Source organism: Micromonospora chalcea, assembly GCF_002926165.1.
Taxonomy (GTDB): domain Bacteria; phylum Actinomycetota; class Actinomycetes; order Mycobacteriales; family Micromonosporaceae; genus Micromonospora; species Micromonospora chalcea.
In genome coordinates this window covers 54,440-110,829 of the sequence record NZ_MAGP01000067.1, presented here as the reverse complement: position 1 = coordinate 110,829, position 56,390 = coordinate 54,440, and the positions used below count along the sequence as shown (strand labels likewise).

Genomic DNA, 56,390 nt, shown 5'->3' with positions numbered 1-56,390 from the left:
AGCGCGGCCTGCAACGACTGCTTGTACGCGGTGCTGGTGTACGTGGCCCCGGAGACGGTGCTCAGGTTGGCGCTCTGCCGGGCCACCACCTCACCGGACGTGCCGCTGTAGCGGGCCTGCACGTCGTCGCTGCGCTGCCCGGACTGCCCGCCCAGCGGCAGTCCGATCGCCGTGGCGTCGACGACCCGGCTGCCGCTGAGCGTGATCCGCACCTGCAGTGAGCCGTACTCGTAGGTGACCGACGGCCCGGTCACCGTGCGGGTGGTGACCTTCGGCGCGCTGGTGGTGGTCCGCGGCGCGGCGGGTGCGGTGCTGGTTCGCGTGCCGCCCTGGCTGGCCGGGCTGCGGTCGGCGGACGCCTTCGGGGTGGGCTTCGCCGAGGCGCGCGACGACGGCGTGGCGCTGCCGGACGCGGCGGCGGTGGGCGACGGCGGCTCGGGCGCGGCCGAGCCGCCCGGGGCGACCGGAGCCAGCGGCAGCGGCGCGTCCGGCAGGGTCTGCCCACTGCCCGGCGCGCCCTTGAGTACCACGAGCGCGGTGGTGCCGGCGGCCAGTCCGGTGATCGCGAGGAGCGCGCGACGCATGGTGGTGCCTTTCCTACAGCTCGAACGCGGTCAGGTGGATCTGGCGGCGGGGCACGCCGGCCGCGCGCAGCGCGGCGACCGCCTCGTCGACCAGGCCGCCCGGGCCGCACAGGTAGACGTCGCGCCGGGTCAGGTCGGGCACCAGGCGGCGCAGCCCCTCCGGGTTCATCACCTGGCGGGGGCCGGGGTCGTCACGGCGGCCCACGACGTACCAGACGGAGGTCTGCCGGGCCTGCGCGAGCCAGTCCAGCTCCTGGTGCAGCAGCACGTCGGCCGGGGTGCTCGCGCGGTAGATCAGCGCCGCGCCGGGCGGCAGCTCCTCCAGCATGGCCCGCAGCGGGGCGATACCGCTGCCGCCGGCGATGAGCAGCGTCCGCTCCCGGGTGCGGTGCGCGGCCGTGAACGTGCCGGAGGGGCCCTGCGCCCAGACCCGGGTGCCCGGCGTCAGGTCGCGCAGCTCGGCGGTGTACCCGCCGACGACCTTCACCGTGATCCGCAGCCACCTGTCGTTGCCGGCGGCGGAGACGGAGAACGGGTGCGACTGCCACCAGCAGCCGGGGTTGAGGAACCGCCAGCGGAAGAACTGCCCGCCGAGCAGGTCGATCTGGTTGAGCCGCTGCCCGGTCAGGTAGACCGACACGGTGTCCTGGCTCTCCGCCACCACGTCGGCGACGCGCAGCCGGTGCCGCAGGTTGAACGCCAGCGGCGCGAGCACCCGGCCCCACACCAGCGCGGCCACCACCAGCACGTATCCGGCGATCCAGCCGGTACGCACCAGGCCCGGCTGGTGCAGCTGCGCGCCGTTGCTGAACTGGTGCGCGTAGCCGAGCAGCAGCGTGAGGTAGCTGGCCGCGTGCAGCAGGTGCCACAGCTCGTACGGCAGGCGGCTGCGCACCGCGCCGACCGCGGTGACCGCGACGGTGACCAGCACGCCGGCCGCGGCGAACGCGGTGATCATGTCCTCGTAGTCGGTCAGCAGCACGCCGACCTCGGCGAGCACCGAGTTGCGCTCCTGCCGGGAGTAGCCGACCACCAGCAGCGACATGTGCGTGAGCACCGCCACCAGCAGCGTCGCGCCGAGGTCCCGGTGCAGCCGGGAGATCCGCTCGCCGCCGAGCGCGCGTTCCAGCACGCCGAGCCGGCTCATCATCAGCACCTGGACCAGCAGCAGGTAGCCGGCGATCAGGCCGGTGATCCGGCCGCCCGCGGTGAGCAGGTCGGCGGTGTCGGTGAGCGACCCGGCCGGGGTGTCCAGCCACCACGGCACCACCGCGGCGACCAGCCCGAGCCAGAAGAGCGCGGCGAGCGCCCGCCGGGCGCCGGGTCCGCGGCGCGGACGAGCCGGGGGTACGGGAGCAGCCGGACGGCCGCCGTACGGGGCGGAGTGCCCGGTACGACGGCCGGCGGCGCGGGTTTCCTGGTACGTCACGCGTAGATCTTGACCGGGGTGAACTTCTGCCGGGGGAAGATTTTGTCCACCTCGGCGTTTGTCAGGCCGAAGCGGCCCTGCGCGACCGATCCGTAGACGTTGAACATGTTGTTGTACTCCGGCACGTCGCCGCTGTCCAACTTGTCCAGCCCGTTCCAGGTGCCGAGCAGCGAGCTGGCCAGCTTGCGGCCGGACAGCACGGTGACCACGCCGCCGTGGCCGTGGTCGGTGCCGCCGCCGTTCGAGGCGACCCGGCGGCCGAACTCGCTGGACACCATGATCGTCACGTCCGCCGCCTGGTCGCCCAGGTCGGTGAAGAACGCGGCCATCGCGGCGGCCAGCTCGTTGAGCCGCCGCCAGAGCTGGCCGCCCTCGCGGGTGCCCTGGTTCTCGTGGGTGTCGTAGCCGCCCATGCCGACGGTGGCCACCCGCACGTTCGCGCCGCCCTTGATGAGCTGGGCGAGCTGCTTGAACGAGTTGCCGACGCCCCGGTACTCGACGCCCTCGGCGGCGGCGTACGGCTTGGCAGCCAGCTTCTGGGCGGTGGCGAGCGCGCCCATGCCCTCGATGACCGCTTCCTCCACCGGGTGGTTGATGCCGGTGAACAGGCCGCGGATCGCCTTCTCGGTGGCCGCCCGGAACTTGTCGTCGCCGTTGAGCCGCAGGTCGCCGACGCTGTTGAGGGAGATCGCGCCGTTCACGCCGACGAGCGAGCGCGGCAGCGTGCTGCCGATGCCGACGCTGCGGAACGCGGTGCCCTTGCCGAGCGCGTCGACCAGGCTGTCCAGCCAGCCCCGGCCGCCGATCCGGCCGGGCAGGCCGCCCAGGTTGCAGGCGTCGGCGGCCTGGAAGTGGCTGCGGGACAGCCGCGGGTCGGACGCGGCCGGCACGAAGCCGAGCTGACCGGCCTTGAGCCACTTCTCCAGCGGCGCGAACGCGCTGGTCAGCTTGAAGCCGCGGGCCAGCGCCAGCGAGTCCTCGCCGAGCAGCAGGTCCGGGCGGGCCTTGGTGAGCACCGGGTCGCTCGCCGGGGCGACCAGGCTCAGCCCGTCCAGCCCGCCGTAGAGGAAGACGTGGATCAGCGTGCCGGTCTTGGTCGCGGCGAACGACGCCGACGTGGTGACGAACTGGGCCGTCGCCAGCGCGGTCGCGGTGGCCGCGGCGCCCGCGACGAAGGTACGGCGGGTGACGCCCCGGCCGTCCTGCTGCGCCTCCTCGATCTCCTCCAGCCGGCGGTACCGGTCGGCCTCGGCCGCGCTCTCGGCCGCGACGATGTCCGCCTCCGCGCGCAGCAGCGCCTCGGCCGGGTTGTCGGCCAGCCGCCGCAGGTCGGGGCATTCGGGGTGCAGGGGGTACGGGTTCACGGTCATCTCCATCGAATGCCTCACCGGAGGTGGTGCTGGGGGGACGCGAGGATCGTCCGCGCGACAGCGGCGATGGCCCCGTTGAAGGTGGCGTCGACCTTGGCGCTCTCGGCGACCCCGGCCACGGCGAGCACGAGCTTCTTCTCCTTGGCGCTGAGCTTCTGGTGCACCAGCCGCTGGGCCAGCGCGTCCACGTACGCCCCGGCGGTGGCCGGCGGCTTCGCCACCAGCTTCTCCGGCTTGGCGAAGGTGAACTGCTTGCGGTAGCCGGCGATCAGGTCGCCCGCCTCGTTCCAGCCGTCGATCATCGTGCCGGCCGAGGTCCAGGCCAGGTAGACGTCGGCGTAGCCGTCCGGGGTGGGCTTGCCCATCGGGTACTGGCCGAGTTCGCGCATCTTGTCCTGGATCTGCCGCAGGCCCTGCGCGAACGGGGTCCGCCGATTGTCGCCGGAGTAGCCGGGGGCCGCGTCCGGCGAGACGCCGAGCGCCCGGTACGTGGCGACCAGGTACTCCATCGGGCGGCGTACCTTCTGGCCGACCGCGGCCCAGAACTCCGAGGAGCTGAACAGCGTCGCCAGCACCGGGCGGATCTGCCCCTTGTTCGTGGTGTACGCCTTGGCGAGCCGGTCCACCACGGACTTCGGCGGGGTGTCGGAGACGAACCGGGTGGCGAGGTTCTGCGCCACGTACCGGGCGGTCGACGGGTGCGTCGCGATGTAACGGATGTACGAGTCGATGACCTTGTCGGCGGCCACCGGATCGTCGGAGTTGTTGGCGTGGCTGAACCCGAGGATCTTCACCTTGCCGAGGTAGTGCCGCTCGGCGAAGAACTTGTACTTGCCGTCGGCGACACCGCGTCCGGTCTGCAGCAGCGCGGCCTGGCGTACGTCCTTCTCGGTGTAGCCACCGTCGACGCCGACGGAGTACAGCTCCAGGTTCTCCCGGGCCAGGTTCTCGTTGACCGCGTCCTTGCGCGAGTCGACCTGGTTCAGGTAGAGCAGCAGCGCCGGGTGCTTGTTCGCGGCGACGAGCATCTCCGGGTAGCTGCCGAGCGCGTGCTTGCGGATGACGTCCCGGTCGAACGCGTTGCGGTAGTTCTCCCCGCCGTCGAAGTCGGCGGCGACGTGCAGGAAGTCGTTCCAGAAGTCGACCATCACCTCGAACAGCTGCCGGTCCGACCAGATCTGCCGGGCGATGGTGGCGTCCACCGTCTCCCGGGCCGGGTCGACGCCCTTCTCGTTGAGCTGCTCGCGCTGGTCGCGCAGCTGCGTCGGGCTGAGCTTGAGTGACTGCAGCTCGGCCAGCTTCAGCTCCGCCTTGGTCGGGGCGATCTTCTCCGGTTCGAGCTGCTGGCGCAGCCAGTCGTCGATGCCGAGCCGCTTGATGTCGGCGAGCATCTTCGGGGTCGCGCCGAACGTGGTGCGGGTGGCGAGGTGCCGGATCGGATCCTTGGCGAGCACCGTCTTCACGGTCACCTTGGTCGCCTCGGCGGCGGCGGCCGGGCTGCCGTAGAGCCGGCCGCCGGTGGGCGCGTTGCGCTTGAGCGCCTCGCCCGCCCGGGAGCCCATGTAGCTCTCGTTCTGCTCGGTGTAGGTCCGCACGGTGCTGGGCTGCTGGCCGCTCGGCCGCGCCGCGTTGCCGTCGGTGGTGACGGTGCCGGTGGCGTCACCGGCCGCTGCGTCACCGGTGAACAGTCCGCGTACCTGCGGAGACAGCGCGAAGGCGGCGCCACCGGCGACCACCGCGGCCCCACCGAGGGTGGCCAGCGCGCGGCGGCGACCCCGGTTCGGCGGCTCGTCGCCGTCGTCGTCCAGCGTGGGCAGTCCCGGGCCGGGCGGCGGGCCGTACCCGCCGGCGGGCTGGGCGTAGCCGCCCTGCTGGGGGAAGCCGCCCTGCGGCGGGTAGCCACCGGCGGCGGGGGCGAAGCCGTCCGGTCCGACCCACTGCGGGCCCGGCGCGGGGGCGGGGTGAGCGCCGGCGTACGGCGCGGCGTGCGGGTCGCGGTACCCGTCCGGATGGGGGTGCTGGTATCCGTCCCAGCCGCGGTCGTCCCGGGGTCGACGCGGTGGCACGTTCAGGTCGGCCATGTACCTATCCCGTTTTCTTCGAGTGCCGGCACGCCTGCCACCCGGGGGGTCGGGTGGCGCAGGGGCGGCGACGGTTGCCGGAGAAGTTGCCTACGGGAAAGTAGCCAGGCCGTCCCGGCCGCTCAAGGCACGCCGGATGCGCCCGCGAGCGCACTTAAGACGGTGCTCAGGCCCGCCGCGGAGGACCCGGCGGGGCGGCGAGTGCGCGGCGACGTCCGGAGCAGGGCCGATCCGGTCACGCACCGCCCGAACGCGAGGTTTCGCAGCCCGGCGACGCCGCCGGGGGCGTTCACCGCCTCACCGAAACTTAAGGTACGGATAAGCCTGCGCTGAGAACCTCGTTCCGCCTGTCCGGTCCGGCGAAACAGCAGCAGCGGCGGCGCGTGACCGCCCTCCGATCCGGGTATGCCGCCGAACCGCTGAAGCCGTGAGGGGAAGGCACCGCCATGCTCAGCCAAGAGGATCAGCGCAGGTTCGAACAGATCACCCGCCGTCTGCGGGAGAGCGACCCTCGGTTCTTCGCCCGGTTGGACAGCCGGATAAAGGGACGCCGGGGCCGGTACATGATGCTGCTGACGATCGTGCTGTGGGCCTCGCTACCGGCGATGACAGTACTGGTCGGACGGCTGGCCGGGGCGATCTGCGCGGTGGTGCTGGTCGCCAACGCCGCCGTGATGTGGCGTTTCCGCCGCCGATTGCTGTAGGCGTAAGGAAGGGCCCCTTCTTAACGCCTCCGGTAGAGGAAGGGCCCCTTCTTAACGCGCGCCTTCGGCGCGACCGAACTCCGTGGGCGACGCGCCCCCGGTGCTGCCGAACTCCCGGTACGCCCGGCGCAGCCGCTCGGCCAGCCCCGGCCCGCCGATCGCGGCACCGGGCGACCCGAGCTGGCGCAGCAGCAGCTCCGGGCCGGTGGCGAGCGTGGGCGGCCGGTCCGGCAGCGCCACCGGCGCCAGCCAGAACCGGTCCAGCTCCTCGTCCGGCTCGACCGCCGGCACCCCGGCCAGGGCCCGCGCCGCGCCGACGACCGGCACACCCGTCGTCGCCGCCGGGTCCGGCCCGGCGCCCGGGACCGATGCCGGGCCCGCGCCGAGCACACCGCCGTCCGCCACGGCGCCGCGCAGCGTACGCAGCCGGTCGAGCAGTTCGGCGCGGGACCGGCCACGCCAGTGCAGCAGGTGGAACGGGTCGGCGTCGAACGCCTCGGCGAGCAGGTAGAACGTGGCCGCCAGGTGTTTGCACGGCACCGCGAAGTCGGGGCAGCCGCAGCTCTGGTCCAGCTCGTCGATCTCGGCCGGGAACAGCGGCGCGCCCGCCTCGGCGAACAGCTCCTCCAACTCGGCCGGCAGGTCACCGGCGAGCAGCCGGGCGCTGAAGAACGCCTGCCCGGCCAGCTCCGACTCCAGCCGCCGCCACACCTTCTCCGGGTACGCGGCCAACCCGATCCGCACCGGGTAGGGGCGCGGCCGGGAGCCCTGCACCTCGGCGGTGACCTTGCCGGGCGACACGTCCAGCCGGAGCACCTGCCCCCGGCGCGCGTACGCCCGGCCGCGGGTGAGCCGGGAGCCGAGCGCGAACGACTCCAGCACCTCCACGAACCGCCGGGACCACCAGGACTGCCCGATCGCGCCTCTGGTGCTGCGCGCCCGCAGGCCACCCTCGACCCGCAGCGGCGGCCGGTAGTCGTCAAAGCGGGGGCTCACTCGACCACCGCCCCGGACTCCAACGTGAACAGGTCCCGCAGCGTGTCGGTGGACAGCTCGGTGATCCACTGCTCGCCGCTGCCCACCACGGACCGGGCCAGGCTGCGCTTGTCCGCGATCATCGCGGCCACCTTCTCCTCGACGGTGCCGGCGCAGACGAACTTGCGTACCTGCACGCGGCGGCGCTGTCCGATGCGGAACGCCCGGTCGGTGGCCTGGTCCTCGACGGCCGGGTTCCACCACCGGTCCACGTGCACCACGTGGTTGGCGGCGGTCAGCGTGAGACCGGTGCCGCCGGCCTTGAGCGACAGCACGAACAGCGGCGGCCCCTGCGGCGACTGGAAGCGGGTCACCATGGCGTCCCGGTCGGCCTTGCCGACGCCGCCGTCCCCCAGCAGCACCTCCCGGCCGGTACGCGCCGACAGGTGCCCGCGCAGCATGCCGCCGAACTCGGCGTACTGGGTGAACAGCAGCGCCTTCTCCTCCGCGGCGAGCACCTCGTCGACGATCTCGTCGAGGCGTTCCAGCTTGCCGGAGCGGCCGTCCAGCGCGGAGCCGTCGTGCAGCAGCTGGGCGGGGTGGTTGCAGACCTGCTTGAGCCGGGTCATGGTGGCCAGCACCAGCCCGCGCCGCTCGATGCCGTCGCTGGACTCGATCTTCGCCATCATGTCGTCCACCACGGCCTGGTAGAGCGCGGCCTGCTCGGCGGTGAGGTTGCAGACCACCTCCATCTCCAGCTTCTCCGGCAGGTCGGTGATGATCGTCGGGTCGGTCTTGAGGCGGCGCAGCACGAACGGGCCGGTGATCCGGCGCAGCCGCTCGGCGACCTCGGCGTCGCCGTGCCGCTCGATCGGTTCGGCGAAGCGCTTGCGGAACGTCGCGGCCGGGCCGAGCAGCCCCGGATTCGCGAACTGCATGATCGACCAGAGGTCGGCGAGCCGGTTCTCCACCGGCGTACCGGTGACCGCGACCCGGTGCCGCGCGGGCAGCGACCGGACCGCCTCGGCCTGCCGGGTGGCGGCGTTCTTGATCGCCTGCGCCTCGTCCACCACCACCCGGTGCCAGTCGACGCCGGCCAGCTCGAACGCGTCCCGGGCGGCCACCGAGTACGTGGTGAGCACCAGGTCCGCCTCGCCCACCGCGGTGGCGAAGCCCTCGCCCCGGGCGCGCTCGGCGCCGTGGTGCACGTGCACGCGCAGGCCGGGCGCGAACTTCGCCGCCTCCCGCTGCCAGTTGCCGACGAGCGACATCGGGCAGACCAGCAGCGTGGGCCCGGCCTCCGGCGGGTCACCGGCGAGCAGCGCGAGCAGTTGGACGGTCTTGCCCAACCCCATGTCGTCGGCGAGGATGCCGCCGAGCCCGAGCGACTGGAGGAACGCCAGCCAGGCCAGCCCGCGCCGCTGGTACGGCCGCAGCCTCCCGGTGAAACCCGGCGGCGGGTCGGCCGGGGTGAGCCGCCGTTCCGCCTCACCGGCGAGCAGCTCGCCGAGCGCGCCGTCGGCGACCACGTCCAGCACCGGCAGCTCACCGGCACTGTCGTCACCGGACAGTCCCATCCGCAGCAGGTCGGCCACCGTCAGCTCGCCGGAGGAGCGCAGCAGCTTCAGCCCGGCCTCCAGCCGCTGCGGGTCCAGCTCGACCCACCGGCCGCGCAGCCGGACCAGCGGCGACTTCAGGTCGGCCAGCGACGCCAGTTCCTCGGCGGTCAGCGGCTGGTCGCCGAGCGCCAGCTCCCAGCGGTAGTCGACGAGTGCGTCCAGCCCCAGCTTCCCGGCGCTGGTGGCCACCGCTCCCGGCGCGCTCCGGCTGCGCGCCCGCAGCCGCGCGCCGAGCCGCGACGAGGAACGCCGCCACCACGACGGCAGCAGCACCCCGAACCCGGCCGCGTGCAGCACCGGCGCGCCCTCACGCAGGAACCGGTGCGCGCCGTCGGCGTCCAGTTCCATGCCTTCCGGCGCGGCGGTACGCAACGCGGCGTCCACCTCGGGCCACAGCCGGCTGGCCCGGCCCAGCTCGGCCAGGAGCGTCTCCTGCGGCTCCACGCCCCGGGCGGTCAGCGCCGGCGCGGGCCGCTGCCAGATGTGCGCGGCGTCCACCACGAGCCCCGGCTCGTCGGCCGGGTGCAGGCCGAACTCGACCCGCCAGACGGCGTCCTCGACCAGCTCGGCGACCGGGTCGACGTCCGGCTCGACCAGGCGGAACGTGGCCCGTACCGCGCCGCCCGCGGCGTCGCGCTGCCAGGCGTCCAGTTCGTCGCGCAGCGTCGCCAGCGCGTCCGGCTCGGCGGGGAACGCCCGCTCCGGGCCGGTCAGCGCGGCCAGCCAGCGCGGCACCGCGCCGACCGGGCGCATTCCCCGGTGCAGCCGGGTGTCGGCCAGCGCCACCCGGGCGGCGGCGTCGACCAGCGCGTCCAGCGCCTCGGCGACCAGCTCACCGGCCCCGATGTCGCCGGATCGCCCGGCCCACGCGCCGCCCGCCGGTTCGCCCGCCCGGCTGCTGTCCCGGACGGACCCGCTCGGCGAGCGCCCGCCCGGCATGGGCTCGGCGGCGTCCGTCCGCACATGCGCCGACGCCGGGGCGGCGGCCCCGCCAGGGCCTTCGCCCGCACCGACCGACGCCGCTGCCGGGCCCCACGGCTCGGGCCGCCATTCCCGGGCGGCGCGGGCCGCCGGCGGCAACGCCGTCGCCAGGTCGCGCGCCCAGCCCGCGTCGGTGCCGGTGAGCAGCGGCCGCCAGAGCGCCCACCCGGTCGCCACGTCGTCCGCCCCGACGGCCCGCAACCGCCGCCCGGCCCTCGCGCCGGAGGCCGCCGGTGACCGCCGCGCTGAGGCACGCCGGCCGGTCGCGGCCGGCCCGCCGTCGGGTCCACCACCACCGGGGTACGCGTCGAGCGCGACCGGCAGCAGCCGGCCGCGTGCGACCAGGTCGGTGGCGAAGTCGGCCAGCTCGCACAGGTGACGCAGGCTCGCCCCGACCGGGCCCGGCGTCGGCGCGCGCAGCAGCTCGTACGCGGCGTCCGGGGCGTACCCCAGGGCCGGGACCCGCCATCCGGCGCGGGTGACCGGGCCGCGGACCGGTTCCCCGACGGTGGCCCGGATCAGTTCCGGCGAGTCCACCGGCGAGCCGGCGCGGGTCGGCAGGTCCAGCAGGACGGAGACCGGCTCGCCCGGCATGCCGTCGAGCGCGGCGGCGAGCGTGGCGTGGTCGGCGGCGAACGGGTGCGGGCGCTCGCGCGGGACGCGGCCGGGCCGGCGGGGCCCGCGCGCCGGGCGCGTGCTGTCCTCGGCCCACAGGGCGAGCCCGCTACCGGGCAGCCACAGCCCGTGGATGACCAGCACTGCTCCCCCTCGCCGACGCCGGGGCCGGAAGACGGCGCCCGGGGAGTCAGGATAGGCCGCCGGGCGTCGCTATCGTCGGCGCCATGGTCGACCTTCTCGTGCTCGGCGGGCTCGGTGTGGACGTCCGCGTCCAGGTGCCCGCGCTGCCGCCGCCCGTCGCCGACTCGCTGCTGGTGCCGCCGATCGACATGCGGATCGGCAACACCGGCGCCGGGGTGGCGCTGGCCGCGCACGCGCTCGGCCTGCGGGTGGCGCTCGTCGACGTGCTGGGCGCCGACCCGGCAGGTGACGTGGTGCGGGCGGCGCTGGCGCGTACCTCGGTGCGGTCCACGCTCGCGGACGCGCCGGCCGGCACCCGCCGCTCGGTGAACCTGGTCGACCCGGCCGGGCGGCGGATGTCGCTGCACGACCCGCGCCCGTGGTCGGGGCCGGCGCCGTTCGCCGACGCGGAGCTGGCCGCGCTCGTGGCCGAGGCGACCCACGTCCACCTGTCGATCATGGATTGGGCCCGGGACTCGCTGCCGGTGCTGCGCGCCGCCACGTCGGTCTCCACCGACCTGCACGACTGGGACGGCGAGAACGACTACCACCGTCCGTTCGCCCGGATCGCGGACCTGGTCTTCGTCAGCGACACCCGGCTCGGCGAGCGGGCCGCGAAGGAGGCGGCCGAGCTGGCGCCGCGCACGGTGCTGGTCACCGGCGGCGCGGCCGGCGCGACGCTGCACACCCCCGGCGCGCCGCCCGCACACGTGCCCGCCGCCACCCCGCCGGGGCCGGTGGTGGACACCAACGGCGCCGGGGACGCGTTCGCGGCCGGGGTGATCGCCGCCCGGCTGCGCGGCGCGGACGTGCTCGACGCGGCCCGGTACGCCGCCCGGGTGGCCGCCGCGGCCTGTACGCACGACGGGATGGAGTATCCGGACGGGCTGCTCCCCCGGGCCTGAGGCGTCAGATCGCGCCGGTCTCGCCGTCGGTCAGCTCGCGCAGGATGTCGGCGTGCCCGGCGTGCCGGGCGGTCTCCTCGATCAGGTGCACCAGCACCCAGCGCAGCGACACCTCGCCGAGTTGCGGGTGCGGCACCACGTGATCGAGGTCGAACCGCGCGGCGACCCGCCGGGATTCGTCGCAGGCCGCCTCGTACGCGGCGGCGAGCGTCTCGACCGTGTCGCCGGGGCGCAGCGCGAAGCTGGCGTCGGCGTCGGCCTGGGAGGTGAGGTAGACGTCGCCCGGCTCCGGGGCGAACAGGCGGCGGAACCAGTTCCCCTCGACCACCGTCAGGTGCTTGAGCAGCCCGGCCAGGGTGGTCAGCGAGGGCACCAGACGCCGGCTGGCGTCGGCGTCGGTCAGGCCGCGCACCTTGCGCAGCACGGTGCTCCGGTGGAAGTCGAGGAACGCGTCGAGGATCGCCCGTTCGCCGCCCGTACGGGCGAGGACCGGACCGAGAGTCGGATCGATCGTCGGGTGCGCCATCCCCGGGACCCTAGTACGCACGGTGCCCGGTTCGCTGCCCCGCGTGATCCCCTGCGCGGGCGGGCCGGCCGGGGCAGGATGGGCGCATGGCTTCCACGGTGCAGATCCCCCTGGTGGGCGGCGCGGCCGACGGCGAGACCGTCACCGTCGAGCTGGACAGCAACGGCCGTCCCCCGCTGACCCATCACCACCTCGGGTCCAACGGGCTCGCGGAGGCGCAGATCTACGAGCTGGAGTCGGACGCCCAGCCGGGCCGGGAGTGGGTCTACGCCTGGCGTGGCCCGGCGGTCTGACGACCCGGCTCACACCGCCGGGGTCAGTGACCGGGCCCGGATGCTGTCCAGCACGCTGCGGGTCACCTGCGAGGTGCCGCGCGCCTGCTCGCAGACCTCCGCCACCCGGCGCGCGGTCTCGTCGGCCCGGGCCGCCCGCTCGTCCCACAGCCGGTCCACCTCGGCCAGCAGCGGGCCCTCGACCTCCCGTTCCACGCCGCGCAGCGCCGGCACGCCGAGCCGCTGGGCCAGGTCGAAGACCTTTCCGGCGTACGGCAGCGGCAGGAACGGCGTGCCCATCATGGCCGCGAAGATCAGGAAGTGCAGGCGCATGCCGACCGCGAGGTCGAAGTGGCGCATCAACCCGAGGATCTGCGCCGGACGGTAGTCGCCGTGCAGGATCCGGCCCCGGTCGGCGGCGGTCATGTGCGACAGCACGCCGTGCGAGTGCCGGATGTCGTCGCGTTCCATCGGCACGAACAGCACGTGCGCGTCGATCCGGTGCACCAGGAAGTCACCGATCTGGGCGAGCAGGCGGTGGTAGCCGTCCACGTCGAGCCGTTCGGCCGCCCGGCCCGGCTCGCGCACGCTCAGCCCGACCAGCCGGGAGTTGGCCGGCACGCCCTCCTCACGCAGCCACTGCTCGGGGAACTCCTCCGGTTCCAGCAGGAACGCCGGGTCGGCGGTGACGGTGATGGGATTGATCAGACCGGCCTCCTCCAGCACCATCCGCGACTCCTGGTCCCGGACGGTCACCTCGACTGCCTGCGCCAGCGTCTCGCGCACCATGCCGCTGTCGAGCGTGTCGCTGAGCGGTCCGACACCCACCGCGTACGTGAGCAGCGGCAGCCCGCGTTCCTGGGCGACCCGGACCACCCGCAGGTAGCGCCGGGCCTCCTTGTCGTAGAGGATCCCGCCGCCGCCGAGGATGAGGAGGTCGAGCTGGTTGAGCACCGGGGACGAGTCGACGCGGCTGACGCCCTCCCACGGCACCGCCTCGACCTCGGGGTGGGCCAGCGCGGTGTGCGCGGGGTTGCGGGAGAACACGATGATCCGGGCGTTCGGCTCGTGTCGGCGCAGATCGTCCAGGAGACCCGTGAGGATCGCCTCGTCGCCGAGGTTGCGACCGCCGTAGGAGCCGAGCACGCCGATGGTCAGTCCGGTGCGTTCCCTCATCCGTTGCTCCTTCCCAGGGGTGTCCGCGCCAGCGTTCCCGCTGGCCGCCCCGGGTTAACGCACGGCGAGGAGACTCAACCGGTGGCGTCGCCGACCAGACGGGAGACGAGGTCGGAGACCACCTGATCGGTGTCGAACCCGGCGTCGATCGAGGTGGTGAGCAGGTCGAGCAGGAGCCCGTCGACGGCGTAGTGCAGCAGCGCCACCTCGTACGCCCCGCCCGGTAGTCCGGCGGCGAGGTGGTGGGCGACGTCGTCGGCGTACCCCCGGCGCAGCACGCCGCCGAGCGCGGACCGCAACTCGGGGCGGCGGGCGGCATCCAGCCGCAGTTCGAACAGCGCCCGGGTGAGGCCCGGCTCGCGGGTGGTGCGCGCGACGATGTCGCGCAGGTAGTCGGTCATCAGCGCGAGCGACGGCGCACGGCGGCCGAGGTCGGCCAGCACGGCCGGGTCGGGCTCGATCCGGTCGAAGATCCGTTCGGCCAGGCCGGCGAGCAGCGCCGCGCGGGACGGGAAGTAGTTCGAGGTGGTGCCGGTGGGCACGCCCGCCTCGGCGTCGACCGCCCGGTGGGTCAGCCCGCGCGCGCCGGCGTCGGCGAGCACCCGCAGACCGGCGTCGGCGAGCAGGGTACGGCGTTCCGGGTTCCTGGCCACGCGAACACAGTAGCAACAACCACGACAGGTGTTGTAGATTCGCCACTGAACCACGACAGCCGTCGTGGATCACCTCGGACATCGGAGCCGGTTTGCGCAAGCTCGTGTATTTCGTCGCCAGCACCCTCGACGGCTTCATCGCCGCGCCCGACGGGTCGTTCGACTTCCTCCCGCTGACGCCCGACCTGGCGCCCCACCTGGTGGCCGAGTGGCCCCAGACGCTGCCCACGTTCGCCCACGCCCAGCTCGGCATCGACTCCCCGCCCGCCGGCCGCTTCGACACCGTGCTGATGGGCCGGGCCAGCTACGAGCCCGGCCTGAAGATCGGCGTGACGAGCCCGTACGCCCACCTGGAGCAGTACGTGTTCAGCCGCTCCCTGCCCCCTGCCGACTACCCGGACGTGAACGTCGTCGCCGGTGACCCGGTGGCCTTCGTCCGTGAGCTGAAGACACAACCCGGGCGCGACATCTGGCTCTGCGGCGGCGGGCAGCTCGCCGGTCAGCTCCTCGACGAGATCGACGAGCTGGTGGTCAAGCTCAACCCGGTGGTCGTCGGCAGCGGCATCAAGCTCGTCGACAGCGGCTTCGATCCGCGCCGGCTCACGCTCACCTCGGCGCGCCCGTTCGACGCCGGCGTGGTCGTCCTGCACTACACGCGCAACGAGTAACCCGGTTGCCCCGGACGGCGGGCGGCACGCACCGTGGAACGGTGACGAAGACTCGGCTGCACTGGCACGAACTGCCCGGGCACGTACGCGACGGCGTCGAGGGCGTCCTCGGCGACCGGGTGGTGGCGGCGCACTCGCAGCCGGGCGGCTTCTCCCCCGGCACCGCCGACCGCGTCCGTACCGCAGGTGGTGGCCGGGCCTTCGTCAAGGCGGTCAGCCCGGCGCAGAACGACCGCAGTCCCCACCTGCACCGCGCCGAGGCCCGGATCGCCGCCGCCCTGCCCCCGGACGCGCCCGCGCCCCGGCTGCTCGGCAGCTACGACGACGGCCACTGGATCGCGCTCGTCTTCACCGACGTCGAGGGCCGGCACCCGGCCACGCCGTGGCGTACCGGTGAGCTGGCCGCCGTGCTGTCCACGCTGGAGGCGATGGCGGCGACGCTCACCCCGGCGCCCGCCGCCGCCGGAACCACCACCGCCGCCGAACACCTCGCGTACGACTTCGGCGGCTGGCGGCGCCTCGCCGCCGACCCGCCGGCCGACCTCGACCCGTGGGCCCGGTCCCACCTGCCCGAGCTGTGCGCCGCCGCCGACCGGGGCCTGGCCGCGCTCGCCGGCGACACGCTCTGCCACGGCGACGTCCGCGCCGACAACCTGCTGCTCGGCCCGGACAGATCGGTCACCGTGGTCGACTGGCCGTGGGCCTGTCGCGGGCCGGCCTGGCTGGACACCCTGTTCACCGTCGTCAACGTCCAGGTGTACGGCGGACACGACCCGGACGCGCTGCTCGCCGCCCGGGCACTGACCGCCGATGTGGACCCGGCCGACCTGACCGGCGTGCTTGCCGGCCTCACCGGCTTCTTCCTGGACGGCGCCCGCCAGCCACCCCCACCCGGCATCCCCACGGTCCGAGCGTTCCAGCGCCAACAGGGCGAGGCTCTCCTCCCTTGGCTGACCCACCGCCTGACCTCCTGACCGCCCCGCGCGGAGTGCCGCCGTCGATCTTGGAGTTGTGGCGCCTCACAAGGCTCACCAAAGCGACATCCCAGGCGCCACAACTCCAAGATCAGCGAAGCACCGAGGCGCGGGTGAGGGTGCCGAAGGGGTCGGCGAACAACGGGGTGAAGCCCCGTTCGGCGGCGCCGATCAAGGTGGCGTCGTAGCCGAGCGCGGACACCCGCAGGCGGGCCTTGTCGCGGGAGATGGGCAGCACGTTGGCGGCGATCCGGCTGCGGACGTGGTCGGCGCAGACCGGAAAGACCTCGCTGAGCGTGCCCCCGAAGATCACCACGCCGGGGTTGAACAGATTGATCACGTTCGCCACGCCGATGCCCAGCCAGTCACCGATGTGCCGCAGCGCGTCCCGGGCGGCCGGCTCGCCCCGCGACGCGGCGGCCACCACGGCCCGTACCGCCTCGCGGCCCTTCTCCCCCGCCGGGCGGCCGGCGGCGTCGAGCAGCGCCCGCTCACCGACCTCGGCCTCCAGGCACCCGCGCGAGCCGCAGCCGCAGGGCCTCCCCTGGTACGGGTTCACGAGCATGTGCCCGACCTCGGAGGCGTACCCGCCGTCGCCGTCGAGCAGCTCACCGCCGACGATGATCCCGCCGCCGACGCCCACGTCACCGTGCAGGTAGACGACGTTCTGCACGCCGACTCCGGCGCCCCGCTGGTGCTCGGCCAGCGCGCCCAGGTGCGCCTCGTTGCCGACCAGGACCGGCAGGCCCAGGTCGAGCCGCCGGGCCAGCTCGGCGCCGACCGCCTGGTCGACCCAGCCCATGTCCGGTCCGAAGCGGACCATGCCGTCGCCGGGCCGGATCATCCCGCAGTACGACGCGCCGACGCCCACGCACACCGATCCGGCCGGCGCGGCATGGTGCAGCGCCCGCCCGAAGTCGGCGAGCACCGAGACCACCGAGTCGAGGTCGGCCCCGGCCCGTGGCCGTTCCGCCTCCAGACGGGCCGACACCACGCCGCCGAGCCCGACGCGGGCGGCCACGAGCCGGTCCACGGCGATGTCGAAGGCGAGGACGTAGAAGGTGTCCGAGGCCGGGCGGACCACAAGCGAGGGTCGTCCCGCCCGTCCGCTGCCGCCGGCCGCCACCTCCCGGACCAGACCGGCCGACGCCAGTTCCGCGGTGAGCGCCATGACCGTGCTGCGGTTGACGCCCATCCACTCGGCCAGCTCGACGCGGGTGACCGGGCCGGTCAGGTGGACGCGCCGGAGCAGCGCGCCGAGGTTGGCTCTGCGGCCGTCCCCCTGCGCATGCCGGTCCGCGACCAGGCCCTTCCGCATCGACCACTCCGTCAGACGGCGACTGGCTTGTGACCCGAGAATAGTTGCCGCGCATCGACGGGTGCCAGCGCCCGCCGGTGGCCGCGTACCCGGCGAGCGCCGGTGAAGGAGCGGGTGCCTCCCCGGCCGGGGAGGCACCCGTGCGCCGCCGGGTTACTCCGCTTCGCGGACCGGGCTCTGCGGCACCACCATCACCGGCCGGTGGGCGCGGTGCAGGGTGGCCATGGCGACGCTGCCGAGCAGGATCTTGCGCATCGCCGTGCGTCCGCGCGAGCCGACCACCACCGCGCTCGCCTTGTGCTCGGTGGCGACTGCGGAGAGCGCCTCGGCCACCGCGCGTCCCGGGGCGCCGCGTCCGGCGCTGACCCGCACGACGGTGACCGATCCGCCGGCCGTCTCCGGGGTGGGCGTCTCCCCCTCGTCGCCGTCGACGGCGACCAGGACGACGTCCCGCTCGGGGAAGAGGCGCCGGGTGGCGTCGAGCGCCGCCTCGGCCCCGGTGGAGGCGTCCCAGCCGACCACCACCGGGCCGGCGGCGAGCGCGTCGTGCTCGTCGGTGAGCAGCGGGTGCGGCACCACCAGGACGGGCCGCGGGCTGTAGTGCACGGCCATGTCCGAGACGCTGCCGAGCACGGCCCGGGCGCCGCCCAGCCCGCGCGAGCCGAGCAGCAGCACGTCGGTCTGCTTCTCGTCGGCCAGCTCGGCGAGCCGGAGCCCCTCACCGCCGTAGCTGCGGCACACGAGCGGCTCGGCGTCCCAGCCGGCGGCGCGGGCCAGCATCACGCCGACGGAGGTGAGCCGGTCGGCTTCCCGGCCGCCCTCGCGCTCGATCGCCTCCACGAACGCGTTGATGTTGCGCTTGCCGGTCCAGAGCCGCTTGCGCAGTTCCTCGCTGGCGAACGGAGGCGTCCACAGATGCCCGATCCATGCGTGCGCGCCGGGGAACAGCAACGCGCCCGCCTCGATGGCGGCGCTCGCGGCCGGAGACCCGTCGTAACCCACCATCACTTGCCTGCCGTGCACGTCGCTCACCGCACCGAACCTCTCCTGCCGACGACATCTCACAAGATCGTATCCGCGGTCCGACCGGGTCCGCGCCGGATCATCCGCCACGAACCCATCGGTACGCTGGGCGGATGAGCACCCCGGACCTGTCGTACCTGCTCGACCACACCAGTCATGTGCTGCGCACCCGGGTGGCGGCGGCCCTGGCCGAGATCGGGCTGACCGCGCGGATGCACTGCGTGCTCGCGCACGCGCTGCCCGAGGAGCGTACGCAGATCCAGCTCGCCGAGATGGGCGACATGGACAAGACGACGATGGTGGTGACGGTGGACGCGCTGGAGCAGGCCGGGCTGGCGGTGCGGCGTCCGTCGCGTACCGACCGGCGGGCCCGGATCATCGCGGTCACCGAGGAGGGCGCCCGGGTGGCCGCGCGCAGCCAGGAGATCGTCGACCGGGTGCACGCCGAGGCGCTGGCGAGCCTGCCGGCGGACGAGCGGGCGGTCTTCCTGCGCGCGCTGGAACGCCTGGCCGCCGGCCATTTGGCCACGCCGGTGCAGAGCCCGAAGCCGGCCCGCCGAGCTCGCCAATAGTCCCTCAATAGATTGTCTGTAACGGAACTATCCGTTACGGTCTTTCCTGTCGCACCTCTCGACAGGAGGACTCCATGTCCGCTCCCCGCTCGCTGCGGCTCGCCCTCGGCGTGCTCGCCACCAGCGCCCTGATGACCATCCTCGACGGCAGCATCGTCACCGTGGCGATGCCGGCCATCCAGCGCGACCTGCGCTTCTCCCCGGCCGGCCTGAGCTGGGTGGTGAACGCGTACCTGATCGCGTTCGGCAGCCTGCTCCTGCTCGCCGGCCGCCTGGGCGACCTGGTCGGACGCCGGGCGATGTTCCTCGGCGGCACCGCGCTGTTCACCGCCGCCTCGGTGCTGGCCGGGGTGGCGGCGAACAGCGCCACGCTCGTCGCGGCCCGCTTCCTCCAGGGTGTCGGCAGCGCGGCGGCGGTCGCGGTGAGCCTCGGCATCCTGGTCACGCTCTTTCCCGACGCCGCCGAGCGGGGCCGGGCGATCGCCGTGTTCGCCTTCACCGGCGCGGCCGGGGCGGCCATCGGCCAGGTCGCCGGCGGCCTGCTCACCGACGCGCTGGGCTGGCACTGGATCTTCCTGATCAACCTGCCGATCGGCCTGGCCACGATCGCGATCGCGGTCCGTAAGGTGCCCGCCGACCGGGGCCTCGGCCTGGCCGCCGGGGCCGACGTGGCGGGCGCGCTGCTGGTCACCGCCGGACTGGTGCTCGGCATCTACACGGTGGTCACTATCGAGCGGTACGGGGCGACGTCGGCGCGTACGCTCGGCCTCGGCGCGCTCGCCGTCGCGCTGGTCGCCGGGTTCGTCGTCCGGCAGGCGACCGCACGCCGCCCGCTCATGCCGCTGCGGATCCTGCGCTCGCGCGGCGTGGCGGTGGCGAACGTGGTCCAGATCCTCACCGTGGCGTCGACGTTCGCGTTCCAGGTGCTCGTCACGCTCTACCTCCAGCAGGTGCTCGGCTACGACGCCACAGGCACCGGGCTGGCCCTGCTCCCGGCGGCAGTCGTCATCGGCGCGGTGTCGCTGGGCGTCTCCGCCCGGCTCAACGCCCGGTTCGGCGAGCGGGCGGTGCTGCTGGCCGGGCTCGTCCTGCTCGTCGCCATGTTCGTGCTGCTGGCCCGCGTACCGGTGGACGGCCGCTACCTGCCCGACGTGCTCCCGGTGATGCTGCTCGCCGGCGGGTTCGGGCTGGTGCTGCCGGCGCTGACCGCGCTCGGCATGTCCGCCGCCCGCCCCGACGACGCCGGTCTCGCCTCCGGGCTGTTCAACACCACCCAGCAGCTCGGCATGGCGTTCGGCGTAGCGGTGCTGTCCACGCTGGCCGCCGCCCGTACCGCGGACCGGGTCGCGCTCGGCGACGACCGGGCCGCCGCGCTGACCAGTGGGTTCCACCTGGCGTTCGCGATCGGCGCCGGGCTGCTCGTGGTCGCCGTCGGGCTCGCGTACGCGCTGCTGCGCCCGCGCACGACGGCGGGCGCGGACACCCCGGCGCTGGTGGGCTGAGTCAGCCCGGGGCGCGCGCCGGATGGGTGAGGAACGGCAGCACCGCCGCCGGCAGCGCGGGCGAGGTCAGCACGTCGTAGTGGGTCAGCCCGGGCAGCACCGCTAGCCGGGACGCGGGGCGGCCGGTTCCGTCGCCGCCCGCGTCCCGGTGGCCGCCGCCGAGCAGGCCGAAGAACTCCGCCGCGTGGCTCACCGGGATCTCGTCCGCGTCGGCGAAGACCAGCAGCACCGGCATCGGCAGCGCGGCCACCTCGGCGGACCAGTCGTAGTCCCGCCGCAGCAGCTCGCCGCCGCGGGCCCAGAGCGCCTGCCAGTCCTGCGGGCGGGGCGCCACCCGCGCGTACCGCTCGTGGAGCGGGGTGCCGCGCATCCGTTGCGCGACGCGCTCGTCGTGGGCGGACATCGCGGCGAGCGTCTCCGGGTACCAGCCGCGCCGCCGGAACGGCGTGGAGACCAGCACCAGGCGCCGGACCAGGTCGGGGTGCTGGATCGCGGTACGCAGGGCCACCCCGCCGCCGAGGGAGTAGCCGAGCACGTCGGCCCGGGGCAGGCCGAGGTGACGCAGCAGCCCGGCGACGTCGTCGGCCATCGACTCGTACCGCAGCGGCCGGTCCACGTCGGCGGTGCGGCCGTGGCCCTGCAGGTCGACGGCGATCAGCCGCCGGCGCGTGGCCAGCGCCGGGCGGACCGGCGCGAACGTCTCCGTCGAGCCGTACTCGCCGTGCAGCAGGACCAACGGCTTGCCGGCCCCGTGCTCCTCGTACCAGATCCGCAGTCCGCCGACCTCCGCATAGCTCACCCGCCGATCGTCGCGCCGCCGATGCCGCCGCGGGCGTGTTTGCCGTCGCCGCTCAGCTCGACGCGCGGGGGCGGGCCCGCAGGTGGGCGCGTTCGCCCTGGCTGCCGAAGAGGCTGAGGAACTCCACCCCCTCGCTGTCGGCACGCCCGAACCAGTGCGGTACGCGGGTGTCGAACTCGGCCGCCTCACCGGGGACCATCACCAGGTCGTGCTCGCCGAGCACGAGCCGCAGCCGCCCGTTGAGCACGTACACCCACTCGTACCCCTCGTGGGTCTTCGGCTCGGGCTCGGACCGGCCGCCGGCCGGGATGATCAGCTTGTACGCCTGGATGCCGCCGGCGCGGCGGGTGAGCGGCAGCATGGTCATCCCGAACGCGGCGACCGGCCGCAGGTGGACGCGCGGGTCGCCGGTGGGCGGGGCGCCGACCAGCTCGTCCAGCGTCACGCCGTGCGCGCGGGCGAGCGGGAGCAGCAGTTCGAGGGTGGGCTTGCGGCCGCCGGACTCCAGCCGGGACAGCGTGCTCACCGAGATGCCGGTGGCGGCGGAGAGATCGGTGAGCGTGGTCTCCCGCTCACGCCGCAGCGCGCGCAGCCGGGGACCGACCGCGTCGAGGGCCTGGTCGAGGTCGACATCCATGCCCCCAGTTTGCCACATCAGCAAGAGAGTTTGCGGTTCTGCGCTTCCCCGCCGCAGTCTGGTCGCGGAGGTGGTCACGATGACCGAGAACTACGAGGTACTGGTGATCGGCGGCGGCGCGGCCGGGCTGAGCGGCGCGCTGATGCTGGCCCGGGCACGCCGGTCGGTGCTCGTGGTGGACGGCGGCGAACCGCGCAACGCGCCCGCCGACGGCGTGCACGCGCTGCTGGGCCACGACGGCGTACCGCCGGCCGAACTGCTGGCGCGCGGCCGGGACGAGGTCCGCGGCTACGGCGGGCACCTGGCCGAGGGCCGGGTCGAGGCGGTACGCCGCGACGGCGACGGCTTCGAGGTGACGCTCGCCGACGGCCGGCGGGTACGCGCCGGTCATGTGCTGGTCGCCACCGGCCTGGTCGACGAGCTGCCCGAGGTGCCGGGCCTGCGCGAGCGCTGGGGCCGGGACCTGGTGCACTGCCCGTACTGCCACGGCTGGGAGGTGCGGGACCGGCCGATCGGGGTGATCGGCAGCGGCCCGATGTCGGTGCACCAGACGCTGCTGTTCCGGCAGTGGAGCGACGACGTGGTCTACCTGCGGCACACCGCGCCGCCGCCGGGCGACGAGCAGGCCGAGCAGCTCGCCGCCCGCGGCGTGCCGGTGGTCGAGGGCGAGGTCGCGGCCGTCGAGACGGCCGGGGACCGGGTGACCGGGGTACGCCTGCGCGACGGCCGCACCGTCGACCGGGAGGTGCTGACCGTCGCGCCCCGGATGGTCGCGCGCACCGGGTTCCTGGCCGGACTGGGCCTGCGCCCGCAACCGCACCCCAGCGGGATGGGCGAGTACCTGCCGGCCGACGAGTCGGGGCGTACCGAGGTGCCCGGGGTGTGGGTCGCGGGCAACGTGACCGACCTGTCGGCGCAGGTCGGGGCCGCTGCCGCGGCTGGTGCCCGGACCGCGGCGATGATCAACGCGGAACTGGTGAACGAGGAGACCCGCCGGGCGGTCGAGGCGCGGCGTGACGCGCGAGGGTGGGTGACCACGAATCCCCTCTAACCTGACAATTCTTCCCCTAGGTTGAGTCGGAGAGGGCAGTCGGAACCTGGGGGGCGACGTGAAGAGCTATCCGGCGATCGAGGATCACGGGCTCATCGGCGACCTCCAGACCGCAGCGCTGGTGACCTGTGACGGGACGATCGACTGGTTCTGCGCGCCGCGCTTCGACTCGCCCAGCGTCTTCTGCGCGTTGCTGGACAAGGACAAGGGCGGCTTCTTCCAGATCGCCCCGCACGACGTCCGGTACGTCACGAAGCAGCTCTACCTCCCCGGCACGCCAATCCTGATCACCCGGTTCATCAGCGCGGACGGCGTCGCCGAGGTGATGGACTTCATGCCGGTGACCGGCGAGCGGGTCACCGACTCGCACCGCATCGTGCGCATGGTCAACATGGTGCGCGGCAGCATGCGGTTCCGGGTGGAGTGCCGGCCGCGCTTCGACTTCGCCCGGGAGAGCCATGAGCTGGAGCGACACCGCAACGGCTACCTGTTCCGGAGCCGGTCGGCGACGCTCGCGTTCAACCCGATCGATCCGGTGCGGCAGCTCTGGGCCAAGACCGGCGAGATCCGCATGGAGGACGGCGACCTGATCGCCTACGGCACGTTGCAGGAGGGCGACACCGGCGGGGTGGTCCTGGAGACCGGCATCGACGAGCCCAGGATCATCCCGCCGGAAGAGGTCCAGGGCATGTTCGAGTGGACCCGGGACTACTGGCGGCGCTGGGTCGAGCGCTCCCGCTACACCGGGCGCTGGCGGGAGATGGTCGAGCGCTCGGCCATCACGCTCAAGCTCATGACGTACGCGCCGACCGGCGCGATGATCGCCGCGCCGACCGCCGCGCTGCCCGAGCTGGTCGGCGGCTCCCGCAACTGGGACTACCGCTACACCTGGGTACGCGACACCTCGTTCTCCGTGCACGCGCTGCTCGGCCTCGGGTTCACCGAGGAGGTCAGCCGGTACATGGACTGGCTGGACGAGCGCATCCGCGAGGCCGGCGACCACCAGGACCCACTGAAGATCATGTACCGGGTGGACGGGTCCTCGGACCTGCACGAGGAGGTGCTCGACCACCTGGAGGGCTACCGCGGCTCCCGTCCGGTGCGGATCGGCAACGGCGCCGCCGACCAGCTCCAGCTCGACATCCACGGCGAGGCGCTCTACGCCATGCACCTCGCCGACGAGCAGGGCATCCGGGTGTCGCACCAGGTGTGGAAGAGCACCGTGCGGCTGATCGACTGGCTCTGCCACAACTGGGACCAGCGCGACGCCGGCATCTGGGAGAGCCGCCACCACCCCCGCAACTACACGTTCGGCCGGGTGATGTCGTGGGTGGCGCTGGACCGCGCCATCCGGCTGGCCACCCGCACCGGCCGGCCCGGCGACATGCACTGCTGGACCGAACAACGCAACCGGATCTACAACCAGGTCATGGCCCGCGGTTTCCACCGGGAACGCGGCAGCTTCGTGCAGGCGTACGACGAGAACGTGCTCGACGCCGCCCTGCTCTACATGCCGGCGGTCGGCTTCGTCACGCCCACCGACCCGCTGTGGCTGTCCACCCTCGAGTCGATCGAGCGGGACCTGGTCTCGGACAGCCTGGTCCACCGGTACGACCCGGTCCACTCCCCCGACGGGCTCCCCGGTCACGAGGGCACGTTCAACATGTGCACGTTCTGGTACGTCGAGGCGCTGGCCCGCTCCGGCCGGCTGGACGACGCCCGGCTCACCCTGGAGAAGATGTTCACCTTCAGCAACCACCTCGGGCTCTACGCCGAGGAGATCGCCTCCACCGGTGAGCAGATCGGCAACTATCCGCAGGCGTTCAGCCACCTCGCCCTGATCAACTCGGCGCTGGCGGTGAACGACCTGCTCGACGCCGAGGCCTCCGCCCGCCTCCGCCGGTAACTCCGGTGATCTCCGGCCCGGAGCCGGGTACTGTTTACCGCATGAGGTTCTTCGCCGCTGTCATGAAGCCCTGGTCCCTCCGCTGACGGCGGCAGGGTGACCGGCTTCTTCTGACGTACCAGCTCTGCTCCGCCGTCCCGGCGTTCCCGCCGGGCGGTGTCCTCGCGCTGCCCGGCTCCACGACGAGCCGAAGAGCGGACTGTGCACAACCTCGACAACATTCCTTCCTTCCCATCCACCTCGGGCGGTTCGCTGCCCGCCGGGCACCGGGCGCACGTGCGGGCCGACGGCGTCCGCGTCGTACTCGGCGGCCGGGTCGTGCTGTCCGACGTCAGCGTGACCGTCTCCGCCGGTTCCCGCCTGGCGGTCGTCGGCGAGAACGGCCGCGGCAAGACCACGCTGCTGCACGTGCTGGCCGGCCTCATCGCTCCCGACCAGGGCGTGGTGGAACGGCTGGGCACGATCGGCGTCGCCCGGCAGAACCTGGAGTCGCGCCACGGCGAGACCGTGGGCACGCTCGTCCGGGAGGCGATCCGGGAGTCCGAACGCGCGCTGCGGGCGTTCGACGAGGCCGCGATCGCGCTCACCGAGGGCCGGGCGGGCGCGGACGACGCGTACGCCGCCGCCCTGGACGCGGCGACCCGGCTGGACGCCTGGGACGCGCAGCGGATCGTCGACGTGGCGCTGGCCGGCCTCGACGCCTGCCCGGACCGGGACCGGGAACTGGCCACGCTGTCCGTCGGCCAGCGCTACCGGGTCCGGCTGGCATGCCTGCTGGGAGCGCGGGTGGACCTGCTGATGCTGGACGAGCCGACCAACCACCTCGACGCGGACAGCCTGGCCTTCCTCACCGCCAGGCTACGCGACCACCCGGGCGGCGTCGTGCTGGTGACCCACGACCGCGCCCTGCTGCGGGACGTCGCCACGGAGTTCCTGGACCTCGACCCCAGCGCGGACGGGCGCCCGCGCCGCTACGCCGGGGACTACGCCGCCTGGCAGGACGGGCGCCGCCGCGACTTCGCGCACTGGGTACGCGACCACGAGGCGCAGCAGGCCGAGCACCAGCGGCTGGCCGACGGGGTACGGGAGGCGCGGGACCGCCTCAGCACCGGCTGGCGGCCGGAGAAGGGACACGGCAAGCACCAGCGCCAGTCCCGCGCGCCCGGACTGGTCCAGGCGCTGCGCCGCCGGCAGGAGGCGCTCGACGCGCACCGCGTCACCGTGCCGGAGCCACCGCAGCCGCTGCGCTGGCCACCGCTGGACACCCGTCCCGGACTGCCGACCCTGCGCTGCCACGACGTGACGGTGGCCGGGCGCCTGCGTACCCCGGTCACGCTCACGCTCGACGGCGGGGACCGCCTGCTGGTGACCGGACCCAACGGCGCGGGCAAGTCGACGCTGCTCTCCGCGCTGGCCGGTGACCTCACGCCGTCGACCGGGGAGGTCCGGCACCTGTCCGGCGCGCGCGTCGCGTACCTCGGTCAGGAGGTGCCCGACTGGCCACCGGCGCTGCTCGCCCACGACCTGTACGAGCAGCACGTGGGCCGGTTGCGCTCCGCCGGGCGCGTCGGCTCCGGCACGGCCCTGCCGCTGAGCGCGACGAACCTGCTCGACGCCGAGGCCCGGCGTACCCCCGTCGGCCGGATGTCGCACGGACAGCAACGGCGGCTGAACCTGGCGCTGCGCCTGGCCGAACGTCCCGACCTGCTGATCCTCGACGAACCCACCAACCACCTGTCGGCGCCGCTGGTCGACGACCTCACCGCCGCCCTGCTGACGACGAGGGCCGCGGTGGTCGTCGCCACCCACGACCGGCAGATGCTCCACGACCTGGCGGCGTGGCCCACGCTGTCGCTCACCGCCCCGGCGGCGCCAGGCCGTTCTGTCACGGAGGGTGATGCCCGGCCGGAAGACTGAGTGCTTCGAGCGATATGACTGAGAGGTATATTTATGCCTCTCAGTCATATCAACTTCTCGTCACCTATACCCCGGGCTGGGCGCGCTGGCTACCGTGGATGTCCGGGGCAGTCGGCGAAGGAGCGGCGGGATGTCTGTCGACGGAGCGGGCGCCGGCCCCGTCAGCCGCCCCTCGCGCTACGAGGAGGTCGTCCTCGGCCTGCTACGGGGCGAGGGGGCGACCGTGCTGACAGCCGGTCTCTGGCTGCTCGTCACGTCCCTGTTCACCGCGCTGTTCCTGACCTTCGCCGGGTGGCAGGTGTGGGAGAACCGCATGCTGGAGACCAGGGGCCGGATCGGCGACGCCCAGGTGGTGCGCGCCAACTACGAAGGGCGCGGCAAGTCCCTGAACGTCGTCTACCTGTCGGGGCCGGTGGGCACGACGGCGATCCTGGAGAACCCGGTGCACCGGCCGGCCGCGGGCGACGTGATAGCGGTCCGGTACGACCCCCGGCACCCCACCCACCTGCGGGAAGCGGACGCGCCGATCTGGCGGTGGCCGGACTTCCTGGTGACCGTGCCGCCCGCGGTGGCGGGCTGCCTCGTCGTACCGGCCGAGTGGATGCGGTTCCGGCGGCGGCTGCGGGAGCGACGACTCTGAGCAGTCACCGCCCCTGCGGACCCGCCTCCCGGGTCCACCCGACGAAGCGGCGGTGCAGCGCGCCGGCAGGCGCCCAGGGCATGTCCTCGGAGGCTTGCACGAGGTAGGCGCCGAGATACAGAGCCAGTGACACCGGCGCGCCGGCGTACTCCGCCCGCAGCTCACGCCTGCGAGTGCGCGCACCCTCCAGGAACCGCGCGGTGATCGCCCGCGCCTGCCGACTCGTCGCCCATTCCGCCTGCCAGCACGGGTACGGCGTGAGCCGTGCCCACCACGCCCGGCACCCGGCACACATGCCGTCGAGTCCCCGCACGTGTACCGCGAGGATCATCTCCTCCGGCCCGGCGATCACTTGTCGCTCGCCTGTGGCCAGTGACCACGATTGATCGGAAGCCGATGCCGCGAATGACAGGGCAGGTCGGCTCCGCACCGGCAGACCCGTCTCCACCGCCGCCAGCACCACACCGGCCGATGCCGCCGGGCGAACGTCAACGCGGCGGCGGACAGGTAAGCGTCGTACGAGACGCGGCGCTCCCGCGAGGCGTCGCCGTCCGGGGACCGTTGCCCGCCTCGCGCCTGGTCCAGCAAACGACGTCTGGCGATCTCCTGCTCCATCGCCTGGATGCGCTCGCCGAAGCCGGACACCGTCGACGGCGGAAGGTACCGACCGACGAGCCGTCGCAGGAGCCCAATGGTCACCGTCATCTGTCCGGCCCTCCGTGGTGAGGGCACGGAGGACACCTGCTGATGTGCCTATCCGCGCCCGGTGGAGATCCAGCGTCACGCCGAGCGCGTCCACGATCCAGGAGGTGACTGTCCGCTAACCAGGTGTGCTGTCCGCTGTCGATCGGCGGGTGGGGGCGTACTCGACGCACAGGTCACGCAACATCGCGGCCTCCGGCACGCCCGACTGCTCCACCTTCGCGAGCAGTTCCGCGGCTCGCCACCAGTTCGACGGCACCACCCGCCCGGACGCCACCGCCTGCGCCCCGAGCGCAACCGCCTCATCCGGCTGGTCGGCGGCGACCAGGGCAAGTCCGAGGTCGAGACGCGCCGACGCGGAACGGCGAGGACGCGCTCCCCCATCACCGTGCGGGTCCAGATCGGTCAGTACCGCCCGCGCCACCTGCTCGGCAGCCGGGTCACCGGCCCACGCCAACGTCGTGGCCATATAGGCGGCGGCCTTCGCGGGATCGTAGCGGTAGTGATGCTCGGCCCGTTCCGGAACGGGCAGATTCGCCGTCAACCGCTCCACCCGCTCCAGCGCTCGCCGGGTGGCGGCCACATCACCGATCCGCGCCCACGCGCGAGCTTCCTGGGCAGTCGCCTGAATCCTGGCCGAGCTGCCTTTCGGCGCGACCCGCTGTGCTTGATGAGACAGATCGAGTGCCGTCCGGTAGTCACCTTGCGTCAACACGTCCCAGGCCCGGGTCTCCAGACACCACGCCTGGATCTCCGCATGCTCGGCGTGTTCGGCAAGCTCACGAGCAGCACGCAGATGGGCAGCCGCCGCACCGCGCTGCCGCAGGTCGATGTGAACGGTGGCCCGCAGCACCGCCAACCAACCGCCCGCAACCAACAGCCGACGCTGCTGAGCAAGCGTGACCCGTCCGTCCAGCAGCCGCACCACATAGGCCAGATGTCGCCGCACCAGCGGCAACAGATCCGCCGGCGCCATAGTCGGATAGGAGGTGGCGAGGTCGTCGACGCCCTGCTCGATCCGTTCGAGCACCTCACCGCTGACATCACTGGCGGCAACCCTCGCCCGCAACTCGCCCGCCTCGGCCGCATGGTCGATCGGCGCATCGACCAGCCGAGCAAGCACACCTCCGGCGTCGAGAATCCGGTCCAAGTGGCGCGCCGTGTCGACAGTCGGAGCCTTGAGCCCTGCTTCCAGCTCGTGCAGATGGCTCTTGCTTCGATGGGCGAGCTGCCCGAGGGACCGAAGCGACAGACCACGCCGCTCCCGAAACTCGCGCAGAGCTGCCCCGAAGCGCGGATCGACGGAGGAAGCCATAGCCCAGCTCCAAGCTCAAGAGGCCCGGCGAACTCACCCGGCCGCCATTCTGTCGACCGTACCCCGAAACGCCGCTCGTCGATGACCTACGAGCCACGCACCAACGGTGACACCACTGCGACACAGCGCTATCGTGTCGCTCATGGCCGCTCCCGACACGGCCCTGGGCGCCCTCCATGACGGGATGCGCATGAGCCAGGACGACTTCGCACGCGCGCTGGAGGTCGTCACCGGCCTGCCCATCTCACTGCTCGGCTTCGCCGCGGTGCCCGGTGGGCACGTGGCCGACGACCAACAGGGTGGCCACGACCTGGCCTCACCCGTGTCGAACCTGGCCACGCCGACGCCGGCTGCCGAGCCCAGCACGGCGCACAGGTCGTACGAGGGCGTGTGGCTCAGCCGCTACCAGTACTACTCCAGCGGCCGGGAGGAGTCCTTCGCCGGACAACACTTCGTCGTCCTGCTGCAGCACGGTGACAGGCTGACCGCGCGCAGCCTGCCCGGATCGGCGTCCTCGTCTCTGTCGCTGGACCTGACCGTGGACGGTGCCGTTGTCACCGGCACCTGGGTGGAGCAGACCGACCCGGCCGGCTACTACCGGGGTGCCCACTATCACGGAGCGATCCAGCTTCTGGCCGAGCCGCCGGGCCGACGGTTGGCCGGGAAGTGGGTCGGGTTCGGCAAGGACATGGATGTGAACACCGGCCCGTGGGAGCTTGTCTTCCGCGACGCGTCGACCTCGAAGGCGACGCTGGACCGGTACAACACCTCAGCGACATAGCGCCGTGGCCTTGTTCTGGCGCCGACTACTCTGCACTCGGGGTTCAACACGGCACGGCGTCCGGATCCAGCGAAACGCCCGGTGCCCCCGACACAACAGGAGAGCGCTGTGACAATCCGCGCCACGGGCCACCCACTGACCCGACTGGAAGCCGCCCAGGCGCAGGCGGAGCACGTACTCGGTCCTCGCAAGGCGAAGCGGATCGCGACGTTCGGCAACGGCGGCCTGTACGTCCGGGCCGGCACCGGGGCACAGATCATGGCCTGGCTCGTCGACTTCACGGTGTTCCTGTTCGGTGTCGGGGCGGGCGTCGTCGCCCTGGCCCTGGTGGACCGCGCGGTCACCCTGTCCGACAACCTCGCCGCCGGGGCGAGCCTCTCGTTGCTCGTGGTGGTGCCGCTGCTCTACGGCCTCTGCTACGGCAACGGCCGGGCGCTCGGCGCGCTGCTCACCGGCACCCAACTCGTACGAGCCCGGGACGGCGGCCGGATCGGCCTCAAGGCGTGCTGGGCCATGCTGGTCCGGACGCTGTTGATGCCGGTGCTGGTCGTCGTGCTGGTGGTGACCGCGTTCAGTACCGGATCCTCAGACGCGCCCGGTTCGCTCGTGCGGACCACCATCGATCCGGGTGCCACCCGGCGGCTCCACGACGCGGGCATTCGCTGACCCGTCGCGCAATCGCGTCCCCATGGGCGGACACGGCCCCGCGTACCGCCTAGCCTCTCGGGGATGGAGCGACTGCGCGACCTTGCCGTCCGGCTGGCGATGGACGAGCCGGTCGGCGACGACCTGGCGATGGCAGCCGCGCATGCTCTGGCCCGTGGTGTCGACTCGCCGAGCCTGCGTGAGCTCGCCGGTCTGTCGAAGGGCCAGTCCCGGGAAGCCGTCGACCTGTTCCGGCAGGCGATGGAGGAACTCGGCTCGCCGGTCCCGGACGAGAGCGGCGCCCGGCTGCACCTCATGCGGGCGGCAGCGGCGAGCATCATCGACGGAGAGGGCGATCCCGAGGACCTGGCGCACGAGATCTACTGGCAGTCGTCCTACTTTCCCTCGGAAAAGCTGCGCGAGGTGGGCTACCGCTTCCTGCACCTGTACGCCGATTGCGGCGCAGCGCCGGATCGGACGGAGGAGGCGGTGGCGGCCATGAAGGAGGCGGCGCGGTCGTTCCTGCACGACCATCTATCACCTCCTCGTCCGTCAACTCGGGCTGGTTGAAGAACATCAGGGTGATGACGTCCGGGCAGCGCAGGATCCGCAGCCCGAAGGGTACGGCTCCAAGCCTGATCTCCAGCCATCCGCCGCTCGCCGGGCCTCTTGCTATCGGCGTTGCTGTCACCCCAAGAGCGATGTGCCCCTGACGCCAGATCAGCTTGTGTATGGTCCGCCGAGTGATCATCAAGAGGGCCAACCGCCGGCGAGGGTCGACGTCTCGATGGCCGCTGTTCGCACCGGCCGTCGCGGTCGGCCTACTGGTGCTCGGGTTGACGCTCAACGCCGTAACAGTCCTCTATGACCTCACGCACTGGGACGTCGTGTACCACGTGTCGCCGGAGGAGGCAGCGAACCGGAACGGGCTTGCCGACCTGAGGGCCGAGGTCGTCGGCCGGCTGACGGTGGTCCTGTCCGGTCTCGCTATGGCCGGCCTGCTCCTGTCGCTGGTGGGTCTCGTGCGAGGCAGAGCGTGGGCACATACGATGACCTGCATCCTGACCATTCCAATGGCCCTCTGCTGCGGCCAGGCGTTCATCGCAAATCGGGGCTCGTTCGCCGGAAGCCCTGACAACCCGAACGCGCCTCAGCACACCTCGGCACCGAGCGGGATCCGCCTCGCTGACTCGCTGGGGCCACCGTTACTCGTGGGAGCAGCGATCGTCGTCCTGATTCTGCTGTTCCTACCTGCCATCTACCGGCGGTTCCACCCGACGAAAACGACGTAGTAAGAGCGTTTCCGCTTGATCAACAGCGGCGCAGCCACCAGGGGTCGTGACCGGGCGTTTGAGGATCGTGATGGGTACGCCTCAACAGAGCGTCGTCCAGGCGGTCGACAACGGCTCGAAGCTCTCGGCTGGCATGGCTTGGCAGCGAGACGATTGCCTCTTCCAAGCGCAGTCGTGCCCAGGCTTCGCCACAGCAGGAACAGGCGAACTCCGCTTCCCACGGCTTCCACCGAAGCCGGCTGCCGTACGCATGCGCGCCCCAGATCCTGACGGCGGCGGCCACCGTGCCCGGGAGCCACCGCCGCCCTTCCACCAGACGGATGGCAGCGTTCGCGGGACCGGAGAGTCCAGGAACATCCCGATAACGGGCCCACGGGCTTCGCGTGATGCGCACGCGGCGGCGAAGTGATCGGGGCTGCGGCTGCCTACGAGGCACTGCCCCTTCGGTAGAGAATCACACCTCAGATCCTCGCATGAAGGTCAACAGGGCGCAGGTCGGTCGCCCCGAACCCATCGACGTCAGAAATGGCGGGGTCGCGCAGTTCTCGAACGAGGACCAGTGCCCTGCCCCACGATGCATCGTCCAGTTCCACAGCCCCGGAGGGTACGGCTCCGAGCCTGATCTCCGGCGGCTCATTCGTTGTCGAGGCGCCCTGGAACCAGCCTTGACCGGCTGCCTCACAGTGGGGGCAGGCATCTCACCCAGGGAGGTCGAAGTGCGCTGGCTCAGCGTTCTGATCATCATCGCGGCGGCCGTCGCTGCGGTCGCACTGTGGCGCCATAGCCGGAAGACACCAGTCGACGGCGGCCAGGTGCGTGACCTCCAGGCATCCGCCGAGGCCCGCCGCAGGCTCGACGACCATCGGAACCGGACGGACGGCGGCAACACCGGCAGCGGTGGCGTCGGTGGCTGGAGCGCCTGACCTCATTGCAGGTCGTCAACGGGCTACTCGTGCTGTCACCGCACCGGCGGTTTGGCTGGCGTGAGCGGCGGGTGCGGCCGGTTCGGAGCTGCGAGCTGTCGCTTGCTCTCCCGTGTCGTCCGCCGCTAGTCGCGGCTGCGGCTTCCGCAACGCGGCAAGAACACCTGTTGTTGAATCAGCTCGAGTCGGCGGCCAACCCCGCCTGCTGATTTGCCTCTGCCTTTGGCAGTCCGGACGCTTGAAGCACGTCGCTGATGGCAAGGCGCAGCCGGGAAATGAGGACCATCTCGCAGAATCCGATCTCTTCGGCGCAGGCCTGGTTGACCTCCTCGATGGCCTGTTGCGCCCGCGCGCGTGCAAGGTCGGGCTCTCGGCCGGCGACGAAATCGCGATGCAGCAGCCGCACCGCTTGGCCGAGGTGCTCGATCGACGCTGAGAGGCCGGCGGGTACGGGTTCACGCAGCCGTACCGCCGATACGACCCAGTGCGCCAATTCGCGGCTGTTGGAGTAGGCGGATTGGAGGTGCTCGGAGGCGCGCTGATACCGGCGCAGGATGCCCAATCGTCGCCACCGCCAGGGTGAGAGAAGCGCGATCTCCCCCGCCGCGGCGACCATCTCGATCGTCTTGTCTCTTTCCTGCTCTACCGCGATCAGGCGCTGCAAGGCGTCGTCGGCCTGTTGAACCTCACGCCGATCCAACGCCTCGGCGACAGCCGTGAGAGCACGGGCGAAAACATCCAGCGACGGACCGGCAGAGCGGTGCACGACGCGCACAGGGTTGGCCGGCAGGATCAGCAACGCCACGGCGATGGCCGTCGCGCCCCCGATCAACGCGTTGACCGTCCGCGCCACAGCCAGGTGGGATTGCTGCGCAGTCAGCGTCCCCAGCAGCACCGCGGTGCTTCCTGCGTGCACCATCACGGCGCCGCCCCCGCGAATCACGGCTACCGACGAGATCGCGAATGCCACGATCACGGCGATCTGTATCGGCCCCGTCCCGATGGCGAAGATGATCAACTGCCCGGCCGCCACCCCGAGGATCACCCCGGCGATGAGTTCCGCCGCTCGCCTGATCCGATTGCCGAGGGCTGCTGCGACCGTGCCGATCGAGGCGGCTGGGGCGAACAACGCCTGTGGATTGTGCAGCACGTCGCTGGCGATGAACCAGGACAATCCAGCGGCCACACCCGCCTGAACAGCGATTATGGAGTACGTGCGAAGCCGCTCGAAAGCTTCCCGGCCTTCTCGTTGCACCATCTCTGGCCGCAAACCCGGGTCCACGGTAGCCACGTCTCACCTCCGAGGAGCAGTGCAGGCGAGGGTTACGTCTGCGGCAACCGCTCGGGGGAGGTAGCGGTCCTGCGAGGTGTGGCCTGGCAGCGTAATGCAGCGCCGGCCCGGTAGGGCATTCCCGCAGGCGCGGAAGCGCTTCCTGGTCAGAGGCCACAGGCTCATTCTCCCGGACCCCAGCCGCCCTGGTCCCGGCATCAATGGCAACGGATCTAACACGTGGAGCCCGTCGAGTCACCGCCCCGGGGAGTGATCTTCTCGGGACGGTTCCCGCTGATGTGAAAGGTGGGCGCGGCAGGTTTCGAACCTGCGACCCCTCGCTTGTAAGGCGAGTGCTCTCCCACTGAGCTACGCGCCCGGAACGCCCGTACGGCGGGCCGGAGCGGCCAGCTTACCTGCCCGCCTCCGGCCCGGTCGAACGACGTACCTGGGTGTGGGACTCAGGCAGCGGCGGCCTCGGCCAGCGCCTTGCGCCAGCCCTGCTGATCGCGCGCCTCGCCGGGCATGTTCATCTCCGCGAAGCGGACCACGCCGGCCTTGTCGATGACGAAGGTGCCCCGGTTGGCGATGCCCGCGACGTCGTTGAAGACGCCGTACGCCTGGGCGACCGCGCCGTGCGGCCAGAAGTCGGCGAGCAGCGGGAACTGGAAGCCCTCCTGCTCGGCCCAGATCTTGTGGGCGTACACGGAGTCGACGCTGACGGTCAGCACCTGGACGTCGTCGTTGGCGTACTCGTCGAGGTTGTCCCGCACCTCGGACAGCTCGCCCTGGCAGACGCCGGTGAACGCGAGCGGGTAGAAGACGAGCAGCACGGTCTTGCGGCCACGGAAGTCGGCGAGCCGTACCTCCTGGTTGTTCTGGTCCTTGAGCAGGAAGTCGGGCGCTTCGGCGCCAACCTCGACGGGCATGTGCGCTCCTACTTCTTGCTCTTGGAGCCGCGCCGCATGACCAGGCGGGCTCCGCTCCAGTCGCGGCCGGCGTTGATGGTGGAGGTCTGCTGGAGGCCGGCGGTCTGCGCGCTCTCCGCGACCTCGCTCGGCTCGACGTGGCCGTCGCGGCCGGCCTTCGGGGTCAGGAGCCAGACCACGCCGTTGTCGGCGAGCGGCCCGAGGGCGTCCACGAGGAGCTCGAAGAGGTCACCGTCGCCGTCGCGGTGCCAGACCAGAACCGCGTCGACCACCTCGTCGGTGTCCTCGTCGACGAGTTCCCCACAGCGGTCGGTCAGGGCGTCCCGGAGATCGGTGTCGACGTCGTCGTCGTAGCCCATCTCCATGACGACCATGCCCGGCTCGATACCGAACCGGTCCGCCAGGCTGCGTACCCCGTCGGCCTGGCCAGCGGTCGCGCTCACTGTCGCGTGCCTCCTCATCTATCCCTGCTCGTGGCGTCGGGTGACACCGTCGGGCCCAGTCCACACAGTTGCGGCTCGCCGCGCAAGTGGCGCACCGGGTGGAACGGAATTTACCGTGCCAGCAGCGTACGGGCACCCTGGGTGATGGCTTCCTCGGAGACCAGAACCTGACGAGCGGCCGGACCTAATGGTACAAACGAGTCAAGTCCGGCCACACGGCGCGCGGCGCCGACGTACCCGGTGTCGACGAGCGCGGACACCACGCCCTCGCCCACCCCGCCGGAGCGTCGCGTCTCGTCCACCACCAGCACCCGGCCGGTCGCCGAGGCCTCCCGGATGATGTCGGCCACCGGCAGCGGGGCCAGCCAGCGCAGATCCACCACCCGGCTGCCCACGCCCTCCGCGGCGAGGGTGGCCGCCGCGCGCAGCGACATCCGCACCCCGCTACCGAAGGTGATGATGGTGAGGTCCTCGGCCGAGCCGATCCCGTAGACGCGGGCCCGCCCGATCGGCACGTGCCGGTCCGCCCAGGCGCCCGGCTCGGCGTACTCGGCCGTCCACTCGCCGTCGCCGTCGGCGTAGAGGTCACGGGCGTCATAGAGCGCGGCCGGCTCCAGGAAGACGCAGACGCTGCCGTCCACCCGGGCCGCGGCCAGGCACGTACGCAGCATCGGCGCGGCGTCGTCCGGCCGCGCCGGCACGGCGACCACGAGCCCCGGCACGTCCCGCAGCACCGCCACCGAGTTGTCGTTGCGCGCGTGGCCGCCGAGCCCGTCCTCACCCGCCAGGGCGGCCACCCGCACCACCATCGGGTTGCGGAACGCGCCCCGGGAGAAGAACCGCATGGTGGCCGCCTCGCCGCGCAGCTGATCCTCGGCGCTGTGCAGATACGCCAGATATTGGATCTCCGGCACCGGCAGCATCCCGGCCAGGCCGGCACCCAGCCCGAGCCCGAGGATCGAGGTCTCGTCCCGTGGCGTGTCGAACACCCGGGCCGCCCCGAACCGGTCCCGCAGCCCCTCGGTCACCCCGTGCGCCCCGCCGCCGGCGGCCACGTCCCGGCCGAACACCGCCATCCGAGGGTGGTCGAGCATGCCGTCGGCGAGCGCCGCGTTGATGCTCTGCGCCAGCGTCAGCGGCCCGGTCAGCTCCGGCGGTTTGCCGCCGAACGCCTCCGCCCGCGCCCCGGCGCCCGGCCCGGCCGCCCGCTCCGCCGCCTCGGCCACCGCCCGGGCCACCCGGACCGGCCGCCGCGGCGCAAGCTCCCGCACGACGTCGACAGCGGACGCCAGTTTCGGCTCGTCCAGCGCCTCCTCGGCGATGCGGCGCAGCTGCCAGCCCCGCTCGTCGTACCGGCTGAGCAGCTCCTCGCCCCCGGCGTACCCGGAGGTGACCAGCAGCCGCGCGGTGGCCAGCAGCGGGTCGCGGGCCGCGTCGCCCTGGCCCATCAACCGGACCGCGCCCAGGTGCAGCACGGCGGGCCGGCGGTGCCGGCGCACCCAGGCCGCCGCCTCCGCCGCCACCCGGTAGCTCTCGGCCACGTCCGTGCCGTCGGCCGCGAAGTAGCGGATGCCGGGCCGGGACCGCAGCGTCGTCGCCACCCACCCGTCGGCGGAGCCACCGCTGTCCTCGCACACGAACAGCACCGGGATACGCAGGCCGGTGTGGTCGTACCAGCCGGCGGTGTTGAGCGCGGCGGTCACCGTGGCGTGGTTGACCGAGGCGTCGCCGAAGGAGCAGACCACCACGGCGTCGGCGGGCCAGGCCGCCACCTCCGGCTCACCGTCCGCGGGCCGGGCGCCCCGGCCCAGCCTCTCCAGCGCCAGCCCCAGGCCGACCGCGCGGGGCAGGTGCGAGCCGGCGTTCGCGGCGGTCGGCACGACCGCGAGGTCGGCGCGGCCGAAGAGCTTCTGCCGGCCGCCGGCGGCCGGTTCCTCCACGGACGCGACAATGCCGCGCAGCACGTCGCGCGCCGCCGCCGCGAACGCGTCGTCGGGCGCGGGCTGTGGCAGATCGGGTACGCCGACAGTCGCGTCACCGTCCGCGTCCACCACGATCGCGGGCGCTCCCGCAGGAAGGCTGCCCGCCTCACCCGCCGCCCCCGGCCGTTCGAGATCTTGGTACGAAACGGCCCCCATAGGGGCACTTTCGTTCCAAGATCTCTCCGGTTCCCGGAGGGTGGAACGTTGCTCCTGGGAGGTGGAATTGATGTGCGCATCCTGGCCGGTGCCGCGCTGGGCGGGCAGGTCGTGCGATTCGTGCACGGCGGCCGGCAGGGCCGGGGCGGCCGCCGGGTCCGGGATGACAGCAGACGGAGCGGGGGCGACAGCCGAGGAGGCGGGGGTGGCCCGCTGCGCGGAGGATGCGGCCGGCTCGTCGGGCGAGACGCCGCTCGAGGTGCCGGGGACGGCACCGGACGAGCCGTGGACCTCGGCGCGGGCAGCGGTGCCGGGCGAGCCGTCGGCGGCGGGCGAGCCGTCAACGGCGCTGCCGGGCGAGCCGGCGGCAGCCGGCGGAGCAGCACTGGGCGAGCCGTCGACGACGGTGCCGGGACCAGCATCGGGCGAGGCGTCCACGGCGGCGTCGGGATCGGCCGCCGGGGCGGGTGTCGGCGGGACGGCCGGCGGCGGGGCGGTGGGGAAGGCGCCGGCGGCCTGGGCGGCGCGCAGGCAGTAGAACGCCCCGGAACGGTGGTGCAGCAGCGCGGGGTCGGTCGGCCGCAGCGCGGCGGCCACGGCGGCGTTGCCCTCGTGCCCCGCCGACTCGATGGTGTGGTACCCCTCACCGAAGCCGTGCAGCCACTGCCCGGCCAGGTCGAGCAGCCGGCTGGTCAGTTGCGCGTCGAACAGGGCCAGCGCCTGCGCCCCGGTCAGCGGCCCGCCGTCGGGCAGTCGCTCGCCCAGGTCGCGCCGCTTCTCGGGCGCCCCGAGCGCGGCCAGTTCGGCCCGGAGCCGGTCGTCGAGATCGTGCGGGGTGGTCACGTCGGACAGCATTACCGACTCGGGCCCGCCGCGCCCAGTCGGACACGTTCCGCCCGGCGTGGCTCAGACCTCGCCGCACTCCTCCGGACAGCCGCCGTCGGAGACCTTGAAGACGAGTTCACGTAGCGCGGCCAGTTCGGCGGTGCTCAGGTCGTCGAGCAGCCGGGGGTCGGACATGACGTGGGCGACCCGCTCGCGGACCTCCCGGCCGCGCTCGGTGACCACGAGCGCCTTCTGCCGCCGGTCGGCCGGGTCGGTGCGTCGTTCCACCAGCCCGGCCCGCTCCAGCCGGGCGGCCAGGCCGGTGACGTTCGACCTGTCGCAGCCGAGCTGCTCGGCGAGGTCGCGGGCCGGCAGCGGGCGGTCCGGGTCCAGTTGGTGCAGCGCGCGGGCGGCCGCCGGAGTGAGCCCCAGGTCGGCGAACGCCTCGTCCTGGTGGTGGCGCAGCGCGGCGGCGACGTGCAGGATCCGGCGCACGGTGTCCCCGGCCAGGCCCGGCCGGTCACCCGGACCGGGCTGCTCAGCGGAGACAGTGGAGTGCGCCATCAGTCGATTGTACGTGACCAGTCAACAATTGACGTACTCCACTATCTGCGCCGCCGTTCACCCGGGCAGGAACGAGAAGCGCACCTGGCGGTCGGGGTTGTCGCCGTTGGTGTCGACCAGGCAGATCGACTGCCAGGTGCCGAGCTGGATCCGCCCGTCGAGCACCGGCAGTGTCGCGTACGGCGGCACGAACGCCGGCAGCACGTGGTCGCGTCCGTGCCCGGGCGAGCCGTGCCGGTGCCGCCACCTGTCGTCGGTGGGAAGCAGGTCGTCCAAGGCCCGCAGCAGGTCGTCGTCGGATCCGGCGCCGGTCTCGATGATCGCCAGCCCGGCGGTGGCGTGCGGGACAAAGACGTGCAGCAGGCCGTCGCCGGCGCCGGACACGAACCGTTCGGCCTCGCTCGTGATGTCCCGGACGGTCGGCCGGGAGCCGGTCCGGACGGTGATCACCTCACTGCGCATACGGCGCATTCTGCCGCAGTGCCCGGTTCCCCGCCCCGCCCGCCGATAGCGCATCCGGTGATCGCGCAAAGTTACTGATGGGTACCTGTGTTCAGCGTCGCGTCTGAGGGTGGGAGAGGTGACGGCACGCGCCACCAGGGGGCAGGATGGCGCTAGAGACCTATCCCACACGAAACCGAGGGAACGCCTGTGGCTACGGAACGCAAGCGCCCGGTGATCACCGCTGGTCTGCCGAGCCAGCTTCCGGACATCGACCCTGAAGAGACCAGCGAATGGGTCGAGTCGCTCGACGGTGTCATCGACGAGCGCGGGACAAAGCGAGCCCGGTACGTCATGCTGCGCCTGCTGGAGCGGGCCCGCGAGCGGCAGGTCGGGGTGCCGTCCCTGACCACCACCGACTACATCAACACGATCCCGCCGGAGCGCGAACCGTGGTTCCCGGGTGACGAGCACGTCGAGCGGCGGCTGCGGGCGTACATCAGGTGGAACGCCGCGATGCTGGTGCACCGGGCGCAGCGCCCGGAGATCGGCGTCGGTGGCCACATCTCCACGTTCGCCAGCTCCGCGTCGCTCTACGAGGTGGGCTTCAACCACTTCTTCCGGGGCAAGAACCACCCGGGCGGCGGCGACCAGATCTTCTACCAGGGCCACGCCTCCCCCGGCATGTACGCGCGGGCGTTCCTGGAGGGCCGGCTCAGCGAGAACCAGCTCGACGGGTTCCGGCAGGAGCTGTCGCACCCCGGTGGCGGGCTGCCGTCGTACCCGCACCCGCGGCTGATGCCGGACTTCTGGGAGTTCCCGACCGTCTCCATGGGTCTCGGGCCGCTGAACGCCATCTACCAGGCGCGGTTCAACCGCTACCTGCAGCACCGGGGCATCAAGGACACCTCCCAGCAGCACGTCTGGGCGTTCCTCGGCGACGGCGAGATGGACGAGGTCGAGTCGCTCGGCGCGATCGGCGTGGCCGCCCGCGAGGAGCTGGACAACCTCACCTTCGTGATCAACTGCAACCTGCAGCGCCTGGACGGACCGGTCCGCGGCAACGGCAAGATCATGCAGGAGCTGGAGGCGTTCTTCCGGGGCGCCGGCTGGAACGTCATCAAGGTCGTCTGGGGCCGGGAGTGGGACCCGCTGCTCGCCGCGGACACCGACGGCGCGCTGGTCAACCTGATGAACACCACGCCCGACGGCGACTACCAGACCTACAAGGCGGAGTCCGGGGCGTACGTGCGGGAGCACTTCTTCGGCCGCGACCCGCGGACCCGCAAGATGGTCGAGCACCTGTCCGACGACGAGATCTGGAACCTCAAGCGGGGTGGCCACGACTACCGCAAGCTCTACGCGGCCTACAAGGCGGCGATGGAGCACACCGGCCAGCCGACGGTGATCCTCGCCAAGACGATCAAGGGCTGGACGCTCGGCTCGCACTTCGAGGGCCGCAACGCCACGCACCAGATGAAGAAGCTGACGCTGGAGGACCTGAAGCTCTTCCGCGACCGCCTCTACCTGGACATCCCGGACAAGCAGCTGGAGGAGAACCCGTACCTCCCGCCGTACTACACGCCGGGCGAGAAGTCGGACGAGATCACCTACCTGAAGGACCGGCGTCAGCAGCTCGGCGGCTACCTGCCCACGCGCAGCACCGCCCGCAAGACGCTGGCCATCCCGGGCAGCGAGCGGTTCTCCGACGTCAAGCGCGGGTCGGGCAAGCAGAAGGTCGCCACCACGATGGCGTTCGTCCGCCTGCTCAAGGACATCATGAAGGACAAGGAGTTCGGCAAGCGCTGGGTGCCGATCATCCCGGACGAGGCCCGTACGTTCGGTATGGACTCGCTGTTCCCGACGCAGAAGATCTACTCGCCGCACGGTCAGCGCTACACCGCGGTCGACCGGGACCTGTTCCTGTCCTACAAGGAGTCGACCACCGGCCAGATCCTGCACGAGGGGATCAACGAGGCCGGTTCGGTGGCCTCGTTCACCGCTGCCGGCACGGCGTACGCGACGCACGGCGAGCCGATGATCCCGCTGTACATCTTCTACTCGATGTTCGGCTTCCAGCGCACCGGCGACGGGTTCTGGGCGGCGGCGGACCAGATGGCGCGGGGCTTCGTGCTCGGCGCGACCGCCGGCCGGACCACGCTCAACGGTGAGGGCCTGCAGCACGAGGACGGCCACTCGCTGCTGCTCGCCGCCACCAACCCGGCGGTGGTCTCCTACGACGCGGCGTTCGCCTTCGAGCTGGCGCACATCGTGGAGAACGGCCTGCACCGGATGTACGGCGAGGCGCAGGAGAACATCTTCTACTACCTCACCGTCTACAACGAGCCGATCTTCCAGCCGGCCGAGCCGGAGGGCGTGGACGTCGAGGGCATCGTCAAGGGCATCCACCGCTACTCCCCCGCGCCGCAGGTCGGCGACGACGCGCCGAAGGCGAACATCCTCGCGTCCGGCACCGGCATGCAGTGGGCGCTCAAGGCCCAGCAGCTGCTCGCCGAGGACTGGGGCGTGGCCGCCGACGTGTGGTCGGTGACGTCCTGGACCGAGCTGCGCCGCGACGCGGTCCAGTGCGAGGAGCACAACCTGCTCAACCCGGGCGAGGAGCCGCGGGTGCCGTACATCGCGCGGAAGCTGGCCGACGCCGACGGGCCGAAGGTCGCGGTCAGCGACTGGATGCGCGCGGTACCGGACCTGATCGCCCGCTGGGTACCCGGCGACTACACCTCGCTCGGCACCGACGGGTTCGGCATGTCGGACACCCGGCACGCGCTGCGCCGCCACTTCCACGTGGACGCCGAGTCGGTGGCGGTGGCCACGCTGCGCCAGCTCGCGCTGCGCGGTGTGGTGCCGGCGCACGTGCCGGCGGACGCGGCCCGCAAGTACGCGCTGGACGACGTCAACGCCGCCCCGGTCGGCGAGACCGGCGGCGACAGCTGAAAGGAAGGGCCCCTTCTTAACGCCTCCGGTAGAGGAGGGGCCCCTTCTTCACACCTCGGGTAGAACGACGGCCCGGCGTCCCTGGCGGGAACGCCGGGCCGTCACCATCGCGGGCGACGCCGGGACTGGGCTCGGTCAGCCGACGGCGGCCAGGTCGGTCAGCCGGGCCAGCGAGTCCTCCAGGTCGGCGCCGACCCGGCGCAGGCCGAGCCGGAGCAGGGCCGCCTTGACGGGTCCGGCGGGCCACCGCACGACGATCAGCCGTACGACGGTGCCGCCGGCCTCCTCGTCCGGGGTCAGCTGGACGTAGATCTCGGTGCGCGCCTCGGCTCGGGCGCCGGCACCCTTCGCGCGTTCGCGCCAGCCGATCAGGGTCGGTTCCTGGAAGGCGATCACCTCGGCCTCGTGCGCGGCGCCGCGTCCGGCCTGGACCAGCTGCCGCCGCCCGAATCCCTCCCCGGACAGGACCTCGGCCGCGCGGACTCCCGCCAGCCAGGCCGGCAGCTGCTCGGCGCGCTGCACCACGTCCCAGACCACATCCACCGGCGCCGCCACGTGCGCGCTTCGTTCCACGAGGATCATGAGTATCTTTCCCCCACTTAAATCACATCCGCGATATTTGGCACTCTATGTGTAAATCGGACTTAAGCGGACGGGTTCGGAAAAGACACGCCGAACTCCCTTGCGCCACCCAGTCATCTCGGCCTATGGCGCGGCGGTCCGCCGAGCCCTAGAGTCGCGAGCACGCTTCATGTCTTGGAGGGTGCCTTGACGACCGCGCCGATGCCCGAGTTCCCCGCCGGCTTCCGCTGGGGGGTCTCCACCTCCGCGTACCAGATCGAGGGCGCGACCACTGCCGACGGTCGCGGTCCGTCCATCTGGGACACGTTCGCGCACGAGCCGGGCCGGGTCGCCGACGCCAGCACCGGCGACCGGGCCTGCGACCACTTCCACAGGTACGCCGAAGACACCGCGCTGCTGGCCGGGCTGGGGGTGTCCGCGTACCGGTTCTCGCTCGCCTGGCCCCGGATCCAGCCGGACGGCACGGGCCCGGCCAACGCCGCCGGGCTGGACTTCTACGACCGGCTGGTGGACGGCCTGCTCGCCGCCGGGGTGGACCCGGTCGCCACGCTGTTCCACTGGGACCTGCCGCAGCCGCTGGAGGACGCCGGCGGCTGGCTGAACCGGGACACCGCCGCGCGCTTCGCCGAGTACGCCGACCTGGCCGCCGCCCGGCTCGGCGACCGGGTGAAGCTCTGGATCACGCTCAACGAGCCGTTCATCCACATGAGCATGGGCTACGGCATGGGCGTGCACGCCCCCGGCCGGATGCTGCTGTTCGACGCCTTCCCGGTGGCCCACCACCAGCTTCTCGGGCACGGTCTCGCGGTCTCCGCGCTGCGCGCCCGCACCACGTCCCCGGTGGCGATCGCCAACAACTACTCCCCGGTGCGGGTCGCCGGCGACACCGACGCGGACCGGGCCGCCGCCGCGGCGTACGACGCGCTGCACAACCTCCTGTTCACCGATCCGCTGCTCGGGCGCGGCTACCCGGACGCTCCCGGCCTCGACCCGGCGGTGATCCGTGACGGCGACCTGGACGTGCTGGCCGCGCCGATCGACGTGCTCGGGGTCAACTACTACAACCCGACCGCCATCCGGGCGCCCGAGGCGGGCTCTCCGCTGCCGTTCGACATCGTGCCGCTGGAGGGCTACCCGCGTACCGCGTTCGACTGGCCGGTGGCCCCGGACGGCCTGCGCGACCTGCTGCTCCAACTGCACCGGCGGTACGGCGACGCGCTGCCGCCGATCCAGATCACCGAGAGCGGCTGCGCGTACGACGACGCGCCGGACGCCGACGGCCGGGTGCACGACCCGGAGCGGATCGCGTACCTGGACGGGCACATCCGCGCGGTGCGCGGGGCGATGGCCGAGGGCGTGCCGGTGACCGGGTACTTCGTCTGGTCGCTGCTGGACAACTGGGAGTGGGCCGAGGGCTTCACCAAGCGGTTCGGCCTGGTGCACGTCGACTTCGACACGCAGCGGCGGACGCCGAAGTCGTCGTACGCCTGGTTCCGGGACCTGGTCCGGCGGTGACCACAGTGAACCCGACGCCGGCCTCGCTGCCGGCGGCGCTCGCCGAACCGACGGTGCCGGTACGGCGGAGCTGGATCGCGCTGATCTTCGCGGCCAACCTGGGCGTCTGGATGGCGTTCTTCACCCCGATCCAGGTGCTGTTGCCGCAGCAGGTGGAACGGATCGCGCCGGCCGACAAGGAGGCGATGCTGGCGGTGGTCACCGGCATCGGCGCGCTCGCCGCGGTGCTGGCGAACCCGCTCGCCGGCGCGCTGTCCGACCGCACCTCGCTGCGGCTGGCCAACCGCCACTTCGGCCGCCGGCACGTCTGGACCGCGTTCGGCGCGGTGATCGGCGCGCTCGCCCTGGTGCTGCTGGCCCGGCAGAACACGATCGCCGGGGTGGCGGTGGCCTGGGTGGCCGCGCAGGTCTGCTTCAACGCGATGCTGGCCAGCCTCACCGCGGCGATCCCCGATCGGGTGCCGGTGGCGCAGCGTGGCGGCGTGTCCGGCTGGGTGGGCATCCCGCAGGCGCTGGGCCTGGTGCTGGGCGCGGTGCTGGTGACGGCCGTGGTGACCGGCAACGCCGCCGGGTACGCCGCGATCGCGCTCGCCGTGCTGCTGCTGTCGCTGCCGTCCGCGCTGCTGACCCAGGACGACCACCTGCCCCGGGAGCACCGCTCGCCGCTGCGGCTGCGCTCGCTGTTCTCCTCGATGTGGATCAGCCCGCGCCGCCACCCCGACTTCGCCTGGGCCTGGTTCACCCGGTTCCTGGTGCAGACCGGCAACGCGCTGGGCACGCTCTACCTGCTCTACTTCCTCACCGACGGGGTACGGGTGGCCGACCCCGAGGGCTCGCTGCTGATCCTGATCCTGCTCTACACGGTCGGCATGATGCTGACCGCCGTGACCGCCGGGCGCATGTCCGACCGCTCCGGCCGGCGCAAGGTCTTCGTGATCGCCTCCGGGCTGATCATGGCGGTGGCGGCGACGCTACTGGCGGTGGCACCCACCTGGCCGATGGCGATCGTCGCGGCGCTGCTGCTCGGCGCCGGGTACGGCGTCTACCTGTCGGTGGACGCCGCGCTGATCACGCAGGTGCTGCCCGCCGCCACCGACCGGGCCAAGGACCTCGGCGTGATCAACATTGCCAACTCGGCGCCGCAGGTGCTCGGTCCGGCGCTGTCCGCACCGATCGTCGTGCACCTCGGCGGCTACCCCACGCTGTACGCGGTGACCGCGGCGGTCACGCTGCTCGGCAGCGCCCTGGTCGTGAAGATCCGCTCCGTGCCGTGACGCCCGCCGGCTGCCGCGCTTGTTAAGAAGGGGCCCTTCCTTTCTCGGTGGCGGCCCGCCGTAGGCTGGGGGACGTGACGGTACGTGTACGCTTCGCCCCCTCCCCGACCGGTATGTTCCACGTCGGCGGCGCCCGCTCGGCGCTGCAGAACTGGATCTTCGCCAAGCAGCAGGGCGGGGTGTTCGTGCTGCGCATCGAGGACACCGACGCGGCCCGCAACAAGCCCGAGTGGACCGAGGGCATCCTGTCCGCGCTGGAGTGGATCGGCATCGCGCGGGGCAGCTACGAGGGTCCGTACTTCCAGTCCTCGTACGCCGGCGAGCACCGGGCCGCCGCGCAGCGGCTGTACGAGGGCGGCCGGGCCTACTACTGCGACTGCACCCGCGAGGACGTGCAGGCGCGTACCGGGCCGCAGCAGCGCGGCTACGACGGCTTCTGCCGCGACCGCGGCCTGGGGCCGGGCGAGGGCCGGGCGCTGCGCTTCCGTACGCCGGACGAGGGCGAGACCGTGGTGGTCGACCTGGTGCGCGGCGAGCCGACGTTCGAGAACAAGCTGATCGAGGACTTCGTCATCGCCCGCGGCGACGGCTCCCCGGTGTTCCTGCTGGCCAACGTGGTCGACGACATGTCGATGGGGATCACCCACGTGATCCGGGCCGAGGAGCACCTGCCGAACACCCCGAAGCAGCAGCTGCTGTGGGACGCGCTCGGGGTCAAGCCGCCGATCTGGGCGCACGTGCCGGTGGTGGTGAACGAGAAGCGGCAGAAGCTGTCCAAGCGGCGGGACAAGGTCGCGCTGGAGGCGTACCGGGACGAGGGCTACCTCGCCGACGCGATGCGCAACTACCTGATGCTGCTGGGCTGGGCACCGTCGGGCGACCGGGAGATCGTGCCCTGGTCGGTGATCGAGGAGGAGTTCCGGCTGGACGAGGTCAACCCGTCCCCCGCGTTCTTCGACGAGAAGAAGCTGCGCGCGTTCAACGGCGACTACATCCGGGCGCTGCCGGTGGAGGACTTCGTCGCCGCCTGCCAGCCGTGGCTCACCGGCACCGACACCATCGCCCCGCCGCCGTGGCAGCCCGAGGAGTTCGACCCGGCCGCGTTCGCGGCGGTGGCTCCGCTGGCGCAGACCCGGATCGCGGTGCTCAGCGAGATCGTGCCGAACGTCGACTTCCTCTTCCTGGCCGACCCGCTGATCGACGAGGCGGCGTGGGCGAAGGCGATGAAGGAGGGCGCGGCCGACCTGCTGGACGCGGCGATCGTCGCGTTCGAGGCGCTGGAGTCCTGGGACGCCGAGTCGCTGAAGGCCACGCTGGAGGCGGTCGGCGCGGAGCGCGGGCTGAAGCTGGGCAAGGCGCAGGCGCCGGTACGGGTCGCGGTCACCGGCCGCACCGTCGGGCTGCCGCTGTTCGAGTCGCTGGAGGTGCTCGGCCGCGACCGTACGCTGACCCGGCTGCGCGCCGCCCGCGTACGCCTGGTCTGAGCGGCAGGCCCGCCGACGGCCCGGGCGTGTCGTGGCCGGGAGAAGGTAACCCTGTCGAGCGATATGCCTCTGAGTCATGATTATGACTCAGAGGCATATGCGTTTTCGGCGATCGTTGCGCCGGCCGCGTCACGCGGAGTGTTCCCCGCGAGCCGGCTCCCGCTGACCGGCCGGCGTCAGCGGCGGGCGGCCCGGCGGCGCAGCAGCAGCCCGCCGCCCAGAGCGGCCAGCACCACCACCGCGCCGGCCGCCCACAGCCAGCCCGTACCCCCGTCGTCGTCCGCCTCGGCGGCGGCCGGGGTCGGGCTCGGCGCCGCGCTGGTAGGCGCGGCGGGCGCGGCACTCGTGGGCGGCGCGCTCGCCGACGGCGCCTCGGCGGGGGTGCCGGTGGTCAGGGTGAACCGGATCTCCCCCTTGATCGGATGGCCGTCGTCGGAGGCCAGCCGGTAGGTGACGATGTAGAGCCCGGCCGCGCCCGGCCGGAACGGCACGGTCACCCGCTTGCCGGAGAAGGTCGGCGCGCCGCCGGCAGCGGCCACGTTGTCCGGCCCGGTGACGGTGACCTCGGTCGTGGCTTCCTTCGGCGTGGCCAGGAACCGCAGCTCGATCCGCTCCGGCGCGGCGGCCAGCCGGGCCCCGTCGCGCGGATCGCTGCCGGTCAGCGAGTTGTGCGCGGCGGCCGGCGCGGCCGGCAGCGGCGCGAACGCCGCCACCACCCCGAGCACCACCACCCAGGTACGCGCCGTACGGGCGACCCTGCCCCCCATGGTTCCCTCCGTCCGGGTAAGATCCGGCCGATGATCATCGACCGCTCGTTGGTCGGTCTCAGCTCGCAAATAGTTCCAAATACTCTTCCACCTGCTGCAACCGAGCGCCGTTCTGCGGAGTCTTTGTGGTGGACACCGGTCCAGTGTGACTGCAGCGGAAGCCAGCCATCGAACGGGGCGAGGAGGCGGCGATGATCCGGAAGGTGAGACGGCTGCTGATCGCCGTGACCGGGACGATGGCGGCCCTCGCGTGCACACTGGCTCTGACCGGCGCGACGGCGGCCCACGCCGCCCCGAAACCGACGCCCGCGCCCGCCCCGACCGGCGTCGACATCACCGGCGACAAGCTCGACGAGCCGCTGCGGCTGCGCACCGACAGCCGGTCGGCCGACGTCCACCTGGTGATCGACCAGATCAAGTGGCTGGGCGCGACCGGCCAGCCGGGCGGCCCGGCCGCCGCGGACCTCGGTCCGAAGTACACGGTGGTGGTGCACGTCGCCGCCGGTCCGCAGCGCACCTACGACCTCTTTCCCCTGGCCAAGGGCGGCCCGCGGGTCTACCGGCCGGCGAAGCAGCCGGACCGGAGCAACCTCCGCGCGGGCTGGTTCCTCGGGCGGCTCAACATGCCGGAGACGCTGCGCTCGGTAGGCGTGCCGTTGCCGGCGCAGTTCGACACGCTCGCCGGTGGCATCGGCGGCGGCGAGCGGGTACTGCCGGAGGAGGCGCTCGACCCGGTGGGCGAACTCGACACCGCCCTCGGCGAACTCCAGCGGCTGCTGCTGCTCAACGTGGGCGTCGTGCTGGTCATCACCGCCGGGCTCGCCGGCATCGCGCTGCTGGTGCGCCGCCGCACCCGCTGAGCCCGGCCCGACACCGCGTCGGCGTCAACCCGCCCGGCTCCGCGTCAGCACCAGCGACGCGGCGGGCGCTCCCGGCGGACCGTACGGTTGCGCGGGCGTACCGCGCCGTGGCGGTGGGCGCCCGCCCAGCCCGCCAGGTCGCTGCGACAACCCTGCTCCGGCGACGCCTCGTCCGCGAGATGCGCCGGCTCGGCGGCCCGCTGACGGGGCACCGCCGGCTCGTCCTCGGCGCGCTCCGCGGCCCGGCCGACGGCCTGCTCGCCCCGGTGGTGCAGGCACGGCCGACGCGGGTGCGTGGCCGTGACCGGCTGGTCGTGGCCACGCCGGCACGGCTCGCCCTGGGCGCAACCGTGCTCGGCCTCCCCCTGCGCCATCCCGGCCTCCTCACCGTCGCCCTCGCGCGCCCGCCGGAACAGCCCGGGCGCGCCCTGACACCGTACTGGCCCACCCGGACAAGATCGCCAGCGCGTACCGGTGGAGATCGTCACGCCACGGCGAAGCCGCCACCTCGGAGTGGAACCGCTGCTCAGCGCATGTCAGGCTGGTGCGGTGAGCGAACCGGGCGGCACGGAGACGTCGGCGACGCTGCGCCGTATCGAACGGGCGGCGGGCGGCCTGGCCACCGCCAGCGTGGCCCGGATGGACGAGACACTGCCCTGGTTCCGCGACCTGCCCGCCGACCAGCGCTCCTGGGTCATGCTCGTGGCCCAGGCCGGCGTGCGGTCACTGGTGCAGTGGCTGCGCCAGGGTGGCGGCGCCACCGACCGCACCCAGGAGGTGTCGGACGAGGTCTTCGCCGCCGCGCCGCAGGCGCTGGCCCGCTCGATCAGCCTCCAGCAGACCGTGGCGCTGATCAAGGTGACCATCGACGTGGTCGAGGAGCAGGTGTCGGAGCTGGCCGTGCCGGGCGAGGAGCAGTCGCTGCGGGAGGCGGTGCTGCGCTTCTCCCGGGAGATCGCGTTCGCCGCCGCGCGGGTCTACGCCCGGGCCGCCGAGAGCCGCGGCTCCTGGGACGCCCGGTTGCAGGCGCTCCTGGTCGACGCGTTGCTGCGCGGCGACTCCCCGGACGTGCTGGCCAGCCGGGCCGCCGCGCTCGGCTGGACGGACGCCCCACCGGTCGCGGTGGCGGTCGGCCGTTCCCCCGGCGGCGAGGTGGCCGCCGTGCTGCACACCGTCTACCGGCAGGCCCGGCGGATCGGCGTCGAGGTGATCGGCGGCGTGCACGGCGACCGGCTGGTCATCGTGCTGGGCGGGGCGGCCGACCCGGTGGCGGCCACGGAGAAGCTGCGTACCGCCTTCGGTGAGGGGCCGGTGGTGGTCGGCCCGGCGGTGCCCAGCCTGGACGAGGCCACCGAGTCGGCGCGGGCCGCGCTGGCCGGCTTCCGGGCCGCGCCGGCCTGGCCGACCGCGCCGTGCCCGGTCGCCGCGGACGAGTTGCTGCCGGAACGGGCGCTGGCCGGCGACACCGAGGCCCGCCGCCGGTTGCGCCACGACGTGTACGCGGCACTGGCCCGCTCCGGCGGCGAGCTGCTGGAGACGCTGGACGCGTTCTTCGCCGCCGGTGGCACGCTGGAGAGCGCCGCCCGGGCGCTCTTCGTGCACCCGAACACCGTGCGCTACCGCCTGAAGCGGATCGCCGAGGTGACCGCCTTCTCGCCGCTGGCCCCGCGCGACGCCTTCGCGCTGCAGGTGGCGCTGACTGTGGGTAGGCTCGACCCGGTGGTACCGGGGGTCTCCGACCGGCGATGACCGCCCACCGATTTTTGTAGGTTTCCTCCAAAGGTTCTAGTGCGGTTTCGTGCCGTGCGTTACAGCGCGACCCGCGAGTATCCGTCAGAGTCGTACACGTGCTCGCCGTACTCTCCCCGGGACAGGGTTCGCAGAAGCCCGGCTTCCTCGCTCCGTGGCTCGACCTCGACGGTGTCGAGGCGCGCCTGCGCTGGTGGTCGGCCCTGGCCGGGGTGGACCTGATCCATTTGGGCACCCGGGCGGACGCGGACGAGATCAAGGACACCGCCCGTACCCAGCCGCTGCTGGTCGCCGCCGCGCTGCTCGCCGCCGAGCACCTGCCGATGCACGACGTCGCGCTGGTCGCCGGGCACAGCGTGGGTGAGCTGGGCACCGCCGCCCTGGCCGGGGTACTGCCGGCCGAGGCCGCCGTGACGCTCGCCGGCGTACGCGGACACGAGATGGCCGCGGCCTGCGCGCTGGAACCGACCGGGATGGCCGCGGTGCTCGGCGGTGACCCGGACGAGGTGCTCGCCGCGCTCCAGTCCCACGGGCTGCACCCGGCCAACCGCAACGGCGCCGGTCAGATCGTGGCCGCCGGCGCGATCGACGGGCTGGACAAGCTCGCCGCCGAACCGCCGGCCCGCACCCGGATCATCCGGCTCCAGGTGGCCGGCGCGTTCCACACGCCGTACATGGCGCCGGCCGAGGCCGCGCTGGCCGCCGTCGCCGCCGGTGTCACCGCCTCCGCCCCGGCCCGGATCCTGCTGTCCAACCTCGACGGCGCGCCGGTCGGGCACGGCCCGGAGACGCTGCAGCGGCTGGTCCGGCAGGTCACCGCCCCGGTCCGCTGGGACCTGTGCATGCGTACGCTGGCCGACCTCGGGGTCACCGGCGTGATCGAGCTGCCGCCCGCCGGCACCCTCGCCGGACTGGTCAAGCGGGAACTCAAGGGCGAGGGCGCGCCCGAGATCGTCACCCTGAACACCCCCGCCGACCTGCCCGCCGCGCGGCGGCTGGTCGCCCGGCACGCCGGTCCCGCCGCCCGCCCGTACACGCCGTGGTTCCGGGTGGTCGTCTCCCCCGCCGCCGGCCGCCTCGCCCGGGCGGCCGAGGCGACGGTGGGCGCCGGGGTACGCGCCGGCCAGGTCCTCGGCCACGTCACCGGAGCGCAGGGGCCGGTCGAGGTGACCGCACACGACAACGGGCTGCTCACCGAGTGGCTCGCGCACCACGACGACCCGGTCGCCCCGGGCCAGCCCCTCGTCCGCATCGGAGGAACGCACTAAATGGCCGGCAGCCGGATCGTCGCGATGGGGCACTACCAGCCCTCCCGCGTCGTCACGAACGACGAGATCGCGCAGATGGTGGACACCAGCGACGAATGGATCCGGGACCGGGTCGGCATCGCCACCCGGCGGATCGCGGGCGACGAGACGGTCGCCGACATGGCCACCGCCGCCGCCGGCAAGGCGCTCGCCAACTCCGGCCTCACCGCCGCCGACATCGACATGGTCGTGGTGGCCACCTGCTCGTCGGTGGACCGCAGTCCCAACGTGGCCTGCCGGGTCGCGGCGAAGCTCGGCGTCACCGCGCCGGCCGCGTACGACCTCAACACCGCCTGCTCCGGCTTCGCGTACGGGCTGGGTACCGTGGACCACGCGATCCGGGCCGGCGCGGCGCGCAACGCGATCGTCGTCGGCGCCGAGAAGCTCTCCGACTTCACCGACTGGACCGACCGCTCGACCTGCATCATCTTCGCCGACGGCGCCGGGGCGGCCGTGGTGACCGCGACCGCCGACGACGAGCCGGCCGGGATCGGGCCGGTGGTCTGGGGCTCCGCGCCGGAGAAGAGCGACGCGGTACGCATCGAGGGCTGGCAGCCGTACATCGCGCAGGAGGGGCAGTCGGTGTTCCGCTGGGCCACCACCGCACTGGCCCCGCTCGCGCTGCAGGCCTGCGAGCGGGCCGGCGTGGCCCCGTCGGAGCTGGCCGCGTTCGTGCCGCACCAGGCCAACGGCCGGATCATCGACGGCATCGCGAAGCGGCTGAACATTCCGGACGCGATCATCGCCAAGGACATCGTCGAGTCCGGCAACACGTCGGCGGCGAGCATCCCGCTGGCCCTGTCGAAGCTGGTCGAGCGGCGCGAGGTGCCCTCGGGCGCCCCGGTCCTGCTGTTCGGCTTCGGCGGCGGCCTGACCTACGCCGGTCAGGTCGTGCGCTGCCCCTGAGACCCCCTCGGGCGCGAACGCGCCGAGGCGCGTGACCGGCGACGCCGGTCACCGGTAACCCCCGATGAGAGGAACCAACCGTAATGACCCGTGACGAGATCACCGCCGGCCTCGCCGAGATCCTCGAAGAGGTTGCCGGGGTGAACCCGGACGACGTGGCCGAGGGGAAGTCCTTCACCGACGACCTCGACGTCGACTCGCTCTCCATGGTGGAGGTCGTGGTGGCGGCCGAGGAGAAGTTCGGCGTCAAGATCCCGGACAACGAGGTGCAGAACCTCAAGACGGTCGGTGACGCGGTCAGCTACATCGAGGCGCAGTCCTGATCATGAGTCGTCCCGACGTCGTCGTCACCGGGCTCGGCGCGACGACCCCGCTCGGCGGGGACGTCGCGTCGACCTGGGACGCCATGCTCGCCGGCCGCTCCGGGGTGAGTGCGCTCACCCAGGAGTGGGCGGCGGACCTGCCCGTCCGGATCGCCGCCCAGCTGGCGGTGGACCCGTCCGAGGTGCTGGACCGGGTGAAGCTGCGCCGGCTGGACCGCTCGGAGGCCATCGCCATCATCGCCGCCCGGCAGGCGTGGGCCGACGCCGGGCTGGCCGAGGCCGGGCCGGACCCGGAGCGCCTGGCGGTCAGCGTCGGCTCGGGCATCGGCGGCGCCACCACCCTGCTCGCCCAGGACGACATCCTGGAGAAGTCGGGCCCGCGGCGGGTCTCCCCGCACACCATCCCGATGCTGATGCCGAACGGTCCGGCCGCCTGGGTCGGGCTGGAGCTGGGCGCCAAGGCCGGCGTGCACACCGTGGCCAGCGCCTGCGCGACCGGCGCGGAGGCGATCGCGCTGGGTCTGGACATCATCCGCGCCGGCCGGGCCGACGTGGTGGTGGCCGGCGGCACCGAGGCGGTCATCCACCCGCTGCCGATCGCCGGCTTCAGCTCGATGCGGGCCATGTCGACCCGCAACGACGAGCCGGAGCGGGCCTCCCGGCCGTGGGACTCCGGTCGCGACGGCTTCGTCCTCGGTGAGGGCGCGGGCGTGGTGATCCTGGAGCGCGCCGACCACGCCGCCGCCCGGGGCGCCCGGGTGTACGCGCGCCTGGCCGGCGCGGGGATCACCTCGGACGCGTACGACATCGTGCAGCCGCACGCCGAGGGCGAGGGCGCGATCCGGGCCATCGCCCGGGCGGTCGCCGACGCGGACGTGGCCCGTACCGACATCGTGCACGTCAACGCGCACGCCACCTCGACCCCGGTCGGGGACATGCTGGAGATCGGCGCGCTGCGCCAGGCGGTCGGCGACCACCCGGTGCTCACCGCCACCAAGTCGATGACCGGGCACCTGCTCGGCGCGGCAGGCGCGCTGGAGTCGATCGCCACCATCCTGGCCATCCGGGACGGCGTGATCCCGCCGACGATCAACCTGGACGACCCGGACGAGGGCCTCACCCTGGACGTCGCCGCGCACAAGGCGCGGCACATGGAGATCCCGGCGGCGCTGAACAACGCGTTCGGCTTCGGCGGGCACAACGTGGCGCTGGTCTTCACCCGCCCCTGACGTAAGGAAGGGCCCCTTCTTAACAGTCGGCTGTTAAGAAGGGGCCCTTCCTTACACCTCAGCGGTTGCGGGGGTGTAGGCGGGCGGTGCGCTCGTTGCCCCGCCGGTAGTTGCCGGTCCACCGGGCCATGGCCAGCTGCGGATCGTCGTCGACCTCGGCCAGGAACTGCGCCGCCCGGCCGCCGCGAAGCGTGCTCGCGACCCGGCCGTGATGCGTGATCACCACCGTGCCGTCGGCGCGCTCGACGTACCGGAATCCCTGTGCTGCCTCTCCCATGGCGCCACCCTGCCAGCCGGCCGCCCCGGGCCGCACCCGAGTTACCGGCGGCGGCGGTCAGGTGCGGCAGGTGGTGGCGGGCAGGCCGGAGACCGGCACCGGGGAGCGGCCGCCCGGGCGGGCCTTGCCGGCGAGCACCGCGGCGAGGCCGTTCATCGAGGCCCGGGTGGACGAGTAGGTCGCCATCAGCGTCGGGGACTTCGCCCCGGACAGCACGTACGGCGTGTCCATCGCCACCGTCACGGCTGCGTCGGCGCGCAGGTCCTTCGCGCCGTCGCCGTACCCGACCAGGTGCACCACCGTGCCGCCGGAGGGCACCACCTTGACGCCGGCCGCGGTGAGCGCCTCGGTCAGCAGCTTGCGGGTGCGCTCCCGGCCACCGGAGGAGGTCACGCTGACCGGTCCGGTCACCGCGCCGCCGCACTTGCCGCGCAGCACAGTCACCGCGGCGGTGGCCAGGTCGTCGGCGGCCTTGCGGTGGTCGGCGCCGTCGAGCGTGGACAGCGCGGGCGTGTCCCGCCCGGCCAGCCGGAACTTCATGGTGAGCACCCGGGTGACCGCCTCGACCAGGCGGGCGCGGGGCAGCGAGCCGTCCTTGAGCGCGGCGCGCAGCCCGTCGTACGCCTGGGTGACGTTCGGCGTCATCAGGATGAGGTCGTTGCCGGCGTTGAGCGCGCGCACGGCCGCCTCACCGGGTGACCACTTCTTGGCCGGGGCCATGTTCATCCCGTCGGTGATCACCACGCCCTGGAAGCCGAGCTGGCCGCGCAGCACGTCGGTGAGCAGCTTGCGGGAGAACGTGGCGGGGGTGCCCGGGTCGACCGCCTTCACGTCCAGGTGGGCCGACATCACCGCCATGGCCCCGGCGCCGATCCCGGCCCGGAACGGCGGGAACGCGATCCGGTCCAGATCGGCGCGGGACTGCTTGATCACGGGCAGCTCGGTGTGCGAGTCCTCGGCGCTCAGGCCGTGCCCGGGGAAGTGCTTGACCGCCGCGCCGACGCCCTCGGCCTGCAGGCCGCGTACCGCGCCGGCCACCTGGGGGGACGCGGTCGCCGGGTCCGCGCCGAAGGACCGGGAGCCGATCACCGTGCTGCGGGTGACGAGCACGTCGGCGACCGGGGCGAAGTCGAGGTTGATGCCCATCGCGGCCAGCTCGGCCCCGGCGGCCCGCCAGGCGGCCTCGGTCAGCGCCGGGTTCCCGGCGGCGCCGGCCGCGAGCGGGCTGGGCAGCAGCGTCACGCCGTCGGTGATCCGGGTGACCACGCCGTACTCCTGGTCGGTGCCGATCAGGAACGGCGCGGCGCCGGCGGGCAGCTTGCCGGCGGCGGCGCGCAGCCCGTCGGTGAGCGCCCGGACCTGCTTCGGGTTGTCGACGTTCGTGGTGGCCTGGTTGCCGGAGGTGGGGTCGTCGGCGCTGAAGCCGACCAGGATGACGCCGCCGAGCCGGTACTTCGCCACCATCTCGGCGGGGGTGTCGACGCCGGCCAGCGCGCGGTTGCCGGCCGCCGAGCCGGCCGAGACCTCGGTGGCCGAGCTGCCGTAGGCGTACGGCATCAGCACCTGCCCGACCAGGTCCTCGTCGCTCAGCGTGCCGACCAGCGCGGCGGCGCGGGCGGCCGGGTCAGCGGCCGGGGACTCGCTCGGCGCGGGCGCGGCCGACGACGGCGCCGGACTCGTCGGGGTGGGACGGGGCCGGTCCGGCCCGTCCGAGCACCCGGAGACGAGCAGCGCGGTCAGTGCGGCGAGCGCGACGGCGGAGCGCCGCGGGGAAATCGACACGCGGCCCACCGTATCGGGGCAACTCGGCCGCC

Annotated in this window: 52 protein-coding genes, 1 tRNA gene and 1 pseudogene (1 of these 54 cut by a window edge); 26 read left to right on the top strand and 28 right to left on the bottom strand. The window is 73.0% G+C overall.

All coding sequences use genetic code 11. The annotated features are described in order from the left end of the window. The 4 genes in view from BAW75_RS07555 to BAW75_RS07540 are tightly spaced (at most 14 nt apart) and all read right to left on the bottom strand, a layout consistent with a single transcriptional unit that may run on beyond the window. Window positions 1-584: the 5' portion of an FMN-binding protein gene (locus BAW75_RS07555; RefSeq protein WP_104113056.1), read on the bottom strand. It extends 13 nt beyond the left edge of the window; the window shows 584 of its 597 coding nt (coding positions 1-584); the start codon lies at window positions 582-584; the stop codon falls past the left edge of the window. 13 nt (window positions 585-597) lie between these two features. Further along, the gene (locus tag BAW75_RS07550; protein WP_104113055.1) at window positions 598-2,013 is read right to left on the bottom strand and encodes a ferredoxin reductase family protein; all 1,416 of its coding nucleotides are present in this window, start codon (window positions 2,011-2,013) and stop codon (window positions 598-600) included. Continuing rightward, the gene (locus BAW75_RS07545) at window positions 2,010-3,383 is read right to left on the bottom strand and encodes a DUF1501 domain-containing protein (RefSeq protein WP_244206030.1); all 1,374 of its coding nucleotides are present in this window, start codon (window positions 3,381-3,383) and stop codon (window positions 2,010-2,012) included. Before BAW75_RS07545 ends, BAW75_RS07550 begins: the two co-directional genes overlap by 4 nt. Before the next feature lie 14 nt (window positions 3,384-3,397). Further along, on the bottom strand, window positions 3,398-5,464 hold the full coding sequence (locus tag BAW75_RS07540; protein WP_064448260.1) for a DUF1800 domain-containing protein: 2,067 nt from the start codon (window positions 5,462-5,464) through the stop codon (window positions 3,398-3,400). Window positions 5,465-5,910: 446 nt separating this feature from the next. Here BAW75_RS07540 and BAW75_RS07535 point away from each other — a divergent pair, with 446 nt between their 5' ends. Continuing rightward, entirely contained in the window at window positions 5,911-6,168 is a 258-nt protein-coding gene (locus tag BAW75_RS07535; protein ID WP_043329246.1) for a DUF3040 domain-containing protein, read from the top strand. A 51-nt stretch (window positions 6,169-6,219) separates the two neighbouring features. On the opposite strand, the gene BAW75_RS07530 is transcribed toward BAW75_RS07535, so the two are convergent. Beyond that, the gene (locus BAW75_RS07530; protein WP_104113053.1) at window positions 6,220-7,164 is read right to left on the bottom strand and encodes an SWIM zinc finger family protein; all 945 of its coding nucleotides are present in this window, start codon (window positions 7,162-7,164) and stop codon (window positions 6,220-6,222) included. Beyond that, window positions 7,161-10,502 carry a DEAD/DEAH box helicase gene (locus BAW75_RS07525; protein ID WP_104113052.1) on the bottom strand — a complete coding sequence of 1,114 codons (3,342 nt, stop codon included), beginning with the start codon at window positions 10,500-10,502 and terminating at the stop codon, window positions 7,161-7,163. Before BAW75_RS07525 ends, BAW75_RS07530 begins: the two co-directional genes overlap by 4 nt. A gap of 83 nt (window positions 10,503-10,585) precedes the next feature. Between BAW75_RS07525 and BAW75_RS07520 the strand changes: the two genes are divergently transcribed. Next, the gene (locus tag BAW75_RS07520) at window positions 10,586-11,446 is read left to right on the top strand and encodes a carbohydrate kinase family protein (RefSeq protein ID WP_104113051.1); all 861 of its coding nucleotides are present in this window, start codon (window positions 10,586-10,588) and stop codon (window positions 11,444-11,446) included. A 4-nt stretch (window positions 11,447-11,450) separates the two neighbouring features. Here the strand turns inward: BAW75_RS07520 and BAW75_RS07515 are convergent, their stop codons facing one another. Then, window positions 11,451-11,972: a DinB family protein gene (locus tag BAW75_RS07515; protein WP_104113050.1), complete on the bottom strand. Its 522-nt coding sequence runs from the start codon at window positions 11,970-11,972 to the stop codon at window positions 11,451-11,453. Between the two features lie 86 nt (window positions 11,973-12,058). Here BAW75_RS07515 and BAW75_RS07510 point away from each other — a divergent pair, with 86 nt between their 5' ends. Beyond that, window positions 12,059-12,265, top strand: coding sequence for a hypothetical protein (locus tag BAW75_RS07510; protein WP_064448256.1), 207 nt, complete (start codon window positions 12,059-12,061; stop codon window positions 12,263-12,265). A gap of 9 nt (window positions 12,266-12,274) precedes the next feature. Here BAW75_RS07510 and BAW75_RS07505 read toward each other — a convergent pair whose 3' ends face one another. Both BAW75_RS07505 and BAW75_RS07500 read right to left on the bottom strand, forming a co-directional pair. Next, a complete protein-coding gene (locus BAW75_RS07505) occupies window positions 12,275-13,420 on the bottom strand; it encodes a polysaccharide pyruvyl transferase family protein (protein WP_064448255.1) in 1,146 nt (381 codons plus the stop codon). A 74-nt stretch (window positions 13,421-13,494) separates the two neighbouring features. Next, window positions 13,495-14,073 (bottom strand): TetR/AcrR family transcriptional regulator, encoded by a 579-nt coding sequence (locus tag BAW75_RS07500; RefSeq protein ID WP_104113049.1) that lies wholly within the window; start codon window positions 14,071-14,073, stop codon window positions 13,495-13,497. A gap of 92 nt (window positions 14,074-14,165) precedes the next feature. Between BAW75_RS07500 and BAW75_RS07495 the strand changes: the two genes are divergently transcribed. Further along, window positions 14,166-14,741: a dihydrofolate reductase family protein gene (locus BAW75_RS07495; protein WP_104113048.1), complete on the top strand. Its 576-nt coding sequence runs from the start codon at window positions 14,166-14,168 to the stop codon at window positions 14,739-14,741. Window positions 14,742-14,782: 41 nt separating this feature from the next. Next, window positions 14,783-15,715, top strand: coding sequence for a phosphotransferase (locus BAW75_RS07490; protein WP_104113047.1), 933 nt, complete (start codon window positions 14,783-14,785; stop codon window positions 15,713-15,715). Window positions 15,716-15,806: 91 nt separating this feature from the next. Here the strand turns inward: BAW75_RS07490 and BAW75_RS07485 are convergent, their stop codons facing one another. Then, entirely contained in the window at window positions 15,807-17,033 is a 1,227-nt protein-coding gene (locus BAW75_RS07485) for an ROK family transcriptional regulator (protein WP_104113046.1), read from the bottom strand. A 153-nt stretch (window positions 17,034-17,186) separates the two neighbouring features. Then, window positions 17,187-18,038, bottom strand: coding sequence for a universal stress protein (locus tag BAW75_RS07480; protein ID WP_420914989.1), 852 nt, complete (start codon window positions 18,036-18,038; stop codon window positions 17,187-17,189). Between the two features lie 131 nt (window positions 18,039-18,169). Here BAW75_RS07480 and BAW75_RS07475 point away from each other — a divergent pair, with 131 nt between their 5' ends. Both BAW75_RS07475 and BAW75_RS07470 read left to right on the top strand, forming a co-directional pair. Then, entirely contained in the window at window positions 18,170-18,628 is a 459-nt protein-coding gene (locus BAW75_RS07475) for a MarR family winged helix-turn-helix transcriptional regulator (protein WP_043329234.1), read from the top strand. A gap of 74 nt (window positions 18,629-18,702) precedes the next feature. Continuing rightward, window positions 18,703-20,130, top strand: coding sequence for an MFS transporter (locus tag BAW75_RS07470; protein WP_104113044.1), 1,428 nt, complete (start codon window positions 18,703-18,705; stop codon window positions 20,128-20,130). A 1-nt stretch (window position 20,131) separates the two neighbouring features. Here BAW75_RS07470 and BAW75_RS07465 read toward each other — a convergent pair whose 3' ends face one another. Both BAW75_RS07465 and BAW75_RS07460 read right to left on the bottom strand, forming a co-directional pair. Beyond that, window positions 20,132-20,929 (bottom strand): alpha/beta fold hydrolase, encoded by a 798-nt coding sequence (locus BAW75_RS07465; protein ID WP_104113043.1) that lies wholly within the window; start codon window positions 20,927-20,929, stop codon window positions 20,132-20,134. Window positions 20,930-20,981: 52 nt separating this feature from the next. Then, window positions 20,982-21,566: a helix-turn-helix domain-containing protein gene (locus BAW75_RS07460; protein WP_064448246.1), complete on the bottom strand. Its 585-nt coding sequence runs from the start codon at window positions 21,564-21,566 to the stop codon at window positions 20,982-20,984. A 79-nt stretch (window positions 21,567-21,645) separates the two neighbouring features. Between BAW75_RS07460 and BAW75_RS07455 the strand changes: the two genes are divergently transcribed. The 4 genes from BAW75_RS07455 (at window position 21,646) to BAW75_RS07440 (ending at window position 27,080) form a co-directional block, all read left to right on the top strand. After that, window positions 21,646-22,617 (top strand): NAD(P)/FAD-dependent oxidoreductase, encoded by a 972-nt coding sequence (locus BAW75_RS07455; protein ID WP_104113042.1) that lies wholly within the window; start codon window positions 21,646-21,648, stop codon window positions 22,615-22,617. A 58-nt stretch (window positions 22,618-22,675) separates the two neighbouring features. Further along, a complete protein-coding gene (locus BAW75_RS07450; RefSeq protein ID WP_043329230.1) occupies window positions 22,676-24,523 on the top strand; it encodes a glycoside hydrolase family 15 protein in 1,848 nt (615 codons plus the stop codon). A 201-nt stretch (window positions 24,524-24,724) separates the two neighbouring features. After that, on the top strand, window positions 24,725-26,440 hold the full coding sequence (locus BAW75_RS07445) for an ATP-binding cassette domain-containing protein (protein ID WP_244206029.1): 1,716 nt from the start codon (window positions 24,725-24,727) through the stop codon (window positions 26,438-26,440). Window positions 26,441-26,570: 130 nt separating this feature from the next. Then, a complete protein-coding gene (locus tag BAW75_RS07440) occupies window positions 26,571-27,080 on the top strand; it encodes a DUF3592 domain-containing protein (protein ID WP_104113041.1) in 510 nt (169 codons plus the stop codon). Window positions 27,081-27,084: 4 nt separating this feature from the next. Here the strand turns inward: BAW75_RS07440 and BAW75_RS32785 are convergent, their stop codons facing one another. From BAW75_RS32785 to BAW75_RS07425, 3 genes and pseudogenes are all read right to left on the bottom strand, one after another. Continuing rightward, window positions 27,085-27,270, bottom strand: coding sequence for a hypothetical protein (locus BAW75_RS32785; RefSeq protein ID WP_222949147.1), 186 nt, complete (start codon window positions 27,268-27,270; stop codon window positions 27,085-27,087). Beyond that, window positions 27,256-27,633, bottom strand: a pseudogene (locus tag BAW75_RS33295) (hypothetical protein); the annotation flags it as partial. The pseudogene BAW75_RS33295 and the gene BAW75_RS32785, both read right to left, overlap by 15 nt. A gap of 267 nt (window positions 27,634-27,900) precedes the next feature. Further along, window positions 27,901-29,097, bottom strand: a complete 1,197-nt coding sequence (locus BAW75_RS07425; protein ID WP_091421336.1) for a helix-turn-helix domain-containing protein — start codon at window positions 29,095-29,097, stop codon at window positions 27,901-27,903. Window positions 29,098-29,230: 133 nt separating this feature from the next. Between BAW75_RS07425 and BAW75_RS07420 the strand changes: the two genes are divergently transcribed. The 5 genes from BAW75_RS07420 (at window position 29,231) to BAW75_RS32250 (ending at window position 32,738) form a co-directional block, all read left to right on the top strand. After that, the gene (locus BAW75_RS07420; RefSeq protein WP_370013350.1) at window positions 29,231-29,878 is read left to right on the top strand and encodes an XRE family transcriptional regulator; all 648 of its coding nucleotides are present in this window, start codon (window positions 29,231-29,233) and stop codon (window positions 29,876-29,878) included. A gap of 108 nt (window positions 29,879-29,986) precedes the next feature. Next, complete coding sequence (locus BAW75_RS07415; protein WP_225980410.1) at window positions 29,987-30,544, top strand: hypothetical protein; 558 nt, start codon at window positions 29,987-29,989, stop codon at window positions 30,542-30,544. A gap of 63 nt (window positions 30,545-30,607) precedes the next feature. Then, window positions 30,608-31,093, top strand: a complete 486-nt coding sequence (locus BAW75_RS07410; protein WP_091421339.1) for a hypothetical protein — start codon at window positions 30,608-30,610, stop codon at window positions 31,091-31,093. A gap of 173 nt (window positions 31,094-31,266) precedes the next feature. Beyond that, window positions 31,267-31,815 (top strand): hypothetical protein, encoded by a 549-nt coding sequence (locus BAW75_RS07405; protein WP_139135458.1) that lies wholly within the window; start codon window positions 31,267-31,269, stop codon window positions 31,813-31,815. A gap of 473 nt (window positions 31,816-32,288) precedes the next feature. Then, the gene (locus tag BAW75_RS32250; RefSeq protein ID WP_139135459.1) at window positions 32,289-32,738 is read left to right on the top strand and encodes a hypothetical protein; all 450 of its coding nucleotides are present in this window, start codon (window positions 32,289-32,291) and stop codon (window positions 32,736-32,738) included. A 175-nt stretch (window positions 32,739-32,913) separates the two neighbouring features. On the opposite strand, the gene BAW75_RS07395 is transcribed toward BAW75_RS32250, so the two are convergent. The 7 genes from BAW75_RS07395 to BAW75_RS07360 all read right to left on the bottom strand — a co-directional run bounded on the left by BAW75_RS07395 (window position 32,914) and on the right by BAW75_RS07360 (window position 39,369). Beyond that, window positions 32,914-34,029 (bottom strand): FUSC family protein, encoded by a 1,116-nt coding sequence (locus BAW75_RS07395; RefSeq protein ID WP_223201351.1) that lies wholly within the window; start codon window positions 34,027-34,029, stop codon window positions 32,914-32,916. 286 nt (window positions 34,030-34,315) lie between these two features. Beyond that, window positions 34,316-34,387: transfer RNA gene (locus tag BAW75_RS07390), tRNA-Val, on the bottom strand. A gap of 82 nt (window positions 34,388-34,469) precedes the next feature. Next, entirely contained in the window at window positions 34,470-34,937 is a 468-nt protein-coding gene (locus tag BAW75_RS07385) for a peroxiredoxin (protein ID WP_043329219.1), read from the bottom strand. 8 nt (window positions 34,938-34,945) lie between these two features. After that, entirely contained in the window at window positions 34,946-35,380 is a 435-nt protein-coding gene (locus tag BAW75_RS07380; RefSeq protein WP_013287823.1) for a DUF3052 domain-containing protein, read from the bottom strand. Window positions 35,381-35,490: 110 nt separating this feature from the next. After that, window positions 35,491-38,373 (bottom strand): transketolase C-terminal domain-containing protein, encoded by a 2,883-nt coding sequence (locus BAW75_RS07375; RefSeq protein ID WP_244206028.1) that lies wholly within the window; start codon window positions 38,371-38,373, stop codon window positions 35,491-35,493. 51 nt (window positions 38,374-38,424) lie between these two features. Then, the gene (locus BAW75_RS07365; protein ID WP_104113040.1) at window positions 38,425-38,907 is read right to left on the bottom strand and encodes a MarR family winged helix-turn-helix transcriptional regulator; all 483 of its coding nucleotides are present in this window, start codon (window positions 38,905-38,907) and stop codon (window positions 38,425-38,427) included. Between the two features lie 57 nt (window positions 38,908-38,964). Further along, window positions 38,965-39,369, bottom strand: a complete 405-nt coding sequence (locus tag BAW75_RS07360; protein WP_197494962.1) for a secondary thiamine-phosphate synthase enzyme YjbQ — start codon at window positions 39,367-39,369, stop codon at window positions 38,965-38,967. A 189-nt stretch (window positions 39,370-39,558) separates the two neighbouring features. On the opposite strand from BAW75_RS07360, the gene aceE reads away from it, so the two are divergent. Next, the gene (gene aceE, locus BAW75_RS07355) at window positions 39,559-42,303 is read left to right on the top strand and encodes a pyruvate dehydrogenase (acetyl-transferring), homodimeric type (protein WP_043329212.1); all 2,745 of its coding nucleotides are present in this window, start codon (window positions 39,559-39,561) and stop codon (window positions 42,301-42,303) included. Window positions 42,304-42,438: 135 nt separating this feature from the next. On the opposite strand, the gene BAW75_RS07350 is transcribed toward aceE, so the two are convergent. Beyond that, window positions 42,439-42,885: an SRPBCC family protein gene (locus BAW75_RS07350; protein ID WP_030503643.1), complete on the bottom strand. Its 447-nt coding sequence runs from the start codon at window positions 42,883-42,885 to the stop codon at window positions 42,439-42,441. Window positions 42,886-43,086: 201 nt separating this feature from the next. Between BAW75_RS07350 and BAW75_RS07345 the strand changes: the two genes are divergently transcribed. The 3 genes from BAW75_RS07345 (at window position 43,087) to gltX (ending at window position 47,158) form a co-directional block, all read left to right on the top strand. After that, window positions 43,087-44,400 (top strand): GH1 family beta-glucosidase, encoded by a 1,314-nt coding sequence (locus tag BAW75_RS07345; protein WP_043329210.1) that lies wholly within the window; start codon window positions 43,087-43,089, stop codon window positions 44,398-44,400. Then, a complete protein-coding gene (locus BAW75_RS07340; protein WP_104113039.1) occupies window positions 44,397-45,674 on the top strand; it encodes an MFS transporter in 1,278 nt (425 codons plus the stop codon). The genes BAW75_RS07345 and BAW75_RS07340 overlap by 4 nt, the downstream gene beginning before the upstream one ends. A 74-nt stretch (window positions 45,675-45,748) precedes the next feature. Further along, window positions 45,749-47,158, top strand: coding sequence for a glutamate--tRNA ligase (gene gltX, locus BAW75_RS07335; RefSeq protein ID WP_082931128.1), 1,410 nt, complete (start codon window positions 45,749-45,751; stop codon window positions 47,156-47,158). Window positions 47,159-47,334: 176 nt separating this feature from the next. On the opposite strand, the gene BAW75_RS07330 is transcribed toward gltX, so the two are convergent. After that, entirely contained in the window at window positions 47,335-47,925 is a 591-nt protein-coding gene (locus tag BAW75_RS07330; protein WP_104113038.1) for a copper resistance CopC family protein, read from the bottom strand. A gap of 191 nt (window positions 47,926-48,116) precedes the next feature. Between BAW75_RS07330 and BAW75_RS07325 the strand changes: the two genes are divergently transcribed. After that, window positions 48,117-48,785: a hypothetical protein gene (locus tag BAW75_RS07325; protein WP_104113037.1), complete on the top strand. Its 669-nt coding sequence runs from the start codon at window positions 48,117-48,119 to the stop codon at window positions 48,783-48,785. A gap of 44 nt (window positions 48,786-48,829) precedes the next feature. Here the strand turns inward: BAW75_RS07325 and BAW75_RS07320 are convergent, their stop codons facing one another. Beyond that, on the bottom strand, window positions 48,830-49,159 hold the full coding sequence (locus tag BAW75_RS07320) for a hypothetical protein (RefSeq protein WP_104113036.1): 330 nt from the start codon (window positions 49,157-49,159) through the stop codon (window positions 48,830-48,832). Window positions 49,160-49,259: 100 nt separating this feature from the next. Between BAW75_RS07320 and BAW75_RS07315 the strand changes: the two genes are divergently transcribed. The 5 genes from BAW75_RS07315 to fabF all read left to right on the top strand — a co-directional run bounded on the left by BAW75_RS07315 (window position 49,260) and on the right by fabF (window position 54,299). Beyond that, window positions 49,260-50,534: a PucR family transcriptional regulator gene (locus tag BAW75_RS07315; protein ID WP_274479170.1), complete on the top strand. Its 1,275-nt coding sequence runs from the start codon at window positions 49,260-49,262 to the stop codon at window positions 50,532-50,534. A gap of 98 nt (window positions 50,535-50,632) precedes the next feature. Then, a complete protein-coding gene (locus BAW75_RS07310) occupies window positions 50,633-51,802 on the top strand; it encodes an acyltransferase domain-containing protein (RefSeq protein WP_104113035.1) in 1,170 nt (389 codons plus the stop codon). Continuing rightward, complete coding sequence (locus tag BAW75_RS07305) at window positions 51,803-52,747, top strand: beta-ketoacyl-ACP synthase III (protein ID WP_043329189.1); 945 nt, start codon at window positions 51,803-51,805, stop codon at window positions 52,745-52,747. An 83-nt stretch (window positions 52,748-52,830) separates the two neighbouring features. Next, window positions 52,831-53,070, top strand: a complete 240-nt coding sequence (locus BAW75_RS07300) for an acyl carrier protein (RefSeq protein WP_007072348.1) — start codon at window positions 52,831-52,833, stop codon at window positions 53,068-53,070. A gap of 2 nt (window positions 53,071-53,072) precedes the next feature. Next, complete coding sequence (fabF, locus tag BAW75_RS07295) at window positions 53,073-54,299, top strand: beta-ketoacyl-ACP synthase II (RefSeq protein ID WP_030503633.1); 1,227 nt, start codon at window positions 53,073-53,075, stop codon at window positions 54,297-54,299. A 58-nt stretch (window positions 54,300-54,357) separates the two neighbouring features. Here fabF and BAW75_RS07290 read toward each other — a convergent pair whose 3' ends face one another. Together BAW75_RS07290 and BAW75_RS07285 are read right to left on the bottom strand one after the other, a co-directional pair. Next, window positions 54,358-54,576 carry a hypothetical protein gene (locus tag BAW75_RS07290; protein WP_104113058.1) on the bottom strand — a complete coding sequence of 73 codons (219 nt, stop codon included), beginning with the start codon at window positions 54,574-54,576 and terminating at the stop codon, window positions 54,358-54,360. 57 nt (window positions 54,577-54,633) lie between these two features. Further along, on the bottom strand, window positions 54,634-56,358 hold the full coding sequence (locus BAW75_RS07285) for a glycoside hydrolase family 3 protein (RefSeq protein WP_069088913.1): 1,725 nt from the start codon (window positions 56,356-56,358) through the stop codon (window positions 54,634-54,636). Window positions 56,359-56,390 lie beyond the last annotated feature (32 nt).

Coding starts and splice junctions, on each gene's coding strand:
- BAW75_RS07320 (WP_104113036.1), bottom strand. CDS start 49,159: ATGGCGCAGGGGGAGGCCGAGCACGGTTGCGCCCAGGGCGAGCCGTGC.
- BAW75_RS07470 (WP_104113044.1), top strand. CDS start 18,703: ATGTCCGCTCCCCGCTCGCTGCGGCTCGCCCTCGGCGTGCTCGCCACC.
- BAW75_RS07325 (WP_104113037.1), top strand. CDS start 48,117: ATGATCCGGAAGGTGAGACGGCTGCTGATCGCCGTGACCGGGACGATG.
- fabF (WP_030503633.1), top strand. CDS start 53,073: ATGAGTCGTCCCGACGTCGTCGTCACCGGGCTCGGCGCGACGACCCCG.
- BAW75_RS07460 (WP_064448246.1), bottom strand. CDS start 21,566: ATGGATGTCGACCTCGACCAGGCCCTCGACGCGGTCGGTCCCCGGCTG.
- BAW75_RS07360 (WP_197494962.1), bottom strand. CDS start 39,369: ATGCGCAGTGAGGTGATCACCGTCCGGACCGGCTCCCGGCCGACCGTC.
- BAW75_RS07385 (WP_043329219.1), bottom strand. CDS start 34,937: ATGCCCGTCGAGGTTGGCGCCGAAGCGCCCGACTTCCTGCTCAAGGAC.
- BAW75_RS07535 (WP_043329246.1), top strand. CDS start 5,911: ATGCTCAGCCAAGAGGATCAGCGCAGGTTCGAACAGATCACCCGCCGT.
- BAW75_RS07410 (WP_091421339.1), top strand. CDS start 30,608: ATGGAGCGACTGCGCGACCTTGCCGTCCGGCTGGCGATGGACGAGCCG.
- BAW75_RS07425 (WP_091421336.1), bottom strand. CDS start 29,097: ATGGCTTCCTCCGTCGATCCGCGCTTCGGGGCAGCTCTGCGCGAGTTT.
- BAW75_RS07345 (WP_043329210.1), top strand. CDS start 43,087: ATGCCCGAGTTCCCCGCCGGCTTCCGCTGGGGGGTCTCCACCTCCGCG.
- BAW75_RS07330 (WP_104113038.1), bottom strand. CDS start 47,925: ATGGGGGGCAGGGTCGCCCGTACGGCGCGTACCTGGGTGGTGGTGCTC.
- BAW75_RS07540 (WP_064448260.1), bottom strand. CDS start 5,464: ATGGCCGACCTGAACGTGCCACCGCGTCGACCCCGGGACGACCGCGGC.
- BAW75_RS07510 (WP_064448256.1), top strand. CDS start 12,059: ATGGCTTCCACGGTGCAGATCCCCCTGGTGGGCGGCGCGGCCGACGGC.
- BAW75_RS07375 (WP_244206028.1), bottom strand. CDS start 38,373: ATGCTGTCCGACGTGACCACCCCGCACGATCTCGACGACCGGCTCCGG.
- BAW75_RS07480 (WP_420914989.1), bottom strand. CDS start 18,038: ATGGTGGGTTACGACGGGTCTCCGGCCGCGAGCGCCGCCATCGAGGCG.
- BAW75_RS32250 (WP_139135459.1), top strand. CDS start 32,289: ATGAAGGTCAACAGGGCGCAGGTCGGTCGCCCCGAACCCATCGACGTC.
- BAW75_RS07300 (WP_007072348.1), top strand. CDS start 52,831: ATGACCCGTGACGAGATCACCGCCGGCCTCGCCGAGATCCTCGAAGAG.
- BAW75_RS07545 (WP_244206030.1), bottom strand. CDS start 3,383: ATGACCGTGAACCCGTACCCCCTGCACCCCGAATGCCCCGACCTGCGG.
- BAW75_RS07455 (WP_104113042.1), top strand. CDS start 21,646: ATGACCGAGAACTACGAGGTACTGGTGATCGGCGGCGGCGCGGCCGGG.
- BAW75_RS07350 (WP_030503643.1), bottom strand. CDS start 42,885: ATGATCCTCGTGGAACGAAGCGCGCACGTGGCGGCGCCGGTGGATGTG.
- BAW75_RS07290 (WP_104113058.1), bottom strand. CDS start 54,576: ATGGGAGAGGCAGCACAGGGATTCCGGTACGTCGAGCGCGCCGACGGC.
- BAW75_RS07305 (WP_043329189.1), top strand. CDS start 51,803: ATGGCCGGCAGCCGGATCGTCGCGATGGGGCACTACCAGCCCTCCCGC.
- BAW75_RS07365 (WP_104113040.1), bottom strand. CDS start 38,907: ATGGCGCACTCCACTGTCTCCGCTGAGCAGCCCGGTCCGGGTGACCGG.
- BAW75_RS07505 (WP_064448255.1), bottom strand. CDS start 13,420: ATGAGGGAACGCACCGGACTGACCATCGGCGTGCTCGGCTCCTACGGC.
- BAW75_RS07485 (WP_104113046.1), bottom strand. CDS start 17,033: ATGCGGAAGGGCCTGGTCGCGGACCGGCATGCGCAGGGGGACGGCCGC.
- BAW75_RS07515 (WP_104113050.1), bottom strand. CDS start 11,972: ATGGCGCACCCGACGATCGATCCGACTCTCGGTCCGGTCCTCGCCCGT.
- BAW75_RS07520 (WP_104113051.1), top strand. CDS start 10,586: ATGGTCGACCTTCTCGTGCTCGGCGGGCTCGGTGTGGACGTCCGCGTC.
- BAW75_RS07440 (WP_104113041.1), top strand. CDS start 26,571: ATGTCTGTCGACGGAGCGGGCGCCGGCCCCGTCAGCCGCCCCTCGCGC.
- BAW75_RS07475 (WP_043329234.1), top strand. CDS start 18,170: ATGAGCACCCCGGACCTGTCGTACCTGCTCGACCACACCAGTCATGTG.